General features: G+C 48.2%; 62 protein-coding genes and 4 pseudogenes (1 of these 66 running past the window's edge). 43 read left to right on the top strand and 23 right to left on the bottom strand.

Going from position 1 to position 56,242, the window contains the following annotated elements; translation table 11 throughout:
• The first annotated feature begins 444 nt into the window (after window positions 1–444).
• Window positions 445–654: a reverse transcriptase N-terminal domain-containing protein gene (locus JOY44_RS23365; RefSeq protein WP_197985709.1), complete on the top strand. Its 210-nt coding sequence runs from the start codon at window positions 445–447 to the stop codon at window positions 652–654.
• Here the strand turns inward: JOY44_RS23365 and JOY44_RS23360 are convergent.
• Window positions 651–1,217, bottom strand: a complete 567-nt coding sequence (locus JOY44_RS23360) for an IS630 family transposase (RefSeq protein WP_171572406.1) — start codon at window positions 1,215–1,217, stop codon at window positions 651–653. The two genes, JOY44_RS23365 and JOY44_RS23360, sit on opposite strands and share 4 nt — an antisense overlap.
• A complete protein-coding gene (locus JOY44_RS23355; RefSeq protein WP_171572405.1) occupies window positions 1,214–1,729 on the bottom strand; it encodes a helix-turn-helix domain-containing protein in 516 nt (171 codons plus the stop codon). The genes JOY44_RS23360 and JOY44_RS23355 overlap by 4 nt, the downstream gene beginning before the upstream one ends.
• 65 nt (window positions 1,730–1,794) lie before the next feature.
• Between JOY44_RS23355 and ltrA (JOY44_RS23350) the strand changes: the two genes are divergently transcribed.
• The 10 genes from ltrA (JOY44_RS23350) (at window position 1,795) to JOY44_RS23305 (ending at window position 12,114) form a co-directional block, all read left to right on the top strand.
• Window positions 1,795–3,294 (top strand): group II intron reverse transcriptase/maturase, encoded by a 1,500-nt coding sequence (gene ltrA, locus JOY44_RS23350; RefSeq protein ID WP_171575779.1) that lies wholly within the window; start codon window positions 1,795–1,797, stop codon window positions 3,292–3,294.
• Window positions 3,295–4,921: 1,627 nt separating this feature from the next.
• Window positions 4,922–5,206 carry a hypothetical protein gene (locus JOY44_RS23345; protein WP_171575777.1) on the top strand — a complete coding sequence of 95 codons (285 nt, stop codon included), beginning with the start codon at window positions 4,922–4,924 and terminating at the stop codon, window positions 5,204–5,206.
• Window positions 5,207–5,751: 545 nt separating this feature from the next.
• Entirely contained in the window at window positions 5,752–6,186 is a 435-nt protein-coding gene (locus JOY44_RS23340) for a DUF4265 domain-containing protein (RefSeq protein WP_171575776.1), read from the top strand.
• 550 nt (window positions 6,187–6,736) lie between these two features.
• Complete coding sequence (locus JOY44_RS23335) at window positions 6,737–7,750, top strand: phosphotransferase (RefSeq protein WP_171575775.1); 1,014 nt, start codon at window positions 6,737–6,739, stop codon at window positions 7,748–7,750.
• A gap of 210 nt (window positions 7,751–7,960) precedes the next feature.
• Window positions 7,961–8,899: a phosphotransferase enzyme family protein gene (locus tag JOY44_RS23330; protein ID WP_281063322.1), complete on the top strand. Its 939-nt coding sequence runs from the start codon at window positions 7,961–7,963 to the stop codon at window positions 8,897–8,899.
• A gap of 6 nt (window positions 8,900–8,905) precedes the next feature.
• Window positions 8,906–9,061, top strand: coding sequence for a hypothetical protein (locus JOY44_RS23325; RefSeq protein ID WP_203032099.1), 156 nt, complete (start codon window positions 8,906–8,908; stop codon window positions 9,059–9,061).
• Window positions 9,033–9,425, top strand: a complete 393-nt coding sequence (locus JOY44_RS23320; protein WP_197985708.1) for an ASCH domain-containing protein — start codon at window positions 9,033–9,035, stop codon at window positions 9,423–9,425. Before JOY44_RS23325 ends, JOY44_RS23320 begins: the two co-directional genes overlap by 29 nt.
• Before the next feature lie 207 nt (window positions 9,426–9,632).
• Window positions 9,633–10,304 carry an HAD family hydrolase gene (locus JOY44_RS23315; protein ID WP_171575772.1) on the top strand — a complete coding sequence of 224 codons (672 nt, stop codon included), beginning with the start codon at window positions 9,633–9,635 and terminating at the stop codon, window positions 10,302–10,304.
• An 822-nt stretch (window positions 10,305–11,126) separates the two neighbouring features.
• A complete protein-coding gene (locus JOY44_RS23310) occupies window positions 11,127–11,645 on the top strand; it encodes a DUF1993 domain-containing protein (RefSeq protein ID WP_171575771.1) in 519 nt (172 codons plus the stop codon).
• Window positions 11,635–12,114 carry a hypothetical protein gene (locus JOY44_RS23305; protein WP_197985707.1) on the top strand — a complete coding sequence of 160 codons (480 nt, stop codon included), beginning with the start codon at window positions 11,635–11,637 and terminating at the stop codon, window positions 12,112–12,114. Before JOY44_RS23310 ends, JOY44_RS23305 begins: the two co-directional genes overlap by 11 nt.
• A 449-nt stretch (window positions 12,115–12,563) precedes the next feature.
• On the opposite strand, the gene JOY44_RS23300 is transcribed toward JOY44_RS23305, so the two are convergent.
• A complete protein-coding gene (locus JOY44_RS23300) occupies window positions 12,564–13,127 on the bottom strand; it encodes an IS630 family transposase (protein ID WP_171575770.1) in 564 nt (187 codons plus the stop codon).
• A gap of 16 nt (window positions 13,128–13,143) precedes the next feature.
• Window positions 13,144–13,512 (bottom strand): helix-turn-helix domain-containing protein, encoded by a 369-nt coding sequence (locus tag JOY44_RS23295; protein WP_171575769.1) that lies wholly within the window; start codon window positions 13,510–13,512, stop codon window positions 13,144–13,146.
• Window positions 13,513–13,849: 337 nt separating this feature from the next.
• Between JOY44_RS23295 and JOY44_RS23290 the strand changes: the two genes are divergently transcribed.
• Window positions 13,850–14,431 (top strand): NADPH-dependent FMN reductase, encoded by a 582-nt coding sequence (locus JOY44_RS23290; RefSeq protein WP_171575768.1) that lies wholly within the window; start codon window positions 13,850–13,852, stop codon window positions 14,429–14,431.
• Between the two features lie 79 nt (window positions 14,432–14,510).
• Here the strand turns inward: JOY44_RS23290 and JOY44_RS23285 are convergent, their stop codons facing one another.
• Together JOY44_RS23285 and JOY44_RS23280 are read right to left on the bottom strand one after the other, a co-directional pair.
• Window positions 14,511–14,786, bottom strand: a complete 276-nt coding sequence (locus JOY44_RS23285) for a UBP-type zinc finger domain-containing protein (protein WP_171575767.1) — start codon at window positions 14,784–14,786, stop codon at window positions 14,511–14,513.
• 359 nt (window positions 14,787–15,145) lie between these two features.
• Entirely contained in the window at window positions 15,146–16,648 is a 1,503-nt protein-coding gene (locus JOY44_RS23280) for a mechanosensitive ion channel domain-containing protein (RefSeq protein WP_171575766.1), read from the bottom strand.
• A 253-nt stretch (window positions 16,649–16,901) separates the two neighbouring features.
• Between JOY44_RS23280 and JOY44_RS23275 the strand changes: the two genes are divergently transcribed.
• The 10 genes from JOY44_RS23275 to JOY44_RS23235 all read left to right on the top strand — a co-directional run bounded on the left by JOY44_RS23275 (window position 16,902) and on the right by JOY44_RS23235 (window position 24,157).
• Complete coding sequence (locus JOY44_RS23275) at window positions 16,902–17,651, top strand: SDR family oxidoreductase (protein WP_171575765.1); 750 nt, start codon at window positions 16,902–16,904, stop codon at window positions 17,649–17,651.
• Between the two features lie 296 nt (window positions 17,652–17,947).
• Entirely contained in the window at window positions 17,948–18,772 is an 825-nt protein-coding gene (locus JOY44_RS23270; protein ID WP_171575764.1) for an alpha/beta fold hydrolase, read from the top strand.
• 110 nt (window positions 18,773–18,882) lie between these two features.
• A complete protein-coding gene (locus JOY44_RS32225; RefSeq protein WP_245404942.1) occupies window positions 18,883–19,152 on the top strand; it encodes an SDR family NAD(P)-dependent oxidoreductase in 270 nt (89 codons plus the stop codon).
• Window positions 19,127–19,504, top strand: a complete 378-nt coding sequence (locus tag JOY44_RS32220; RefSeq protein WP_245404941.1) for an SDR family NAD(P)-dependent oxidoreductase — start codon at window positions 19,127–19,129, stop codon at window positions 19,502–19,504. The genes JOY44_RS32225 and JOY44_RS32220 overlap by 26 nt, the downstream gene beginning before the upstream one ends.
• A gap of 22 nt (window positions 19,505–19,526) precedes the next feature.
• On the top strand, window positions 19,527–19,631 hold the full coding sequence (locus JOY44_RS33005) for an SDR family oxidoreductase (protein ID WP_203032164.1): 105 nt from the start codon (window positions 19,527–19,529) through the stop codon (window positions 19,629–19,631).
• 237 nt (window positions 19,632–19,868) lie between these two features.
• Window positions 19,869–20,150 carry a hypothetical protein gene (locus JOY44_RS23255; RefSeq protein WP_203032098.1) on the top strand — a complete coding sequence of 94 codons (282 nt, stop codon included), beginning with the start codon at window positions 19,869–19,871 and terminating at the stop codon, window positions 20,148–20,150.
• Entirely contained in the window at window positions 20,147–21,538 is a 1,392-nt protein-coding gene (locus tag JOY44_RS23250; RefSeq protein ID WP_171575763.1) for an FAD-containing oxidoreductase, read from the top strand. The genes JOY44_RS23255 and JOY44_RS23250 overlap by 4 nt, the downstream gene beginning before the upstream one ends.
• A gap of 267 nt (window positions 21,539–21,805) precedes the next feature.
• Entirely contained in the window at window positions 21,806–22,879 is a 1,074-nt protein-coding gene (locus JOY44_RS23245) for an IS630 family transposase (protein ID WP_171571797.1), read from the top strand.
• A 61-nt stretch (window positions 22,880–22,940) separates the two neighbouring features.
• Window positions 22,941–23,354 carry a hypothetical protein gene (locus JOY44_RS23240; RefSeq protein WP_171575762.1) on the top strand — a complete coding sequence of 138 codons (414 nt, stop codon included), beginning with the start codon at window positions 22,941–22,943 and terminating at the stop codon, window positions 23,352–23,354.
• A 125-nt stretch (window positions 23,355–23,479) separates the two neighbouring features.
• Entirely contained in the window at window positions 23,480–24,157 is a 678-nt protein-coding gene (locus tag JOY44_RS23235) for a class I SAM-dependent methyltransferase (RefSeq protein WP_171575761.1), read from the top strand.
• 200 nt (window positions 24,158–24,357) lie between these two features.
• On the opposite strand, the gene JOY44_RS23230 is transcribed toward JOY44_RS23235, so the two are convergent.
• Both JOY44_RS23230 and JOY44_RS23225 read right to left on the bottom strand, forming a co-directional pair.
• A complete protein-coding gene (locus JOY44_RS23230; protein WP_197985705.1) occupies window positions 24,358–25,449 on the bottom strand; it encodes an NAD(P)-dependent alcohol dehydrogenase in 1,092 nt (363 codons plus the stop codon).
• A 47-nt stretch (window positions 25,450–25,496) separates the two neighbouring features.
• Window positions 25,497–26,231: an SDR family oxidoreductase gene (locus tag JOY44_RS23225; protein WP_171575760.1), complete on the bottom strand. Its 735-nt coding sequence runs from the start codon at window positions 26,229–26,231 to the stop codon at window positions 25,497–25,499.
• 166 nt (window positions 26,232–26,397) lie between these two features.
• Between JOY44_RS23225 and JOY44_RS23220 the strand changes: the two genes are divergently transcribed.
• Both JOY44_RS23220 and JOY44_RS23215 read left to right on the top strand, forming a co-directional pair.
• Window positions 26,398–27,348: an AraC family transcriptional regulator gene (locus JOY44_RS23220; RefSeq protein ID WP_171575759.1), complete on the top strand. Its 951-nt coding sequence runs from the start codon at window positions 26,398–26,400 to the stop codon at window positions 27,346–27,348.
• A 289-nt stretch (window positions 27,349–27,637) separates the two neighbouring features.
• Complete coding sequence (locus JOY44_RS23215) at window positions 27,638–27,808, top strand: hypothetical protein (protein WP_171575758.1); 171 nt, start codon at window positions 27,638–27,640, stop codon at window positions 27,806–27,808.
• On the opposite strand, the gene JOY44_RS23210 is transcribed toward JOY44_RS23215, so the two are convergent.
• Window positions 27,795–28,304 carry an Lrp/AsnC family transcriptional regulator gene (locus JOY44_RS23210; protein WP_171575757.1) on the bottom strand — a complete coding sequence of 170 codons (510 nt, stop codon included), beginning with the start codon at window positions 28,302–28,304 and terminating at the stop codon, window positions 27,795–27,797. The two genes, JOY44_RS23215 and JOY44_RS23210, sit on opposite strands and share 14 nt — an antisense overlap.
• Window positions 28,305–28,868: 564 nt before the next feature.
• On the opposite strand from JOY44_RS23210, the pseudogene JOY44_RS23200 reads away from it, so the two are divergent.
• From JOY44_RS23200 to JOY44_RS23180, 5 genes and pseudogenes are all read left to right on the top strand, one after another.
• Window positions 28,869–29,767, top strand: a pseudogene (locus tag JOY44_RS23200) (ABC transporter substrate-binding protein); the annotation flags it as partial.
• A gap of 199 nt (window positions 29,768–29,966) precedes the next feature.
• Window positions 29,967–30,383 carry a helix-turn-helix domain-containing protein gene (locus JOY44_RS23195; RefSeq protein WP_171571820.1) on the top strand — a complete coding sequence of 139 codons (417 nt, stop codon included), beginning with the start codon at window positions 29,967–29,969 and terminating at the stop codon, window positions 30,381–30,383.
• On the top strand, window positions 30,296–30,937 hold the full coding sequence (locus tag JOY44_RS23190; protein ID WP_171571819.1) for an IS630 family transposase: 642 nt from the start codon (window positions 30,296–30,298) through the stop codon (window positions 30,935–30,937). Before JOY44_RS23195 ends, JOY44_RS23190 begins: the two co-directional genes overlap by 88 nt.
• Window positions 30,938–31,330: 393 nt before the next feature.
• The gene (locus JOY44_RS23185; RefSeq protein ID WP_171575755.1) at window positions 31,331–32,539 is read left to right on the top strand and encodes an aromatic ring-hydroxylating oxygenase subunit alpha; all 1,209 of its coding nucleotides are present in this window, start codon (window positions 31,331–31,333) and stop codon (window positions 32,537–32,539) included.
• Entirely contained in the window at window positions 32,536–33,048 is a 513-nt protein-coding gene (locus JOY44_RS23180; protein ID WP_197985704.1) for a TIM barrel protein, read from the top strand. The genes JOY44_RS23185 and JOY44_RS23180 overlap by 4 nt, the downstream gene beginning before the upstream one ends.
• 14 nt (window positions 33,049–33,062) lie before the next feature.
• Here JOY44_RS23180 and JOY44_RS33000 read toward each other — a convergent pair.
• From JOY44_RS33000 to JOY44_RS23140, 7 genes are all read right to left on the bottom strand, one after another.
• A protein-coding gene (locus tag JOY44_RS33000) for an IS1 family transposase (protein WP_415881111.1) occupies window positions 33,063–33,813 on the bottom strand; the annotation gives its coding sequence in 2 pieces (ribosomal slippage) (window positions 33,063–33,554 and window positions 33,556–33,813; 750 coding nt in all).
• Between the two features lie 179 nt (window positions 33,814–33,992).
• Complete coding sequence (locus JOY44_RS23165) at window positions 33,993–34,532, bottom strand: fasciclin domain-containing protein (protein ID WP_171575754.1); 540 nt, start codon at window positions 34,530–34,532, stop codon at window positions 33,993–33,995.
• Window positions 34,533–34,575: 43 nt separating this feature from the next.
• Entirely contained in the window at window positions 34,576–34,974 is a 399-nt protein-coding gene (locus JOY44_RS23160) for a DUF2141 domain-containing protein (RefSeq protein ID WP_207211204.1), read from the bottom strand.
• Between the two features lie 106 nt (window positions 34,975–35,080).
• Window positions 35,081–35,806: a DevA family ABC transporter ATP-binding protein gene (locus JOY44_RS23155; protein ID WP_171575753.1), complete on the bottom strand. Its 726-nt coding sequence runs from the start codon at window positions 35,804–35,806 to the stop codon at window positions 35,081–35,083.
• A gap of 6 nt (window positions 35,807–35,812) precedes the next feature.
• Window positions 35,813–36,367 (bottom strand): hypothetical protein, encoded by a 555-nt coding sequence (locus tag JOY44_RS23150; RefSeq protein ID WP_171575752.1) that lies wholly within the window; start codon window positions 36,365–36,367, stop codon window positions 35,813–35,815.
• Window positions 36,368–36,378: 11 nt separating this feature from the next.
• Window positions 36,379–37,536: an ABC transporter permease DevC gene (gene devC / locus JOY44_RS23145; protein ID WP_171575751.1), complete on the bottom strand. Its 1,158-nt coding sequence runs from the start codon at window positions 37,534–37,536 to the stop codon at window positions 36,379–36,381.
• Window positions 37,533–38,840, bottom strand: a complete 1,308-nt coding sequence (locus JOY44_RS23140; RefSeq protein WP_242541815.1) for an ABC exporter membrane fusion protein — start codon at window positions 38,838–38,840, stop codon at window positions 37,533–37,535. Before JOY44_RS23140 ends, devC begins: the two co-directional genes overlap by 4 nt.
• A 154-nt stretch (window positions 38,841–38,994) precedes the next feature.
• Here JOY44_RS23140 and JOY44_RS23135 point away from each other — a divergent pair, with 154 nt between their 5' ends.
• From JOY44_RS23135 to JOY44_RS23115, 5 genes are all read left to right on the top strand, one after another.
• The gene (locus tag JOY44_RS23135) at window positions 38,995–40,065 is read left to right on the top strand and encodes a sensor histidine kinase (protein ID WP_197985701.1); all 1,071 of its coding nucleotides are present in this window, start codon (window positions 38,995–38,997) and stop codon (window positions 40,063–40,065) included.
• Window positions 40,062–40,688 (top strand): response regulator transcription factor, encoded by a 627-nt coding sequence (locus JOY44_RS23130; protein ID WP_171575750.1) that lies wholly within the window; start codon window positions 40,062–40,064, stop codon window positions 40,686–40,688. The genes JOY44_RS23135 and JOY44_RS23130 overlap by 4 nt, the downstream gene beginning before the upstream one ends.
• Before the next feature lie 1,253 nt (window positions 40,689–41,941).
• Entirely contained in the window at window positions 41,942–42,307 is a 366-nt protein-coding gene (locus JOY44_RS23125) for a helix-turn-helix domain-containing protein (RefSeq protein ID WP_203032097.1), read from the top strand.
• A gap of 16 nt (window positions 42,308–42,323) precedes the next feature.
• On the top strand, window positions 42,324–42,755 hold the full coding sequence (locus tag JOY44_RS23120) for a transposase (protein ID WP_203032096.1): 432 nt from the start codon (window positions 42,324–42,326) through the stop codon (window positions 42,753–42,755).
• A gap of 187 nt (window positions 42,756–42,942) precedes the next feature.
• Window positions 42,943–43,197: a transposase gene (locus tag JOY44_RS23115; RefSeq protein WP_171575747.1), complete on the top strand. Its 255-nt coding sequence runs from the start codon at window positions 42,943–42,945 to the stop codon at window positions 43,195–43,197.
• Window positions 43,198–43,311: 114 nt separating this feature from the next.
• Here the strand turns inward: JOY44_RS23115 and ltrA (JOY44_RS23110) are convergent, their stop codons facing one another.
• From ltrA (JOY44_RS23110) to JOY44_RS23085, 4 genes and pseudogenes are all read right to left on the bottom strand, one after another.
• Entirely contained in the window at window positions 43,312–44,595 is a 1,284-nt protein-coding gene (ltrA, locus tag JOY44_RS23110) for a group II intron reverse transcriptase/maturase (protein WP_171575746.1), read from the bottom strand.
• 393 nt (window positions 44,596–44,988) lie between these two features.
• A pseudogene (locus JOY44_RS23105) lies at window positions 44,989–46,049 on the bottom strand (IS630 family transposase).
• Window positions 46,050–46,255: 206 nt separating this feature from the next.
• A pseudogene (locus JOY44_RS32995) lies at window positions 46,256–47,107 on the bottom strand (IS1 family transposase).
• Between the two features lie 98 nt (window positions 47,108–47,205).
• Entirely contained in the window at window positions 47,206–47,457 is a 252-nt protein-coding gene (locus tag JOY44_RS23085; RefSeq protein WP_171575745.1) for a type II toxin-antitoxin system ParD family antitoxin, read from the bottom strand.
• A 329-nt stretch (window positions 47,458–47,786) separates the two neighbouring features.
• On the opposite strand from JOY44_RS23085, the gene JOY44_RS23080 reads away from it, so the two are divergent.
• From JOY44_RS23080 to brnA, 3 genes are read left to right on the top strand one after another with little or no spacing between them, the layout of a single operon-like run.
• Window positions 47,787–48,836, top strand: a complete 1,050-nt coding sequence (locus JOY44_RS23080; protein WP_171575743.1) for a PDDEXK nuclease domain-containing protein — start codon at window positions 47,787–47,789, stop codon at window positions 48,834–48,836.
• Entirely contained in the window at window positions 48,833–49,096 is a 264-nt protein-coding gene (locus JOY44_RS23075) for a BrnT family toxin (protein WP_171575742.1), read from the top strand. The genes JOY44_RS23080 and JOY44_RS23075 overlap by 4 nt, the downstream gene beginning before the upstream one ends.
• On the top strand, window positions 49,086–49,316 hold the full coding sequence (gene brnA / locus JOY44_RS23070) for a type II toxin-antitoxin system BrnA family antitoxin (RefSeq protein ID WP_171575741.1): 231 nt from the start codon (window positions 49,086–49,088) through the stop codon (window positions 49,314–49,316). The genes JOY44_RS23075 and brnA overlap by 11 nt, the downstream gene beginning before the upstream one ends.
• 815 nt (window positions 49,317–50,131) lie before the next feature.
• On the opposite strand, the gene JOY44_RS23065 is transcribed toward brnA, so the two are convergent.
• Window positions 50,132–51,086 (bottom strand): IS630 family transposase gene (locus JOY44_RS23065; protein ID WP_197985745.1). Its coding sequence is split into 2 segments (ribosomal slippage): window positions 50,132–50,753 and window positions 50,752–51,086, totalling 957 coding nucleotides; the frame shifts between segments, so codons are not numbered across the junction.
• A 260-nt stretch (window positions 51,087–51,346) separates the two neighbouring features.
• Here JOY44_RS23065 and JOY44_RS23060 point away from each other — a divergent pair.
• Window positions 51,347–51,856: a helix-turn-helix domain-containing protein gene (locus tag JOY44_RS23060; RefSeq protein WP_171573305.1), complete on the top strand. Its 510-nt coding sequence runs from the start codon at window positions 51,347–51,349 to the stop codon at window positions 51,854–51,856.
• Window positions 51,850–52,419, top strand: coding sequence for an IS630 family transposase (locus JOY44_RS23055; RefSeq protein WP_171572047.1), 570 nt, complete (start codon window positions 51,850–51,852; stop codon window positions 52,417–52,419). Before JOY44_RS23060 ends, JOY44_RS23055 begins: the two co-directional genes overlap by 7 nt.
• Here the strand turns inward: JOY44_RS23055 and JOY44_RS23050 are convergent.
• Window positions 52,396–53,043 (bottom strand): VanW family protein, encoded by a 648-nt coding sequence (locus JOY44_RS23050; protein ID WP_171575740.1) that lies wholly within the window; start codon window positions 53,041–53,043, stop codon window positions 52,396–52,398. The genes JOY44_RS23055 and JOY44_RS23050 overlap by 24 nt on opposite strands.
• Before the next feature lie 297 nt (window positions 53,044–53,340).
• On the bottom strand, window positions 53,341–54,150 hold the full coding sequence (locus JOY44_RS23045) for a hypothetical protein (RefSeq protein WP_207211203.1): 810 nt from the start codon (window positions 54,148–54,150) through the stop codon (window positions 53,341–53,343).
• 396 nt (window positions 54,151–54,546) lie between these two features.
• On the opposite strand from JOY44_RS23045, the gene JOY44_RS23040 reads away from it, so the two are divergent.
• The 4 genes and pseudogenes from JOY44_RS23040 to JOY44_RS23025 form a co-directional block, all read left to right on the top strand.
• Window positions 54,547–55,032 (top strand): helix-turn-helix domain-containing protein, encoded by a 486-nt coding sequence (locus JOY44_RS23040; RefSeq protein ID WP_171571905.1) that lies wholly within the window; start codon window positions 54,547–54,549, stop codon window positions 55,030–55,032.
• Between the two features lie 27 nt (window positions 55,033–55,059).
• The gene (locus JOY44_RS23035) at window positions 55,060–55,626 is read left to right on the top strand and encodes an IS630 family transposase (protein ID WP_171571904.1); all 567 of its coding nucleotides are present in this window, start codon (window positions 55,060–55,062) and stop codon (window positions 55,624–55,626) included.
• 9 nt (window positions 55,627–55,635) lie between these two features.
• A pseudogene (locus JOY44_RS23030) lies at window positions 55,636–55,869 on the top strand (IS630 family transposase); the annotation flags it as partial.
• A protein-coding gene (locus JOY44_RS23025) for a transposase (protein ID WP_197985699.1) crosses the window boundary here: on the top strand, window positions 55,847–56,242 show its 5' portion. It continues 144 nt past the right edge of the window; 396 of the gene's 540 nt are visible here — the first part of the coding sequence; it begins with the start codon at window positions 55,847–55,849; its stop codon lies beyond the right edge, outside the window. The pseudogene JOY44_RS23030 and the gene JOY44_RS23025, both read left to right, overlap by 23 nt.

Genomic DNA, 56,242 nt, shown 5'->3' with positions numbered 1-56,242 from the left:
CACCCCTACGGTAGCGACTAGCCATCAATCCGTAAAGCGGGGTGAAAAGGCGGTATCTGAGAGCCTTACTTGGAAACCCGTCGAGCAGAGAACCGATGAGTAACACCCGTGAAGATGCATTGAACCATCGTCACCGTTAACCAGCCAAATCAGGCTGATAGGCTGGAGCCAAAAGGCAAAGGATAAGGGGTTGGCGTGTGTATGAGCGACCAATTGCACTCCCAATAAACCCGGTGGAGAGCATCACTCTAAGGGTTCTAATCAATGGTTATTCGGAACGAAGTAACTCACCATTTGCTCTTGCCCCCTGGGTCAGGCGGGCGAGTAGGTGCTAACCGCAAGCAAATGGTGAGAGGGATTGCCTAAGAAGCTAATGCCAGCGGGAAAGCCGCAGGATATGCAGACGTAGGCACGGTGATTTGGAATGAAGGGGAGTGATTAGCAATGAAAATGTCTAAAGCACGGGTAAACCCGATGATGGAATGGAACACGATCCCCTGGTGTCAGCTAGAGCGGCGCGTGTTTAAGTTGCAAAAGCGCATCTTCAAAGCCTCGCAGCGTGGCGATGTCAAGGCAGTTCATCGACTTCAAAAGACTCTGATGAGATCCTGGTCTGCCAGGTGTCTCGCGGTACGTCAGGTGATACCAATTTAAATGGTGTCAATGACAGATAGTGCATTGAGGATAAAGGGGTAGCCTGTAAGGGAAGCAATCACTTGAGGGGTTAGCTGGGCTAAGAGTTGATCAACCCTGGATTGCAGTTGGTCAAGCGTTTTGAACGCAGCCCACTTGAGATCCGCCTTGAGATGTTCCCATAAACGCTCGATAGGATTTAACTCTGGGCAGTAAGGCGGTTGAAACACCAAGATAATGTTCTCTGGCACAATAAGGTCTTTGCCTTTGTGGAACCGTCCGTTATCCACTTGCAGGATGTTGAGACTATCGGGGTAAGCCTTGGAGAACTCATCTAAGAACCATTGGTAGCATGCGGTATCGACATGGGAGAATTGCAAGAAAAAGGACTCTCCTGTGGTAGGTTCCACAGCACCGTATAGCCAGAATGCTTTGAATATCCATTGCCACGCCCCGATGGGTTTAACCCCAACTGCCGTAATTAATCGTCCGATGAGCGTGTGAAGTCCAAAGCGACTCTCATCTTGTGCGAAGTAACGAATCGGTCGCTCATCCTGGCGCACCTGCCGATAGTACTGACTCAATAAGTCGAGGTCGTCTGCGAGGTTTGCTTAAATGCCTCTCGCTGGACTCGGTTCTGCTTGATGTTTTGAGGACGGGCGACCTTGAGTTTCGCTTTGAGTCGATAGCGCGTCATCTGGTAGACCGCATGATACTCGGCTTCTACCCCTAAACTCTCTAACAGCCACTGCTGCACCTTCCCATAGCTGCTAAACCCATTGCTCGGTTCCTGCAATCGCTTGGCTAAGGCAACCTCCGCCCACATTGGAATCACCCGGTTGCCTCCTCCTGGAGTGGGTTTAACCACCAGCAATGCTTCTAATCCTTGCGCTCGGTACAGGGCTAACCATTTTTGCACCGTGCCCCGATGCCTGCCAATTGCAATCGCAATCTGACTGACACTCGGTGCGTGCGCTTGTTTGAGCCAGTACAACACTTGCAATCGCTCTTTGAGTATCGGCTGTTCAACCGCTCGCAAACGGGTGCCTAGCTCCTCGAGACTTTCTTTAATTGCGATTGCGCTTACTCCAGCCATTGTTAGACTCTCACCTCTACATCGCTCAGTTTATCTGATCTGTAATGGCTCCAATTTAATTTGGTATGACTCAGGATAACACTGGCAAGAAAACAGCCGGAATTGATGGAATCAAGCAATTGGTTCCATCCCAGCGGTTGAAACTGGTCAGTATGTTACACCTAACCCATCGAGCACAACCCGTTCGCCGGGTCTTTATTCCGAAGCCTGGAAGTTCGGAAAAGCGTGGGTTAGGTATTCCGACAATCCATGACCGCTGTGTGCAGACATTGGTAAAGCTAGGACTAGAACCCGAATGGGAGGCAAAGTTTGAGCCCAACAGCTATGGGTTTCGACCAAGCCGCTCATGCCATGATGCGATTGAAGCGATTTTCAGTGCCATTCGGCAAAAGCCCAAATTCGTTTTGGATGCAGATCTCGAAAAATGCTTCGACCGGATCGACCAGTCCGCCTTGCTGGCAAAACTCAAGACCTTTCCAACGCTACGACGACAAGTTCAAGCTTGGCTAAGTGCTGGGGTGATGGAGAGAGGAGCACTGTTTCCGACCAAAGAAGGTGTGCCACAAGGGGGGTGTTGCTCTCCGTTGATGGCAAATATCGCCTTACACGGAATGGAGGCAGTGGTGAGCCAAGTCTCTAAGACGGCACGGCTCATTCGCTACTGTGATGATTTTGTGGTGTTACACGAAGATATTACAGTGGTACAAGCCTGCCAGCAGGCATTACAACAGTGGTTAGGTGGCATGGGCTTAACCTTGAAGCCAAGCAAAACCCACATCACGCATACCCTCAAACCATTTGAGGGACGAGTGGGATTTGATTTTTTGGGTATGCAGATTCGGCAATTCCACGTTGGCAAATATCAATGCGGTAAATCTGGAACCCGAGGCAAGCATCCCCAAGCACTTGGGTTTAAGACTCTCATCAAACCCAGTCCCGCTAAGCTGAAACAGCAACTTGAAGCAATCGGGTGCATTATCAAGACCCATCGAGCAGCCCCTCAAGCGGCATTGATTCGTCATCTGAATCCACGTATTCGAGGGTGGGCAAACTATTATGCATCCGTGGTCAGCAAAGCCTGTTTTGAGAAGCTTGACCATCTCATCTTTCAGCAACTGCGGGCTTGGGCACGTCGTCGTCATCCCAATAAGTCTCTTTACTGGATCATTCACCGTTACTGGAGAATGGAGAGTGGAGAGAATTGGCGCTTTAGCGTCACACTCAACGGACAACCGATGCACCTTCTCAAACATCGTGATACGCCCATTGTGCGGCATATCAAGGTGCAGGGAAATCGAAGTCCCTATGATGGCGATTGGCTTTATTGGAGTACAAGATTGGGCAGCAATCCAGAGGTGCCAACCCGAGTGGCAAGGCTACTCAAGCGCCAGAAAGGACAATGCCCAGCCTGTGAACTGTTTTTCAAAGATGGGGACCAGTTGGATATTGACCACATTCTTGCACTCTCACAAGGGGGTAAGGACGAATACAAAAACCTCCAACTGCTCCATCGACACTGCCATGTGGTTAAGACAAAACGGGAAAGAGCAACCGTTCAATCCTAGTTGGTTCAGTAGGTATGCATGACAAGCACCAAATTGCTGAGGAGCCGTGTGAGGTTACAAGCTTCAAGCACGGTTCTGAAGACCAGCGGGGTGGGCGACTGCTCCGCTGAGTTTAACCCCTAATTATCCGCTGATCTAACGCCAGCTAACAAGCCCACTCCACCGGAACGCCTCATGCTCTACGCTGTGATGCAAAGTTCTTATGCGTCCGGTGATTGGGAACGTTAGCCTGACAACACTTCTGCGTTGAAATACTGTACAAGAAATAACCCTTGAGGGTACCGTCAATGCTGTGTTGAGTTTCTCATAATTGAGCTACGTCAACTTCCTCAATAAAACATTTCACAATCAACATCATGAACACAGAGCTAATTTCCTCAATTGACATAAAGACTGCTGCTCGAGAGCACGCCTCTGATTTCTGCTTGCCTCTCGATCCAACTGCATAAAAGCTTCCGAGTACTCACTCAAATCAGGGAAATATACGGAAAGTTTCGGGGTATCTGCCTAAATTAGGAAGATATACGGAAAGTTTCCGCATAATCAATAGTTAGGCAGAATAGGTGTTCTGGAATAACCATGTTGTTTTATACCCGGAAAAATGATGAATACATTAATAAAGCTTTTTTTTAATACGATGATCGTTTCTGGCTTGGTCATAACCGGCTCTATCAAACCTGGACTGCCACAAGCTAAGTCCTGCGCACTTGGGACATTTGATGGATTCAACTGCTATGTTGGGCCAGTGCCGAAAACTGGGTTCGTATACCAACAAAAGTCCTTTTATATGAAGTACGACCAATGCTCATCTGGAAAGAACGATGGCGTTAACTGCTTTTTGAATGTGGCACCTGCGGGAACGAAAGCGTTCGTGTATAAGAACCAGTTCTACACAACACCATTACGCAACAATCAGTGCGCACTTGGGACATTTGATGGACTCAACTGCTATGTTGGGCCAGTGCCGAAAACTGGGTTCGTATACCAACGAAAGTCCTTTTATATGAAGTACGACCAATGCTCATCTGGAAAGAATGATGGCGTTAACTGCTTTTTGAATGTGGCACCTGCGGGAACGATAGCATACATAGACATGGGCGGGTTCTACACAACACCATCTGAAAGCGGAGCTCCAACACTAAGATCCATTACTGTTTCAAGTGAAGGATCTGGCTCGTCCACAATTTTCACTGTTAGGGGAAATAGATTCACTCCAAATAGGCGAGTTGTTGTTCGAATAACTGATGATCGACTCCGCCAGATACAAATTTCAGAAACTGTAGAGAGATCTGGTAGTTTTGTATCTAGACGTTCTGCTGCATGTAATTCTGGTGCTCGATTAACATTTACAGCATTTGAAGATGCTAATCCTAATGGTACATTTGCCAATGTTGTTGTTACAAACTGTCCTTAAGTTGTGATGTAAGAAACTCATAAGGCATTACCGATTTGGAGAAACGCCTAAATTGCATATTACTTTGCCCGGTAACAAAAGAGCATCAGGTATTCATGTTTTGAGCTAATGCTTGCTTCGTTAAGCGGAGCATTGATTGATTAGCACCACAGAGGAATTTGAATACCTACCAATGGAGTTTCAAGATGGATAAATACCGAAAGGAGATTATTTATGGCAGAGATTGCGCGGAATAAGTTTGTAAGAGCTGGAGACTGGCGAACGTTGGAATCTGGCTGGAATGCCACTTACAGTTGCAGGTTTCAAAACCCAACCGGAGCGCAGGTAAAGATTCGCTATGGAGTCGGCTGGTTAGGCTGGGATAGCCAAAAGAAGACTTTGGACGGAACAAACAAACTCGTTAATGTCACTCGTGCGAGCGTAGCCAACTCTCGTGTCCAAGTAAAGGTTCTGAGAGACACCGAAGTAAGCTACACGTACATTACGACGGGAGAGTGAAGTTGCCGTAGTTGCGTGAAGGGAAACGGCGTAGTGAAATCGGAAACGTATCTAACAATTCAATGGACGTGAGGGCGAAACAGAGACTTTGTTATCAACGGTTTCTTTTACCCTGAACTTGCGTGTATTCGGTTTCGCCCCACGTCATCTCAAGCGTTAGCTGTCTTCCTTGATTCGAGGTTGTTGTTACCGCGAGGTTATTTGTTGGTAGCAGCGGTTGAGTTGGCGGAGGTTGGGTCAGTGAGAGCGATCGCATGAGTGGCAAAAGTTCCAGCAGTTTTGGGGTGAGTGTCAGAGGGTGAGTTTTAAGGGAGATCGGTGGTGCGGTTCAAGGTTCAGAGCGGTTTGCTGTAGCGGGGGCGATCGGTGATGGTGCCGAGTTTGAGGTTGGTTAGGTTGTTGCGCGTCAGCCAGCTAACAACCGTATTGCAGCGGAACAACTAGTCTTCTTCGTTGAGTTGCAAAGGTGATTTATATCCGCTGAATACGAACGTTAGCTGGCTCTGCTCAAAGTCGTTGCACTTGTCCCCTCAATAGATCCCCACATGGATAACGAGAATCGATTAACCGAGTTATTCTGTAACGATGGCGAAGAAGACGCGCCCTATTTCGCCGGTGAATCAATCGGGCAAAATCGTTACATCATTAAAGATATCTATTGGGATTTGTTCTTCCATAGCAATCCTTTAGACCTCGGCTTAAACGACATCATTGAAGCTCAGCCCAATGAGTACGGACATCTCTCGGTCACACAAATCATTGAAAAATCTGGTTATACAACGCTACGTCTGATGGCAAGGGCAGGTTGTCGCGGCGAAGATGCAATTAAATTTAGTGATTATTTAGAAAAAAATGGCTGTGCTTCAGTGGTTTCAATGGCTTCTTTCTGGTTAGTACACATCCCGCCAAATTTTGATTCTCAGACGATATTGAATTATATTCAAACTGAAGCAATTCCACTCCAGCATTATCATATCTGACTACGTTGAGTGCATAACAACGCCCCTGCACGCCGACCGCAGAGAGGTTATCTGTGAGCGTTTGAGGTTATCTATGGTGGGTGAACGGGGACGGTAGCTGGCTCCGCTCAAAGTCCTTGCACTTGTCCCGCGCGGCAATTGACAAGTCCGAAAACGCCCAGGAGTCTGGGGTTGCGATCGTCACTCAAAATTTTCTCAGTATCCAAAAGCACTCAGGAGACTGGGGGCGGTAGCAAGGGGCGATCGGTGAGTCCGCAAACGCTCAGGAGGCGATCGGTGAGACGGTAGCAAAGAGCGATCGGTCATTCTGAAAGCATCCAGGAGATTGTGGGTGAGACGTAGTTGGGGGGCGATCGGTGCGTGCTCCAGCTAACACGGCAGTGCAGCGGATTGACGGGAGATCGTTGGGGCATTCGAGGTGATCGGCAACCGCTGACTTGTGCCGTTGGTCGGCTTCGCGTTACTGGTGAGACTGTACAGCAAGGTTACCTGTCAGTCTTCAAGGTAACGAAAAAGCATTTGTAATTGAAAAAAACCTTTTGGGATCTCTGTGGCTCATCTTGGTGGACTACTTTGGACACAACAAAGCTGGCTTGCTCAAGCCAGTAGTTGGATTGATCGTGAGTTACATCAACAAGGTATCAAACGCATTGGTTCAATTAAGCAGCTTCGCGTTCGTCATTGGTCAACAATACTTCAAGTTCCCACAAGCATAGGCAGTATCTACTTCAAAGCAGTTGTATCAGATCTTGCCTATGAAGCAGCACTCACCCAAGTTCTATCGCATCGGTATCCTCACTGTATGCCACAAGTTTTAGCCATCGCTAGGGAACAGGGTTGGCTGCTTATGCCTGATGGAGGGATGATGCTTCGGGAAACTCTGAAAATTGAGGATGATATTCAACACTGGGAGAATCTCTTGCCAATCTATGCAAAAGTGCAGCAGGATTCTGCCAACTATCTAAATGAATTTTTGGAACTGGGTGTCCCCGATCGCCGTTTAGTGGTTTTACCTGCTAGGCTTCAACAACTTCTGACGGATACCGAAACGCTAGGTCTTAATCATCCCGGTGGACTCAGTTTACTCGAATATCAGTGTTTGCAGAATAAGGCTGATTTATTGGTCAAGTTATGTGAACAACTAGCGACTTTTAGCATACCAGAAACACTTCATCATGGAGACTTACATGATGGAAACGTCTTTGTTGACGATGAACGATACATGTTCTTTGACTGGGGCGACAGTAGTATCGCTCATCCTTTCTTCAGCTTACACAGTACCTATGGCAGTTTAGAGAGGAGATTTGATTTGGGAAAAAATTCGCTCTGGTTCAAGCAACTCAGAAAGTGCTACTTAGAGGAGTGGACTGAATATGAGACAGAAGAAAGACTAGAAGAAGCGTTTGAGCTAGCCCAACAATTGTCACCTATTCTTGCAATTTTGAGGTGGCTGCCAGTTTTATCAAGTATGGATGCACCAAATCGAAACAGATATATTGAAGCAGTTCCAGATCTGCTGAGAGAGTTTCTAAGCATGATACAAACTGATGAGGATAAACTTTGATGATTTCAACAGCAGCCCAACACTTCGCTGCACCGGAACGTATCAAGGTTATTGGTGAGAGGCAAAGGTTGCCTGCGTCCGGTGAGCTTTGCCGTTATGTGGATTTCGGGTGTTGCAGATGGTCGTTATTACAGTACGGCACAGCTTTGACTGCTGGCAATTGATGTGCCACAATAGCGTTTTCTAAGGCTTATATCCAAAGCAGATAGCTTGGGCAGACTAGAACATCCCCAGCGATGGAGTAGCATCGTTCGCGATCTTGCCCCCGGCAAGTCGTCAAGAATCCTATCAGCCGATGCCTATTCGGCAACGTGCCTTTTGCTTACGCCGGACGGTGACAGAACCGTGTTGAAGCTCACGGTGGGCGACCAACGTCGGCTTGATGATCTTGCCGCTGCTTGGGACGCGCTGACTCTTCTTTCTGAGTCCAACGATTCACCAGCGCCTCAACCGCTCCGTCGGCACGTAATTGACGGTACAGGCCTCGCCATAGAATTGAGCTACGTCTGCGGCGACCATCCAGACTTCGAGAGTGAGGAAGACTTTTTCGCATTCGGAGCAACGATCGCACGGTTGCACAAGATTACGCGGGGTAAGATTCTCAAATCGGGTCGAGCGTGGGATGTGGAACGCATTTCCATTCACTACACAGATCCGGCTTTGCTCAGGCTCTTTTCCAAACGTGAGAAAGCAGTCGTGCTCCGTAGCCTTGAGTCAGTCGCGCCGGTCTATAACCGATACCTCGAAGATGGAGTCTGGACCGGCATCATTCATTCCGATGCACACCGCGACAATGTCCTCGTACACGAAGGTGTTGGGAGCCTCATCGATTTCGCCGAGTGCGGGCAAGGCGTGCTGTTCTGGGATCTCGGCGTAGCTGTGGCAGAGACCGCTCTGGATGAGCCTGATGTCGCGGAACGGCGTTGCGGAGATCTTATCCGTGGATACTTCTCTATCCTTCCAGAGACCGAGCCTATGATCTCTGCCAATCTCGATGTATTTACAGCAATGCGGTGCCTGGAAATCATGACGTGGCCGGTAAGCGACTGGACACCAGAGCGCGCGCAGGAGGATGAAGATGAAGCTCGTGAAAACATCTCTGTCTGCGTTGAATACTTGTCCAATCTGCCAAATCTGGGAACCACATAACACTGCGTGGCAGCGGACGGGCGAAAACAGTCGATGTGGATTTTGAAGTTGCATGCCGCCGCTGCACTTCACCGTTGTATTGTTGCGCCCCACCGGATAGAAGCGGTCGGACAAACTGGTTACAATGACATTTATGAGCGAGCAATGGTGGTCAACACTTAACAAATTTTCTTTTGGTGATACGCCGCAGTTGGCAGATAAATTGGCACAGCTGGTTGTCAGTGGGGTAAAAACGGGTTCAGCATGGCATCAAAACGAAGGCCAGCAAACACAGGTAGGGCAACAGCATGTAGTGTTGGATGGGAATGGCTCTCCTGTGGCGGTAATCGAGACGACAGAACTCCGGCTACTCCGCTACGATGAGGTCGACGAAGCGTTCGCTTATGATAGCGGCGAGGACGATAGAACGCTCGCATCGTGGAGAGCGGGTTACCGCAACTATTACGAGCGACAAGGCAACTTCGCGCCAAACATGCTGCTGTATTGCGAACGATTCAAGCTCATTGACATCATCAAATCTATCTAACGGAATTTTGGATTAGCAATTTCGGCTTATCAGGCTGGAGGTTTAGCCGGTAAAACGCTAATGACAACAACACAACAAGGCGCTGCACCCGACCGCTTCCGTTGCGCTCGTGCCTCGCTTCACTTCAGCGGCGGGTGAGCTTGGTCGTTAGCTGGCTTCGTTTTGTTGGGTGGGGCAGTTTCAAAATTATCAGTAGTCATTCAGGAAATGCTGAAGTCAGTTATCTTCGATTTAGATGGCACATTGCTCGATCGCGATGCTTCAATTGAGCAATTTGTTTCAGTGCAATACGATCGGCTGACTGAGCATTTAAGTCACATTTCTAAAATTGATTACATTACACGATTTATCGAGCTAGATTGTCACGGTCATGTTTGGAAAGACAAGGTTTATCAAGCTCTGGTGACAGAGTTTTCTATTGAGGCAATAAGTTGGCAGTTACTGCTTGAAGATTATGAAATGCGATTTCAGTTCCACTGTGTACCATTTCAGTTCCTCATCGAGATGCTGAATGAATTGAAACAGCAAGGCTATTTGCTCGGCATCATCACAAATGGTCGAGGGCAGTTTCAAGCTCGTGCAATTAATGGATTAGGGATTCGAGACTACTTTGATGCCATTCTCATTTCTGAAGTTGAACAAGTCAGGAAACCACAAGTGGAGATTTTTCAACGTGCGCTGGATCGATTGGGCGTAGCAGCCTTCGACAGTGTATTTGTTGGCGATCACCCTGAAGCTGATATCGCCGGAGCAAAAGGTGCAATGATGAAGACGATTTGGAAGCGTAATTCATCGTGGATCGAGGCGAAAGAAGCGGATGCGATCATCAATGAACTGAATGAGATTCCTTCAATCCTAAAACAGTTCAATAGCTGTTGACGGTCAGCTAACAATCCGCCTGCACCCGACAGTTTGGAGTCTTTTCGTTAAATTCGAGAGGGTACTAGCGGCGGGTGAGGCGGAACGTTAGCTGGCTTCTCACAAAGCTCTTGCACTTGTTCTTCGAGGTATTGGTGACCCCTGAAAACGCTTAGGAGGCGATCAACTGGTTAAGAGGTGAAGTAGTTAGAAGGATTGGCAGTGAGATGTAGCTAACCTAACGGTGCTGCACTGAATTGATGGACACCACTTGTGCTGAAAGTTGTCTGCAATCAGAGAACTATGCTGTTAAGCCCCCACGTTAAAGTGTAGATATCATGTTCACTAAAGAGTTAGAAAATCCTTATATGGCTTCTGAAGATACTGATCTTAAACAGCACTCTGCCGCTAACTTTGTCTACCGATTTCTTGGCGGATCTGCACTTGGTCTTTTCATGGTAATTATCCCTTTCTTGTTGTCGTCTGTAGAATTGAACTTGCTTACCATCGGGGCTGCATCATTGTTGGTTGTATCATGTGGGTTACTATCGAGCTTGTTGGGCACAAGATTCATCAACGCTCTAATCCGGTCGCTAGAGTCCTCTGGTCTTTATTAGGTTTAAGGATTAGGAGGAGCAAGAGGGGGAAAATATTGAGTTTGAGCTATTCCAAAGGAGTTGGGGCAATCAGTGGTGCTAGCCAGCTAACAAGTTGATGAAGCGGACTATTGGGCATCCTTGGTAGGGTGGCAAAGACTTTGACAGCCGCTTATCTTGCTCGTTAGGCTGAAATTCGTTCTAGATACAGCTAGGATTCATAGAGTAGGTCTTGAGGGATCGCAAAATGCAAAGTCAGGCTATAAATTTAATCCAAACCCTCTTCCAAAGCCGCTTAGCGACTCTTGAACATCTCTTGAAGTCAGCTCAATCTCATTTTTGTGATGATGAGTCGTTCCTTCAAAAGCGCATTGCGGCTGATATGCTTCCGTTCGGCACACAGATTGCTTTCACCTGCAATCAACCACGCAACTTTGCGCTCTGGTGTGATGGTAAACCTGCGAATAATCTAAATCCAGATGTCACATCTCTCGCACAGGCAAACGGGCACATAGCAAACACTAGGGATCTTCTTCGGGGTGTTAACGCTGAAGATGTAAAGCTAGCTGAGGTGACGCGCATTGAATTGGGGCAGGGCCTCTACCTCGAGTTGTCTGGTAATGCCTATTTAAATGAATTTCTAATTCCAAACTTCTACTTCCATATGGTCACGGCTTACGATATTCTTCGCATGGCTGGTGTACCAATTGGAAAACGAGATTACATGATGCACTTGGTGCCATCAATAAAAAGGAATGAAGCCTAACAACCCGACTGAGCGGCTGCAAGTAACCTTTGCAATGCACCAAGATCTCCCAGCAGTCCGCTTCAGTCGGAACGTTATGCCTCTGTTGAGTGATGCGATGATAACGAAAGAGCAAGTTATGCCCCTCTTCTTGGAAGCCTGCCCTTCCTTCAATGAAAAGCTGAAGGAGCAGCGTGCTTTCTATGAAGATGATGATTTGCTCTACCCCGAATTAGGAAAGTTCGCGCACCACCTTGTCGAGATGCATAAAGCCAAGCAGACGGAGGTTTTTCCGGCGGTGTTTGAGGTTATTGAGAGGCTTCATCTTGAGGGCGATGCTTATGTTAGAGAGGCAGCTACAATCGGGATGCTTGAAGGAATACAGAATGTCGCAGGAAATTCCGGCGTTAACCCTGAAGAGTTCTCTCTATACTTGAAGCCTGAATCGGCAAAATGGTGGCGGCAGTTGAATGATTTCTGGGAGGGTTAAAATAACCATTCGTTGGCAGTTCCCCGCACGAGGCATAACAACGGCATACACCCGATGCCCAATTAGCAGGTCTCTCATCCGGTACGGCAGCAGGGCGCGGGTGATGGACAACGTTAATTGTCAATCAAAGGACCCCAATTGAGACAAGCAAAAGGGCGATCGCAACTGGGCGTTTCAGCCCTCAAATCCTGTAAAACAACTTGTCAATCAATCTATGTATCAAAACCGAACCGATGAGTGCAAGTTTTCAGCAACTTCAATTTGGTCACGCGATGGAAGCGGGTGTACCATCAGGGTAAAGCGAATCAAGTCTGGTATCTGCTCACCGACCTCGATACTCTTGATGACGCTTTAGGGGGTTTACTCGAAGCGCTTTTCCATCGAACCCATGTTTCGAGATTTTAAGTCCGGGGGCTACAACTTGGAAGAGACCCAACTTATAGCGATTTTCAAGTGAATAGACCGCAGTGATTAAACCAACCGAGCGCGTCATTTTCGGTGACGTAGTGGACCGCCTCCGTCATAGCTTGGTCAAGGGCTTGGTCAGTACAAGCTGCTTTGGAACGTAGAAATTGCTTGAGTTTCGACCAACCCAGCTCAATGGGAGATAAGTCTGGTGAGTAAGGAGGTAAGAAGACCACCTGTGCTCCAACTGCTTCAATGGCAGTGCGGACCGAGTGGGCATGATGCACTTTCAGGTTATCCATGACCACAATTGCTCCTGTCCATAGTTGGGGAATTAACACATCGTGGATGTAACTCAAAAATGCTGGCGTATCCACACTCCCCTTCAATGTCATTGACGCAATCAACCCATCTATACTCAGTGCCCCAATCACAGAAACGTTCGTTCCCTGATTGCGAGGCACTGCATCGACTGCTCGTTGTCCTCGCAAAGCTCGTGCAAACAAGCGCACCATGCCCAGATGAATGCCGGCTTCGTCGATGAACACCAAGTTTCGCACATCCACCTGCTTTAGAGTGCGACGGTACTCATCTCGCTGCTCCCGCACTCTAGGAGAATCTTGCTCACTTGCGTACAGTGTTTTTTTTACGGGGCAGCTTCAAGCGTTGCAATGCTCGACACATCGTAGGCTGACTCACTTTAATTCCTTGATGCGCTTCTAATTGCTTACACAATTCGTCTAGATGGATGTCAGGTTTGCGCTCAACCCACCCTTGCACTAGCTTCAATAGTTCTCCATCTATCGTGGGAGCAAGGGTTGCTCCCCTCGGCTTGGCTTCTTTTTGTCCACTGCTGCGGTACCGACGCAGCACCCGTTTGACAAAACTTTCACTCACTTTGAATCGTTCGGCCAGTTGAGCTTGAGTTCCTTCTTTAGCCGTCCAAGCATCAATGACACGAGTCCGTAAGTCAGTAGAGTAAGCGACGGGCATTTTACAGACCGGGTAGTTTTTCAACTCACATTATACCAAAAAGGGCTGATTACCTGAAAATCGCTGTAAAATTGGATAGCGGTTTGCCGTTGCCAGCCCGAAGCCGTCCATACTTGAGATTAGTCTGATTTTTGACAGCCATGCTGGAGCCAAGAATCGTGGCGATCAGTACTCACACTCTGGCGTTTTGCCGACAGGGAGCAGCAGGGGATTTTGAACGAATCACTCCTTCATCACCAGGCGGTTTGATTAGATGTGCCATGCATAAACCTCCTGCTAGACGCTTAAGGTCATCTTAGAATGGCTCTACTGCTGATCGTAAATCGAGTTTCAACCCATGTTAAAAATCTTGGCGATCTCCGGCAGCTTACGTGAGCGTTCTTCAAACACAGCCATTTTGCGGGCAGCAGCTACTTTAGCACCGCCTGATATTAGCATCTCAGTTTATGAAACACTAGGTGAACTGCCCCACTTTAATCCCGACCTTGACAACGAGACTGTGCCTGCATCGGTCAAAGAGTGGCGCTCTCTCCTCAAAGAATCCGATGGTGTCATCGTTTGCACACCCGAATATGCGTACGGCATACCCGGAGTTTTGAAAAATGCGCTCGATTGGATTGTGTCTTCGGGAGAATTCATCAATAAACCCACGGCTATTATTAGTGCTTCCCCATCGCCTGATGGTGGCGCTCATGCTCATGCCGCACTCATTCAGACGCTTGCGGTCATGATGGCGACGATTGTGGAGGGGGCAACCCTGCTGATCCCCGCTGTTTCTGCCAAGCTGAATGATCAGGGCGAATTTACAGACCGCGCGACGGCACAAGCACTTGGGGCACTACTCAATAGGCTGATTAAAGCAAGCAATGGAGTAGGCGCTTTGATTGCCTTAGATACAGCTTCACCATCACATGGTTAGCCATGCTCCAACAGAAAAATTTACGCATCAACTCGCGATCGCTTATTGATGAAGCAAAGTGATTAGGTTAAGTGCCACTTCAATAGTTCTTCAATTGCTCATCCACAAAACACCACAGCCATTGCTCTCTTAACTCTGCTGAACTGATCACTGCATGTCCGCTTTCTTCATGGTGACGGCGAGAATGCTGATGTTCAGACGAGTCGCAGCACAACATCTTACCGCAGGTCTGGCAAATGCGAAGATGCACCCAACGAGCATTGATTCGCATACATTCCTCACACTGAAATACGGGGTAGTTGGCTTTTGGAATTAGATTTTCTAGTGTCAGTTCATTGAGATGTTGACAGGACATAAATTTTGGGGCGTTGCATAATAGGGCTATGAATTGAGGCTAAGTCTGATGCAATGTCATGAATGCGGCTCTAATCTTATCTGTAAGAACGGCATGATGCGAGCATATAAAATTATATCTGTGTTGCTTGTCAGTGCTACTCAAAATCCGTGAGAATGCTGGGACACTCGATTCGGCTATTACTTCGCCATTGCAACTTTCAGGATGTTTCAATGCCCTAATGATTCATTGCGTTATTCAGCAACGTCCGAAAAGGGACAACCTGAAGGAGTTTTACGGTCTCTTTGCGGCAGGCAGCGGTTGCCCTTGAACACATCCGCGATGGGGTGTTTTATGAGCAGGCTTAGACGATCGCGCTGTTATGCAATCGGCGCTCCAGCGGCAAAAATACCTTTTAGCCTTTCTTGCACCCAATCCGTAAAGCGATGCTTGTGCTCAGTCATGCCCAACAAACCGAGGTCTTGCAACTGTTGTCGAATGCCTTGATAGAGTTCTTTTTCTTTCGTCATTTCTTGAGTGAATGTTTCTGCTAAGGCGGGGTGCAGGCGCAGCAAGCGTTCAAAGCTATGCTTGTGAATCACAAACAAGCTAGTGTCTTCCAAGACATGAGCAGTGGCGGTGTAAGGCAGATTCAGCATGATCGCCACCTCGCCAAAGACATCTCCAGGGTGATAAACCTTGACCGATTGATTGAGTCGAGTCACTACGGTCTCTACAGAACCGGACAGCACCAAATAAAAGTGGCTGCCCAAGTCGTTCTCGGTAAACACCACGTCTGATGCGGCAAAAAACTTGCGATAGCCCGTTTCAATTAGCTCCCGCAGATGAAGGTCAGAGCAAAGGTTGAAGTGAGGAAATTGTCGCAAAGCATCTCGAATGGAAATGGACTGCCGCGATCGCCTGGGGAGATCTGAGTGAGGCGGCAAACTGGGCTGGCTGGTTGCATTGGGAGCAGCGGTTGACGCTTCAGGCTCTTGAGGTTGAGGGGGATTCAGTTTAAGGATGTCGGCGTTCCGTAGCCATAAATCTCGTTGAGGGAACGGCATTTTGAGTCCCACCTGGCGCAGGTTATGTTCAAGAATGAAATTGAGGGAACTTCGCACCGAAATACCCTCGTCAATTTGAGCCACCCATACCCACAGTTCAAACTCCAGAGCACTGTCGCCAAAGCCTTTGAAAATAACCTTTGGCGGTGGGTCGTGCAGCACAGCCGCTTCCATATAAGCCGAATCCAACAAGGTTTCGGTGACTAAGATGGGGTCACTGTCGTAAGCCACGTTAATGGATAAGTGCAGTTTACCTGTGAGACTTTTGTAGCTCCAATTCAACACGCGATTACTCGTCAAGTTGCTATTGGGAACCACTACATCGCCGCCATCAAAGGTGCGGATGACGGTGGAGCGCAGCGAAATTTCTTTGATGTAGCCAGATAAGCTGTCGAACTCAACATAGTCGCCGACCTGGAGTTTGCCTTCGATTAGCAAGGTCAACCCGCTGATCAGGTTTTTGGTGATTTCTTGCAGCCCAAATCCAACGCCAATGCCCAAACCACCCAAGGTCACCACTAAGGGTGCGAGATTGAGTCCATTCACTTGCAGAACTAGGATGAAGCCCAGCGTACCAGCACCGTAGCTTAGAAGCGTGGCGATCGCTTCTCGGTGTCCCTGGCTCATACCCAGTCGCAGCAGCAAGCGGTCGTTGAGCAGTCGCTTGAAAAGCATTGAAAATCCCACCACCGTCAGGAATGCTAATGTCAGCTTGAGAAGCCAAAGCAATGAGATGGCTTCATCTCCAACTTTAAAGAGGGTTGTTTGAAGGAATTGACTACTACGGGCAAAAAACTGGGGGAGTGAGGAATTCATTGCGCTTACATGACTAAGTTGAATGCATCGGCTGAGACGCAGTATAACCATTCTGATGCAGCGGACTGACGGAGTTGCTTTGGGGATTGCAAAGTCTTTTGCAGCCGCTGACCAGAACCGGTTATGCGGCTCGTGTTGTTGTTTGTGAGGGCGATTGCCAATCTTGTCGATGTAAAGTAAGCGACTATTGAACCCAAAAGCCTCGTGCTATTGTGAGCGAGAGCCTTGAAAGCCTTAGATTAGGAGAGTTTTCATGAATCGTTTGCAAGGAAAACGTACCCTCATCACGGGTGGCACGACAGGTATAGGACTTGAGACAGCCAAGCAATTTCTGGCAGAGGGTGCGCGTGTAGTCATCACTGGACGTAGCCCAGATACATTAGCTCAGGCACAGCAAGAACTGGGCAAAGAGGTAATCGTCATCAAGAGCGAGGCGGGTGAAGTCAGCGAACAAAAGCGCTTGGCGGAGCAAATCGCTGAAGTTTTTGATCAGGTTGATGCCGTATTTCTTAACGCTGGAATTGGTGTTTTTCAACCACTTGCCGCTTGGGATGAAGCATCGTTCGACAATCAAATTGCAGTCAATCTCAAAGGACCCTATTTTCTGATACAAAGTCTGTTGCCCATTTTGGCGAATCCCGCTTCGGTCATCCTGAATACTTCAATTAATGCTCATATTGGGATGCCAAACTCTAGCGTTTATGGTGCAAGTAAGGCTGCGATGATCTCGCTAGCAAGAACTCTGTCAGGTGAACTGGTTGAGCGAGGTATTCGAGTCAATGCCATTAGTCCAGGTCCTGTATCTACCCCCATCTATGGAAAGATGGGGGTTCCAGCCGAGAATGTCGAGCAGATGGCAGAAGCAATTCGTAATCAGATTCCGTTAAAACGATTTGGTGAGCCGATTGAAATAGCCAAAGCAGCAGTGTTCCTTGCCTCAGATGAATCATCTTTCATGCTGGGTAGCGAGATGATCATTGATGGTGGCATGAGCACTCTATAGTTACAAGGTTAGTAATTGAGATAAACAAAGGTTACTGGAAGAGCAATTTGTGTTGCCGTAGCATAACACCGCCCATGCACACCGACCGTCGAGAGTTGATCGTTTATTGCAGAGGTTATTTGCGGCGGGTGATGGGCAACGTTTGGGGGGTGGGGAGTGTACCTTCAAAGATTACTTGTTAGTGTTTTGTATCAAGTCAGCCTATTTATGTCAGCCAAGAGAGATGGGTGGGGCGATCGCACTAAGCAGCATTTAGTCTACGAACGCATCAAAATCACCAAATAAACAAGGAAAATATGAGCACCATCACGACCAAAGACGGCACGGAAATTTACTACAAGGATTGGGGTACAGGACAACCCATCGTCTTTAGCCACGGTTGGCCCCTGAGCGCAGATGCTTGGGAATCACAAATGTTTTTTCTTGCCTCGCACGGCTACCGCTGCATCGCACACGATCGTCGCGGTCATGGTCGATCGAGTCAACCGTGGAACGGCAATGAGATGGACACCTACGCCGACGATCTGGCGGAGCTTTTCGAGGCGCTGGATATTAAGGATGCAGTGATGATCGGGCACTCTACTGGCGGCGGCGAAGTGGCACGCTTCATCGGACGTCATGGGACATCGCGTGTCGCCAAAGCAGTGCTGATGGGCGCAGTGCCACCCATTATGCTCAAGACAGAAGCGAATCCGGGTGGGCTGCCCATTGAAGTCTTTGATGGCTTTCGCGCAGCGTTTTTGGCTGACCGCTCGCAGTTCTTCCTAGATGTAGCCAGCGGACCGTTCTTTGGTTTCAATCGACCCGGTGCCAAAGTCTCCCAAGGGCTGATCTATTCGTGGTGGATGCAGGGCATGATGGCTGGACATAAGAACGCGTATGACTGCATCAAGGCGTTTTCGGAAACAGATTTCACCGAGGATTTGAAGAAGTTTGACGTACCAACACTGATTATCCATGGCGATGACGATCAGATCGTGCCGATTGGTGCTTCTGCTCTCCTGTCTGCCAAGCTTGTCAAGGATGCGACTTTGAAAATCTATCCCGGCGGGTCGCATAGCCTCGGCGACACGAGTAAGGATCAACTTAACGCGGATCTGCTGGAATTCGTCAAGTCCTGACGCGGATACGCGGATGGGAGACATCACTGTTAACGATCCGAACGGGTGCACTCTTGTAGATTCGCATCTGTTTCAGACAAATAAGCTTACCAACTATAGGAATCACAGACATGGCAAAACTGGATGGAAAGATCGCAGTCGTCACAGGCGCGTCCAAAGGGATTGGTGCTTCGATCTCCAAACATCTGGCCGCCGAAGGTGCAGCCGTGGTTGTCAACTACGCATCTAGCAAAGCAGGTGCTGATCGCGTGGTTGACGAGATTGTTAGTACAGGTGGAAAGGCGATCGCAGTGCAGGCAAATGTTGCTAAAGAGGCAGAGATTCAACAGCTTTTTGCTGAAACGAAACAAGCCTTTGGCAAGCTCGATATCCTGCGTTAATAATGCAGGCATCTACGAATTTTCTCCGCTTGAAAGCATCACTGAAGAACATTTCCATAAGCAATTTGATCTGAATGTGCTAGGCTTGCTTCTAACTTCACAGCAGGCCGTAAAGCACTTTGGCGAAGAGGGCGGTAGCATTGTCAACGTTAGTTCCATTGTTAGCACGCTGACACCCGCGAACGCCTCGGTCGATAGCGCGACCAAAGCAGCGGTTGATGCCATCACAAAGTCGCTTGCCAAAGAGTTGGGTTCTCGCCACATCCGCGTCAATGCCATCAATCCTGGCATGGTGGAAACGGAGGGTACACACACCGCAGGGATTCTCGAGCGAAGGTCGCAAATAGACTGAAGCGCTAATCCCACTGGGTTGAATCGGACAGCCGCAGGACATTGCCCCTGCCGTTGTCTTCTTCGCGTCTTCTGATTCAGCCTGGATCACGGGTGAAACGCTGTACATCACGGGTGGTCTTCGTTAGCTTGAACGGCATTGGTTGTTTATCGATAGTGGCATAGCACAAATCTAAATGGATGCGATGGTTTATCTCCTTGCTTTGGTTATAGGCATTATTGCGGGTCTGCGCGCCATGACTGCGCCCGCTGCAATGAGTTGGGCAGCCTATCTGGGTTACCTCAATCTCGGCGGGAGCTGGCTCGCTTTTATGGGCTACCGCTTCACGCCATGGATTCTCTCCGTACTGGCTTTGGGCGAATTTGTGACAGATCAACTGCCTTCCACGCCAAGCCGCAAAGTACCTGTTCAGTTTGGGGCTCGCCTTGTCAGCGGTGCACTCTCGGGAGCCATGGTAGGGGTCAATGGTGGCACGCTCTTAGGCGGGTTAGTGGCAGGCATTATCGGTGCGGTGATTGGCACGTTAGGTGGTGCAGCGATGCGTTCTCGGCTCGCCACTGCCTTTGGTCGTGACCTACCGGCGGCGCTGATCGAAGATGTCATCGCCATCATCGGCGCAATATCAGTGGTGGGAATGTTGCGATGAGTCAGTCCTTTGATGCCCTGATTATTGGTGCCGGTCAGGCAGGCCCACCGCTAGCTGGGCGGCTGACTGCGGCGGGAATGAGGGTAGCGCTAATTGAGAGACATCTGTTTGGCGGCACCTGTGTCAACACGGGCTGCACACCCACTAAAACGCTGGTCGCTAGTGCCTATGCCGCTCATCTTGCTCGCCGCGCTGCCGACTATGGTGTGATCATCGCGGGGGAGATCGATGTTGATATGAAGCAAGTGAAGGCGCGTGCTGACGCCGTTGCGGCAAACTCTCGGAATGGTCTCGAGGCTTGGCTTCGCAGTATGGAACGTTTGGCGGTGTTCCAGGGGCAGGCTTGCTTCGAGGACGCGAACACGCTGCGGGTTGGCGACGAACTCCTCACCGCGCCGCAAATTTTCATCAATGTTGGGGGACGGGCACGAGTGCCTGAGATGACCGGTCTGCAAGAGGTTGATTATTTGACCAATACCTCTATGCTGGCGCTGGACAGTCTCCCACGCCATTTAGTGGTGGTGGGAGGTAGCTACATCGGGCTGGAGTTTGCCCAGATTTACCGCCGCTTTGGGTCAGCAGTCACAGTAGTTGAAAAAGGTCCGCGCCTCGTTGCTCACGAAGACGAGGATGTGTCTACCGCAATCCGAGATATTCTCGAAGCTGAAGGTGTGCAGATTCACACGCGGTCTGAGTGCATTGCCTTTGCGCCCCATCCTGAGGGAGTGGCTGTGCGTGTTGACTGTGCCGAGGGGGAACCCGAACTGATTGGCAGCCATGTTTTGCTTGCAGTTGGACGCCAGCCTAACACCGACGATCTGGGTCTCGATCTCGCTGGGGTCACAACTGATACCTATGGCTATATCACGGTCGATGATCAGCTCCGCACAAATGTACCTGGTATTTGGGCCTTGGGCGACTGCAATGGTCGGGGTGCATTCACTCATACGGCTTACAACGATTTTGAGATCGTCGCTGCTAATCTACTTGACGGTGCTGCAAAACGGGTGAGCGATCTCATCCTCGGTTATGCCCTCTATATCGATCCGCCACTGGGACGCGTTGGCATGACAGAGGGGCAGGCGCGAGCTTCCGGTCGCCCGCTGCTCATGGGCACAAGACCGATGACGCGAGTTGGTCGCGCGATTGAGAAGGGTGAGACCCAGGGCTTTATAAAAATTGTGGTCGATGCCGAGACCCAGCGCATTCTCGGTGCGGCAATCCTGGGTACAGGTGGCGATGAGGCAATTCACGGACTGCTTGATATGATGAATGCTGACCAGCCCTACATCACCCTGCAAGGGGCTGTACCCATTCATCCAACGGTATCTGAGCTTATTCCCACAGTTTTGGGCGAAATGCAGCCACTTCCATTGCTTGTAACGTAACTACATCTGCAATGCTAGTGTCAAAAACCTTGGTTTAGCGCTTGCCACCACAAAAGAGTGGTTTAATCGGGATGTTATTGCATCGCTCATAGTTTAGACGAGCGCTAAAGTATGTCTAAGTCTAAAACAGACTGACAAACCAAGTGCAGCGGCCTCTTGAACGCTGCTGGTACTAAGGTTCAGGTTACTAGCCACCGCTGGCTGGGGTCGTTATACGGAATTGAGTAGGGGAGTATCATTTAGCAAGATGAAAAAGGTACTCTGTCCATGCCTCGACCCCGCACTCAAATTAGCCCTCATCTAGACTACGCAGATCTAACTCAGCGGTATGTTCAGTGCCAAGATGCTGGCGAGAAAAACCGTTGGTTGGTGATTCGATTGCTCAGTCATCCAAAGACTCCGATGAGCATCGAACAAACCGCTGAGATTTGTGGACTCAGTTGTAGTGGAGTGCGGAAAATTGCCCGTCGCTACAACGCCGAGGGTGCGGTCGGACTAGTCAATCGGCAACGCTTGAACCCTGGGGGCAATCGGTTGGCTTTAAGTGATGAACAGCAACGGCTATTGCGGCAACGCTTACAGAGTGCCCCGGATGATGGCGGACTCTGGAGTGGACCGAAAGTTGGGGAGTATATCGAAACCTACTTTGGCATTTGCTTACACCCCTCAACAGCCTGGAAGTATCTACGACGTTTGGGGTTGAGCTTGCAGGTGCCGCGTCCGGTGCATCATCAAAGCGCAACCCTTGAGCAGCAAGCAGAGTTCAAAGCAGGATTAGCAGGTCATGTGGCGTGGTTGCGCTCGTTGTTTCCCAATCGGGAGATTGTAATTTGGGCGGAAGACGAAGCTCGATTAGGCTTGCAACCCATTGTCAGGCGGGTTTGGGCACCCATAGGAGAACGCCCATCAGCGCATCATTCTCGCCGCTATCAATGGGTCTACACCTATGGTTTTGTCCATCCTGCCACTGGAGCGAGCTACTTCCTTTTATTGCCCCGTGCCAATGTCTCCATGATGCAGATGGCGTTAGAGCTATTTGCGGCTCAGGTCAATCCCCATCGTCAGCAGTTGATCATTCTATTGGTTGATCAGGCCGCGTGGCATATGAGCCAAAAACTTCAGGTGCCCCCCGGCATTTTCTTCTACCCGCTATTGCCCTATACCCTCCAACTGCAACCCACTGAATGTGTCTGGTCTTTGCTGCGCGAAGCAATCGCTAATCAAGTGTTTGACAATCTTGATGCTTTAGAGGATGTCTTAGTCAAGCGGTGCCAATGGTTGATGCAGCATCCTGTGATAGTTCAAGGCAAAGTGGGCTTTGATTGGATTCAAGCAATTTAATCTGGTCAAAAAGTACTGCCTTCCGCAATTCCGTATTAGGTGGCATTTACACATATCGCCCATGAAGAAGCACTGGATTGAATATCGGGAGTCATGGGCGCGACATGAGCCGATGACCTTCTGGGTTCACGTTGAGGCAGACGGTAAGGCGTGGTACAACGCTGAGGAGTTTGACCCGCCTGCACCGAAACCCTTGCCTGGTCGGGGATGGCCGGTGTATTGCGTGGAGTTTGATGGCTTTACGTTCCGCTTTGCCTCTTTGGCCGAGTTGGATGTCTGCGTCGCAACCCTATCGCGCAAGATTTTGCCGACAACCCGGCGGCTATCGACGGAGCGCGGGATGAGCGCGGGACCTAACAGCCACTGGCTTAGTCGAATGCCTAAAGGTACGAAGTCATGGCGATATCGTGAGAAGGCGGTTCGCTACCTGACCGAAGCCCGTGAGGATTTTGTTCGCGAGACACATGCCGCCTAACAACGGGATGCACCTGACCCGCGACACGAAGGCTGTCATATACAATCAAGGGCATCAGCGGGCGGGTCCATGCCTGGCGTTATCTCGCTGCGCGCAACTCTACCGGGAATGGCAACATTGCAATCGTGAATATCAAAGCTCTTTTCGATACTGCCGCACAAGACTACGATCGTACTCGGTCTCAATACATTCCGTGTTTTGATGAGTTTTATAGCACCGCTCTCGGCCTCATTCCTCACGAGAGCCAAGCCCACATCAAAGTACTTGACATCGGCGCTGGCACAGGTCTGTTGTCCGGCTTGGTTGCGGCGGCTTTTCCAAAGGCTGCTATCACTTTGGCCGACATTTCAGATGAAATGTTGAGCAAGGCGCGAGAGCGTTTCAACTCAAATCCAAACATCGAGTACTCGACTTTGGACTTTATCAATGCGCCAATCATTGGGAAATACGATGTTGTGGTGTCGGCTTTGGCGTTGCATCACACACCGCAGGAGAAGCTAAAGGGCGTGTTCCAAAAGATTTATGATGCTCTTGAAAATGGCGGCTACTTCATCAATGCAGACCAAACTCTAGGCAGCACACTGGAGAACGAAGAAAAATATGCTCAGGCTTGGCTCAACGGTACTAAAGCCAAAGGTTGCACTGACCGCGATATAGAAATTGCTATCGAGCGCATGAAGGCCGATAAAACAGCTACGTTGCAAAACCAACTCAACTGGCTGTCCGAAGTGGGTTTTGTTCATGTGGACTGTTGGTATAAAAATTATCGCTTTGCCGTCTACTCCGGCCAAAAACCGGACTGATAATCGTTAACAGCGAGATAAAACCGCTCTGCACCGGAACGTTTTACTATAGTCGGTTGAGTTGCAAAGGTTATCTACGTCCGGTGACCAAGAACGTTAGGCTGCTCTGTCTTTTGGTGGAGACATCTCACCTACTTAGGTGCAATTCTGCTGCCCGTTGCAAGCAAGGTAGCGAACCACTTGCTTTAATCTCGTGACAATCAAGATAGGGCGATAGTCCCGACTGGCACATCAAGCGTAGACATGTCGATTACTAGCCGATAGCGTACCTCTCCTTGATCGAGTCGTTCAAACCCATCCTCAATAGCCGCAGCAGAGATAATTTCGACATCAGCAGAGATGTCGTGCTTACTACAGAAGTCCAGCATCTCCTGCGATTCAAGCGTACCTGCCACCCCTGAGCTTACCAGCCGTCGCCGTCCCAGTGTCAGGAAAATGGGACTGAAATCCAGATTTGCGGGAATGCCCAAGCAGCAGAGCGTACCGTCAAGTTTGAGCGATCGCAGATAGGGGTTGAGGGGATGACGAGATGAAACGGTATCGAGAATGAAATCGAAGCGAGAGGCTTGATTTGCCATTTGCGTCTCGTCGGTTGATAGGATCGCCTCATCTGCTCCCAGCACCTTGGCATCGGCAAGCTTATCTGGAGAGGTACTAAACAGCACAACATAAGCTCCCAGCGCGCGTGCGAATTTCACCGCTATATGACCCAAACCGCCCAATCCAACAATCCCAACTGTCTTGCCGATCCCTACATTCCAATGCTGTAGGGGTGACCAAGTGGTTACCCCCGCGCAGAGTAGCGGAGCGACACTTGCCGGGTCGAGACCGGCGGGGAGGTGGTAGGCAAACTTGGCATCGACGACATAGTCACTGGAGTACCCGCCGCGCGTGATGCTGCCATCATGCCTGTCGATGCCATCATAGGTAGTAGTCACCCCTTCCAGGCAATATTGTTCTAGCTGGCGTTGGCACGATGAGCAATGACCGCAAGAATCGACTATCGTGCCGATAACCACTGCATCACCGACTCGGAATTTCGTGACATCCGTGCCGATCGCCGTCACCTCGCCCACGATCTCGTGACCTGGCACGAGTGGAAAGCGGCTCGACCCTCGAATAGCGTGCAGATCACTGTGGCAAATGCCGCAGAACTGGATTTTCACAGTGATGTCAGTCGGTCGCAATTGCCGACGCTCAAATGTCCAGGGAACGAGGCGCTCGCCTTGGCTGAGAGCCGCAAGTCCGTAAGAGAGATTGATCGCAGTGTTCTGCTTAGTCGTTTCTGACATTTGCTGGTTTCCTGAATGTGATCTGAAGAAAATGGATAGGCAATGCTTCAGAGGGCGCTTGCGGTCGGGCGAACAATGATTTCATTGACATCCACATCTTCAGGTTGAGCGATCGCATATAAAACGGCTCTGGCGATCGCCTCTGGCATGAGTGCAGTCTTGCGAAGTTCTTGTAAAAACCCTTTGCTGGCATCATCCGTGATATCAGAGCCAAGTTCAGTTTCGACGACGCCAGGAGAGATGAGAGTGACACGGATATTTTTTGACTCTTGACGCAGCCCATCGGAGATTGCCCACACCGCATATTTTGTGGCGGAATAGACAGCGCTGGTTGGCCCGACCATATGTGCGGCGATTGACGCAGTATTGATAAATTGTCCACCGCCTTGTGCTTCCATGATCGGCAGTCCCGCCGCAATGCCATTCAAGACGCCGTGGATGTTGACATTAATCATGCTGTCCCACTCCTCGACTTTCAAGGCATTCAGCCGCGATAGAGGCATTACGCCTGCATTGTTAAAAATCACATCCACGCGACCAAATTTAGCTTTGGCAAAGTGAATGAATGCTTTCATATCCTCACGATTCGTGACATCTACCGCTTTAAATTCTGCTGTGTTTCCTTGAGCACGAATTTCATCGACAATCTTGCCGAGCTTCTCCGTCCGTCGCGCCCCTAAAACAACTTTTGCACCATTTTGAGCCAGCAATCGAGCGGTTGCTTCGCCAATGCCGCTACTGGCTCCAGTCACGACGACCACTTTGTTGTCAACGCTTAACATATAGTCATTTTTCCTGATTGATTGGTCTGCATGTGTTCACAGTAGAAGTAAAAGCAAGAATGCTAAATACACAAACCTCGGAGGTTATTGCCTAATCCTCCAAACTGAGCTTTTATCGGTGCTCTATAATGCTGATTGGAGCATGATTCAATGAGTCGGTAAAAACATGACAACTGAAATCAGCTCAGTCATCAATCGAGATGCGCCGGTACACATCTCGGAGAGAATTGCAAATCAGTGCCAAGAATTGGCGACCCTCATCACTCGTCACACGGATGGCAAAGGGGATGGGTTTCATCAAACCGCGATCGCTCAATTGGAATTGCAGCGAGAATCTTCAGTTGCCACGGTACTCCGCGGTGTCTGTGATCCGACCTTTGCGATTCTCGTTCAAGGTAAAAAAGAACTGTTGCTTAATGAGGAAATCTATCGGTATGGTGCCGCTCAATACCTGCTTGTTTCAGTTGATTTGCCGTTAAGCGCATTTATTACAGAGGCGACCCCCGACAAGCCCTATCTGGGATTTAAGCTCACGTTAGACCCCGGTCAACTGTGTGACCTGGTTACCCAAACCAGCGCGATTCAGCGTCAGCAAGAGAACGCGGTGAGAGGCTTGTTTGTGAGTACGATTGACATGCCGTTGCTCGATTGCGTTCTCAGACTGACAACGCTTTTGGATACACCACAAGACATTCCAATCCTGGCACCGCTAATCATTCGTGAAATCTACTATCGCCTTTTAATGAGTGAACAAGGCAAAGCGGTGCGCCAAATTGCCACATCGGGTAGTAATATGCAGCGGATTGCAGCAGTAATAAAACGGCTCAAAGCTGATTTCGCACAACCGTTGCGAGTTGAGGATCTGGCTGGACAAGCTCAAATGTCTGCCTCCTCGTTTCATCACCACTTCAAAGCCGTGACATCCATGAGTCCGCTGCAATATCAAAAGCAATTAAAACTTTTAGAAGCGCGTCGCCTGATGCTTGCTGAAAACTCCGATGCGTCTAATGCTGCCTATCAGGTGGGGTATGAGAGCGCCTCACAGTTCAGCCGCGAGTATGCTCGGATGTTTGGTGCTCCGCCGATCCGGGACATTGAGCATTTACGGATAGCCTGAACATAGTCTGTAGGTTGAAGCTACACCAAACGCGATCGCCACCTAACAAGTCAGTGCACCGGAACGCTGAGATTTGGCTGTTTGAGTTTAACGGTTATTTGCGCCCGCTTATCTTGGTCGTTAGCCTGAAAACTCATAAAATAAGAGCATTTGCTAGTAAGGCATCGGAAGCACAATCAAAAAAAGATTGAGAAAAACCTGCGGTACTGTCGAAATGGATAAACCTCACTCGTTATAGATACAGAAGGCAACCAAATGCTTTTCTACAAAGCCGATACTGGAGTCAACCATGCAATACGCGATTTTGATTTACGAGACCGAACCAGCATTCACCAACCGTACTGATGAAGCCAATCAAGCTACCTATTGGGGAGCCTATCAGGGTTTAAACTCAGCGGAGCAGTCGCCCACCCCGCTGACTTTACTCCTAAATCGTCGCGCTATACCTAAGTTTTGGTAGACCTAATTTGGAATGAATATTGAGTTTTGAGTAGTTTAAGGACAATTGCCGTTTCGCAATTGCTGACTCCAGTTTTTGCTCTTAAAGCAGCTAGAAAATTAAGTAGTCCCTCGTTTGTGTCATAGGTGACTTCTACAAATAAGTCGTAGCTGCCTGCTACAAAAGCAACGTAGCTTACAGAGTCTTGATCAACTAACTCAGATGCGATCGTCTGTGCTCGATCCAGATCCGCCATCTTCAACTCAATCAACGCAATGTTGCGAAAGCCTAACTTGTTTGGATTTAAGTATGCCTGAATAGTAATTGCGCCAGAGCTGGTTAATCGTTGAACGCGATTACGAATCGTTGCTTCTGATACACCAACTTTCTTGGCAATTTCTGTAAATGCCGTCCGCCCATCCTTGTGCAGCAATTGAACAATTTCAACATCAAGTTCGTCTAGGTCTAACTGAGTATCTTCATCCCCTTGAAATTTATTCTCACCTTCATCAGACATAGTACGAATTTCGCAACATAAACTTTGTTCAGCATAATATCTGGCTGCGTAACAGTGGTGGAATTAAGTCTTTTAGCCAACACTCTGAAGTAGAGGATCGAAATCATCAGCTTATTAACTCTTTCTATTAACTCTGTGCAAGTCAACACATTTTATTTCGATATTCGTATTTCTTCTGTCAAAAATCTTAAATAAACAAATTTTCTTCATAAAATTTAGAGTTTTTCGTATCAAATTGGCTATTAAAATGCGATTTTGATATTTTGAGTACATTTTTAAGTCAGGAATACTCTTAATCTGATAAGCAGTTTCTACGAAGCAATTTTCCGCTCTCTGACTAGTACTTAGGCTTGTAGAAATTCAGGACATGAGTCATTGAGATTTGAACTGTCTTTGAATTACTACATGATTGCTCCGAATTATTAGAGGGATTCTAAAGTGATGCAACGTCGTCAATTTCTTAAGTATGGTGCGATCTCTGGAACTACAAGTGCGATCGCAGCTTGTACAAATATATCTGGGACTGCACCGTCAGTACAATCCAACGCCCTAAAACCCATTAAAATCGCTATTTTGACCTGGGTGGGTTACGGACCTTTTTTCGTAGCGAAAGAGCAGAAATTTTTTGAGAAATACGGGCTAAATGCAGAGATTCTCAAAATTGAGGATGCTGCTCCCCGTCGGACTGCATTGGCAAAACAAGAAGTGCAGTTTTCTATCACGACGCTTGACTGGTTCGTATCGAATCAGCTCACGGACTACCCGCTACCTGTATCCTCAAGCTAGATGATTCTTACGGGGCAGACGGCATTGTTTCCAGCAAAGATATTACCGAGGTTGCAGGCTTACGGAGTCAATCGATCGCTGTGGAAAAAGGATCGCCTTCACATTTCTTTTTGCTTTCCATGTTGAAGGAAGAGAATTTGACTGCTAAGGATGTACAGATGCTGTTTATGCCAACGGCTGGTGATGCCGCAGCGGTGTTTACTGCAGGACGGGCAAAAGCTGCCGTGACGTGGGAACCTTATCTATCCTCATCGACAAAGCAGTCGCCCAATGCCCATGTCTTGGTGACAACTCGTGAAAAGCCAGGGCTATTGCTGGATTTATTGCTCGCTAACAGTGATTATGCAAAAGCAAATCCAGATGCCGTCAATGGAGTGATTAAAGCCTGGTTTGATGCCGTTAAATTTTGGAAAACCAACCCGGCTCAAGCTAACTCTACAATTGCGAAGGGATTAGGAGTCTCTGACCAAGAACTGAGTGAGATGCTGAAAGGATGCAAGTATGCTGACTACCCGGAAAACGCTACCTATTTTGGGTTACAAGGAAATAGTTCAGCTCCATTTTTTGAAGGTTTTGCTCAAGCGCAAAAGGTTTGGCTAGAAGCAGGCTTGATGACAAAGACAGTTAATGCTGATTCTGTGATAGATGTTTCTTTCCTTAAAGGGATTACAGTGTGAGTGCATCTTTGTCACTGACGCTATTTAAAGCCTTCTTTTTTTTTGGATTCGACAGAAGCTTCCAAAATGGCTTGAATTGGTGCTGACTGCCATTGCTCTTGCCTTGCCGTTATTGCTGTGGACGATCCTAGCTATGGGGATTGGGTAGCGCCGATGTTTTTGCCAACTCTTACAGCGGATTGCAGTCAGATAGAGGACAATGAAGGATTACAACGTTGGGTCAAAAATGAAGCCGTATTCCATAGACTTTCGAGAGAAGATTGTAAGTGCTATGGAGAAGGGTGATAGCTCGATCCGAAAAGTTGCTGCCCGCTTTGCTGTCAGCAAGAGTTGCGTCGAGAGATGGATGATTCAGAAGCGCACAGAAGGTCACGTCGTTCCCCATAAGCAGGGTGGTTCGGTGAGTCCTGTGATGGAGCACAAAGACCAGTTAGTGGCGATCTTCGAGAACCAGCGCGATGCGACCTTAGCGGAATATTGTGAGCTACTCTTTGATGAGACTGGGCTATGGGTTAGCCAAAGTACTATGTGCCGAACCTTTCAGAGACTCAATTTACCGCGCAAAAAAAAACGCTCCGCTCCAGCCAAGCCACCAGCGAACGAGTCCAACTCCTGAGACAGGAGTACTGGGCACAGGTGACGAGTATAGAACTCAAAGATTTAGTGTTTCTCGATGAGATGGGTGTTCTACTGGGACTCATGCGAACCCATGCCCGTGCTGCACCTGGGGAACGAGCGTATGACTTCAAACCTTTTTATCGGGGCAAGAAGGTGAGTGTCATGGGCGCGATTACCGTCTCAAAGGTGCTGGCTGTGATGACGATAGATCAGTCGATGGACGCGGTTGTCTTTGAGGTGTACGTCTCAAAGTGTCTTGTGCCTCAACTGTGGAAAGGGGCTGTCGTGGTCATGGATAACCTGCCTGCTCACAAGGTAAAAGCCATTGCACCTTTAATTGAGGCGGTTGGAGCGAAGGTTCTGTATCTGTCTCCTTACTCTCCCGAATTTAATCCGATTGAGCATTGGTGGTCACAGTTAAAGGCTTTCCTAAGACAGTTCTCGCCGACAACCTCGAAAAGGGTAGATACCCTCATTGCCACAGCGATGGATTTGATAGATCCTCAACATTTGCACAACTGGTTTGCACACTGCTGTTACTGTCCCTCTTAACACTGCAATCCGCCGTATATCGGTATTCATCCATCAACACCCTGCAAGCTAATGGGTGAAAGTCTTCTACTCGCGCAGCGTTCTCGCAGAGTAGAAGACTGGACAAGGATTTGAGTGTATTTTAATGCACTTGCCTAACCATCTCGGTATTCATTCGCGGATGCTTGTTACGACTAGTGCAAGAGGAGATCACTCTAAGAAATTCCAGTATAGTCCTCTTTTTATATTGCGTTTTTCAAACAAAAGTCGTTGATTATAAAGGTTTTCGTTTTAAACCTGTGCTAAAAATGAGAATATTACTGTTTATTGTCGATTAAAGTTCGATAAACGCAATGTAAGTGTGATTGATTTGTAATTTGGTTTTGATTCCAATCAGTAAGGGGATGAATTCTAATGCTGGTACCAACTACGAAGCTTGCAGATAGAGTGCGATTGACCGAACTTCAGGAAAAGATTCAGTACATTGCCGCTAGACCTCTAGAATGTGCGACTGCTCTTCCAGCTCAAGCCTATACTGCTCCAGATTTCTATCAGTGGGAAGTCGAGCATATTTTCAAGAAGCAATGGCTTTGTGTAGGGCACATTTCCCAGGTTCCTAAGCCAGGAGATTACATTAATCTTGATTTACTAGATGAGCCAATTTCAATTGTCCATGGCAAAGACGATCAAATTCGAGTGCTATCGCGAGTGTGCGCCCATCGTGGCATGGACATTATGCCAGAGGGTTTCGGGCATCCAGCACAAGGTAATCGCCGCAGTTTTCTGTGCCCATATCATCACTGGAGTTACGGTTTAGATGGTCATCTATTCGGTGCACCAGAAATGCATCAGAGCCAGCAATTTGAGCGAGATAAGATTTGTTTACCCACGTTTCGCTCTGAAATTTGGCAGGGATTTGTTTTTGTCACATTTGATGCCACTCTTGAATCTGTCAGCACTCACTACGCGCAACTACTTCCCTATGTAGAACGGTGGAACATGGGAAGTATGGAAATGGTTGCAAATTTGCAGTGGGATTGCCGATTTAACTGGAAAGTGTTGGTGGAAAACTTTATGGAACCCTACCACCATTTGGGTACTCACTGCAAAACCTTTGAACCCATGATGCCTGCTGCTGGCACCTGGACAGAACCAGCATTAGTAAATACTATTGTCTGCCATTTACCTTTAGCGAAATCGATCGTAGACCAGGTGAAAGCAGGGAATTCTCCATCTGTTTTTCAATCTCCAAGCAACCTGCTGCCTGACGATCACTATGAATATTCTGTGTGTCTTGGCACTCCTAATTTCTTGCTGTTTATCGGTCCTGATCGGGTTTATTGGTATTTACTACTGCCCACTAGTGCCGGTGAAATGACTCTCCATACCACATTGTTGGTTACGCCCGAAAGTAAGGAGATGCCTGGGTTTGAGCAAGTATTGGAACAAGAGATTGCTGCACTCAGAAAATTTCACCTGGAAGATGTAGAGGTCTGTACCGCTGTGCAACGAGGACTACGTTCTTCACTCTATTCACCTGGTCCTTTAGGACACTTGGAAATGCCAATTTGGCTATTTCAACAGTATCTAGCGCAGCAAATTCAAGCGGATAGCAACCAATGAAACTCCTGATCCTGCGATCTGTTTGGACGGGTTCATCTGATTTAGATGAATTGATAGAACAAACTATCAAAGATGGATTTGATGGGTTAGAGGGACCAATTCCCAAAGAAACTGAACAACGGCGCGAATATCGTAAAAAGCTGGATGAACACAATCTAGTCTACATTGCCGAAGCCACGACAGGGATTGATTTTTCATCCGATAAAGATTGGTGGATTCCCCAACGCGATCGCACCATTCAGGATCATCTTGATGACTTACGCTGGACTGTTGAACATGCCACAGAAATGGGGGCAATGTTTGTTTCAACAATGTGTGGTTGTGATGCCTGGTCTTGGCAGCAAAATGTTGATTTCTTTGGCAAGGCTTTAGAGATTGAACAAGAGGCTAACATTGCGATTGGCTTTGAAACACACCGTGCGCGATCGCTGTTCAATCCCTGGATTACCAGAGATTTACTGCTTGAGTTTCCCCTTATGAAACTCACCTGTGATTTGGTTATGTTCTAGACCTGTGGATAGCTCTAAACCAGCAAGCCAAATTCATAGCGATTGATGAACAGTCCAATGACCACATCGTGCAACCAGATGGACTTAGAAAAGCAAATAGTTTTGCGAGCTAATCGCTTGATCCGAGTCCGTAAAGTCAAATGCTTACGCTCAATCGTCTGAGTATTGTGTTTACCAACGGTATGAAACGCTGGCTCCAGATGTCGCTCATAAGCACCCCAGCCATCCGTATAGAACTGCATAATTCCAAATGGCTCCAACAATGACTTGAGTTCGAGAAAAGCCGTGTCTTGATGGTTCGACAAGACATACGCCAATACTTCGCCTGTTGCATGATCAATGGCGTGCCACAACCAACGTTGCTGTTGCTTGGAGTGGACAAAACGACCCATCTCATCCACTTCTGCCTCTACATCCTCCCATTGGCACAGCTTGACGATGGTTTGAGTCGGTTCAAGCTGGGCTAGACGAGCTTCATTGACTGCTTTGAGATGTCGATCTTTTTTTTAACTCTTCAATCACCGTAGTCGGACTAATCTTCAACACTCGTGCAGTATCTCGGATGCCACTCCCGTTGACTGCCATATCAACAATCTGCTGTTTGACTTCGGGCAAGTAGCCTCGGTAAGCATAGTCTCGAATGAAGGTGCTGCGAGCGCATTCCGAATTACGACATTTATAACGTTGCTTGCTCTCCTCAGAGCGACCGTGCTTGACCACGTTATTGCTTCCACAATCAGGACAAAGAACAGGTTCTAAAACCATGCTGTAAGTTCACGGATAAACGTCTGTCTGTATTCTCGCATTTCCACAGGTCTAGAACATTACCAACTCACGCTGGGTAAGCTGTCCTCAAACTTTTCAAACAGCTTCTAATTAAGAAAAGGAGCCTACCACTTTGATGAATCTGAAGTAGGCTCCTCAGTCTCTTAGAGAGCAATCATCTACAGGTTTGGAGGCAAGATGACGCGATCGATGACGTGAATCACGCCGTTACTCGCTTTCACATCCGCAGAAATTACGTTGGCATCGTTCACCCTGACTTGATTGTTCATCACCCGAACATTGACTGGACTACCTTCAACCGATTTCACCTGACCAGAGCGAAGCGCGGTTGACTCTAATGCACCTGCAACAACATGATAGGTCAGCACTTTTCTCAATGCTTCACGATTTTCGGGCTTCAGCAACTGCTTTAACGTTCCCTTGGGTAATGCAGCAAAAGCTTCGTTCGTCGGGGCAAAAACGGTTAGTTGCGTTTGACCAGACAACGTTTCAACCAGCCCTGCGGCTTTCACCGCTGCAACTAACGTACTGAAGTTAGGATTTGATGCGGCAATATCGACGATCGTGTTTGTCTGTTTGGCGGAAGCTTGAACTGATGTAGATTTTGAGGCAGAGGGGTAAGCTTGAACAGGTAGGTTGATAGAAAAGCTGGTCAGTGCGATCGCGAAACTCGTAAGACCTAATTTTGAAAATTTCATTGTTAGAGACTCCTTGGGAATGACAGGGTTAGCTGAAAGATGCTTACAGTAAATACTTCAAACTGATCTGGATCTTGGTGCTTTCTCTTGAAACGAGAAAGGCAGTATCTCTGAAGTTTGGTGCACGAGTTGCAATTCTAGGATTACGCGAAAAGCCAAAGCCTTCTTTGGGAATGCCGAGAAAGCCAGTATTGAGCTTTCCATCATTGTTGGCATCGTGAATGACTGCAACCGCGTAACGACCAAGAGCTAATTGATCAAAGGTAGCTGAGGTTTCTCCAGCTTGGATACAGCGAAAAGCAAGGGCGCGATCGCTCTGATTCGGAAAACCTTGTTCGCTCGAAAACAAACTGAGACACAATGTTCCGTCTTGGTTTCTCAATCCACCAATCTCAACGGTCAAGCGGCTATTGGGAGCCGCATTCGCAGTTGATGTCACCATCCATCCTGCCAACGTTGATACTAACAGTAACCCAATCGATGAACTTCTCATTCTTGTCCCCATGCTAATATTTCTGGAAAGTTTCTTCAGATATGTTTCGGCAGACTCAATTGTTTTGAATCAAGCGCCCATCTTCCATCTCGATAATGCGATCGGCAATATCGAGAATGCGGTTATCATGGGTAACGAGCAAAATGGTGCAAGCTTGCTCTTTAGCCAGTCGTTGCATCAGTTCTACAACATCACGCCCTGATTTTTTATCGAGTGCCGCTGTCGGTTCATCGGCAAGCACGATTTTGGGATTCGTGACCAATGCACGAGCAATCGCAACTCGTTGTTTTTGACCACCCGAAAGATTGTTTGGATAGTAAGCAATGCGATTGCCTAAACCGACTGTCTCTAGCATTTGTCTTGCTTTTTGCTTGCGATCTCGCCAAGGAATCTTCGGGTGTAATTCTAAAGACATCTCCACATTTTCCTGGGCTGTTAAACTAGCGAGCAGATTGTGTGCTTGGAAAATATAGCCAATCTGTTGTCTGACTTGAACTAACGGCGATCGCGTTGCTCCACAAAGTTGTTGATTAATCACTCTCAAGCTGCCAGTTTGACAAGCTCGCAGTCCGCCAATCAGAGAAAGCAGTGTGGTTTTTCCTGATCCAGAAGGACCTGTCATAATCACAATCTCACCTGCTTGAATATCAAGATTGATGTCGAATAACACAGGTTTCTGAAGTCGTCCTTGACCGAAAAAATGATTTAAGTCGCGAATTGCAATGAGTGGGCTTACTTCCAAAGCTTTAGAAAATGACCGTGAAGAAGAGAGTTGGATCATAAGAAATTAAAAACGGTAGCCAATCCCTAACAGAACACCGACATCGGTCTTACTTTCACCAAAACCAACATTGAGTCGGGTAGTTGCCATAATGCGATCGGCAAGTGGAACATCAACCCCTGCAACAAGAAGCGGGTCAACCTCAAAATCCTGTGAGGTATTGATATTAATGCCACCACCAATAAAGGGATAAGCAACCACCTCGGTAGTATTCGTATTCCGAATCGGGATACCAATCGTCAATGCAGGCATTACAGCAGTCTGATCTCCAAAAACGGTAGAGTTATGAATGGAGATATTATCGGTAATGCCAATCCGAGATAGTATCGAAAAGCCGCCATCTGCTAATCCGGTTTCACCTCCACGTATCCCCAAACCTCCACCAAGTCCGATATAGCTCCGTCGCTCTTTTGGGGCTGGCTGTCCTGTCTCAGAGGCTTGAGAGAGCTTCATCGCTTCTGATGCAGATTGGTTCTGAAGCTTGACATTCTGAGCAGAACTATTGCCGCTTGTAATGGCGATCATTGCAATGATTGTTGAAGCACATTGAACTAATTTCATACACTTGATTCCTAAAAAATATCAGCAGGATCAGCCGATCGCAGTTTTCGTGTTGCGATCGCGCCTGATAGGGTACACATTCCAAGGGTCATCACAAAAACTTCAAGCAACCGTGTCGCTGTCATTACCAGCAGTAAGCCCGTTGCATTGCTAATGACGCTATAGAGACCGATTGAAATCAAACCACCAGGGATAAAGCCAACGACTGCAAGAATAATAGCTTCTTGAAATACCACGCTCAGCAAATAACGATCGCCATATCCAACTGCTTTAAGCGTGGCGTATTCTGAAAGGTGATCGGAGACATCACTAAACAGAATTTGATACACAATAATCACACCCACAAAAATCCCAACAATTGCTCCAAAAGAAAAAATAAACCCGATTGCGGTACTCGTTTCCCAATACGTCCTTTCACTTTGAACATACGCTTGCTGCGTGAACACTTTCACATCATCAGGTAGTTCGTTTCGCAATTTTTCTGCAACTAAATCTGGATCACTCCCAGGTTTCAGAGTAATCAGTCCTAAGCTGACTTCCCCTGCGGTTCGACCATTAAAGATGCGCATAAAGTTCTGGTCACTGGTCATTACACCACCCTCTGCAATAAATGAAGCTCCAACTTGGTAGAGTCCGCTGATCGTAATTTTTCGCCCTTGAATTTCTGTGTTGACTCGCTTGCCTTGTTCAATTTGAGCGATCGCGGTTTCATACTGTCCATCCGAGGCACGATCAAACAAAACAGCATCGGGATACTGAATCAATTTTGAATTCTGTGTCAATTCTGGAAGACGAAAAGCAGGTCTCGCTGGATTAAATCCAAACACTAAGATTGAAGACTCTGAGTTTGTTTGAGGATTCTTCCAATTCGCCAAACTCAAGTACAGCGGTTCAGCCGTTGCGACTTCCGGTAAATTCTTGGCTTGAAATAATCGACGGCGCGAAAATTCTTTGAGTAAACCAAAGTTCTGAGCTTGAGAACTCACGAGAATCAAATCAGCATTCAAGAGTCCAGGAAGGCGAGTATTACTATCTAACAGCGCACTCTTAAATCCTAACTGCGTCATAATCAGAATATCTGCAAAGCCAATTCCAGCTAATGCAACTAGAAATCGCCCTTTTCGGTTCATTAGCTGCCGCCAAGCCAGTGGGATTCTACGTCTGATCATGGTTGAAGCTCCACATTGACTTGCAGATTGATCAAATTCGCCACTTGCTTACTTGCCGCTGGATCTAACTGAATCTTGACCTCGATTACTCTGGCATCCGTTGCAGCCGTTGGATCAGTGTTCAAAATATCTTTTTTAGCAATCTGCGATCCAAGTTGCTGAACTGTTCCGCGTAATTGATTTGGAAAAACATTGCTAGGGCTAGTAATGATTGCCGTTTGACCTTGCTGAACCCTGCTAATATCGCTTTCATAGATTTCTGCAATCGCAATCATCTGATCGGTAGCTGCGAGTTCAACAATGCCATTACTACTAATAATTTCTCCTACCTGTGTATTGATTTTCAAGACTCTACCTGCTTTCGGAGCGCGGACACAAGATTGATTCAATTCAACTTGAATTAGATTCGCAGCCGCGATCGCGCGATCGATTTCTGCCTGTGCTGTCCTGATATCCGTTGGTCGAACTTCTGCGGTCTGGGAGAGTGTTGCCCTTGCTTTTTGAATCTGTGCCGTTAAAGTGCGCTGAGTGCGATCAGAAGCCGCGATCGCTTCATTGAGACGTTCTTGAGCCGTTTTGACTGCAAGCTTGCGACTATCGAGCGTAGATGTGGCGATCGCACCTTCCTGAGAGAGTAGTTGATTGCGCTGCAACTCTATTTCAGCATTCTGTAACTCGGCTTTCAACCGATCAATTGTGGCTTGCTGGGTTTTCAGTTCTCCCGCAAGTTGCGCCTCCAAGTTCTGGATCTCAGCTTGTGCAGCAGTAATTTCGCCACGTTTTGCACCTGCTCTAATATCCTCAAGGCGCGATCGCGCCACTTGAACTTGCTGTTGTGCTTCTAGTAAACTGGCTTGCAAGCGATCGCGCGAATCTAACGCTGCAAGAATTTGACCCGCTTGTACTCGATCTCCCTCTTTAACTCGCAGTTCGATCACTTGGCTCCCACCCATTGATTGGCTTGGAGCAGAAACATTGATCACTTTGCCTTGCGGTTCTAATCGCCCTAGTGCATTCACAGTAGGGAGAAAAGGAGATGAGGGCGTAGCAGTTGGTCCAGAACTGGTTGGACGAGATGAATTCAACCGCAAAGCGATCAGTCCAGTTCCAATCATTAGAGCAATACCTAGCCCAACAACCCATTTGAGATTTGGGCGTTTGAGTTTGAGTTTGCTAAGTTCAAATTGATTGAGCATTGCGTCGTTCAAGGGTTTGATGAGCAGCAAGCCGATTAGTAACCGCTTGAGCAACAATTTAACGGAAAATACAGAATGACAATAGTCCTCCGCAGCATGAAAAACCATGACCCAGGTCACGGTTTCTGACTTGAGCTAACGCAGTATAGTCATAGGGATCAAAAGAAGATGTTGACATTCCCTTTTCAAAATGTTTTTTCTACGATCGCTGCGTCAAAATTTTCGCTCACTGGAATGGATTTTTCTGAGCGCATATCTGGGAATGTCGTTAAGCGCGTCTAGCTACAATTTGCCTTTGGTATTGGGCTTATGTGGCGTACTGTTTCTGATGAGTTGGGTATTCCCCATCAATCGCCCTCGCTGGCAGCGTTTGAGTTACATCGTGCTTGGATTGCTCATCATTGTGTGGGCAAGAAGTCTCGATGTTGATTTAGGTATCCTTCAACTTATCTATTTTGGTAAAAGCTATTTTCTACTAGGGCATCGCAGTGCGATCGTACTGGTCATCATCACTGCGATTCCTACTGTCTTCAGTGAGTATCTTGGAAACATGAGCCTAGTACAACAGTCTACAGGAGTTGACCCGCTAGGACTTAATCCAAATAATCCTGTTCGTTTCGTCTTCTTTGCGCTGGCAATTTACACGGCTGTAAGTTTTTTTACGATTATGCTCAGTGAGATGATTGTAACGCAGCAGAAAAACTACCAGAAGATTGAAGAACTTTCAGGACAAGTCGAATCGCTAGCTGCTACATTAGAACGAACGCGAATTGCACGAGAAATTCATGATTCGTTAGGGCATACATTGACAGATTTAGATACTCAACTCGCTGTCGCGCAGACTTTGCGATCGCACAATCCAGATCAAGCGTTTCAAGCTGTTGACACTGCCAAATTCCTAGCTAAACAATGCATTGAAGATGTCAGCCAAGCCCTCGATCGAATGCGTCAATCTGACTTCGACCTAAACCAGGCACTGATTGCGCTACTCGAACAACTACTGCAGACCTCAACGCTGCAAGTTCAGTGGAAAGTTAAGTTACCGGAGATGCCGATCTATCAAAGCTACCAGATTTACTGCATTGTTAAAGAAGGTTTGATGAATGTTCAAAAACACGCACAAGCTTCTCAAGTAAACTTCTTCGCATATCAGACAACCACAGGAATCATTCTGGAGCTAAAAGATAACGGAATCGGCTTCGATCGCACCGCATTTCATCCGAGCTTTGGGCTTCAGGGTATGATTGAACGAGTTCAATTATTAGGCGGACAACTCGACATCGAAACGGCTCACACCCAAGGCACTCAAATCTACATCACGCTCCCGTTGTGATCCGCCTGTTACTGGTCGATGACCAAGACTTATTCCGGCAAGGACTCGCCACGATGCTCTCGATTGAGGCGGACTTAGACATCGTGGGACAAGCAACCAATGGGCAAGAAGCAATCCAAGCGGCGAAGCTATGGCAACCTCAAGTGATTCTGATGGATGTGCGAATGCCTGTGTGTGATGGAGTACAAGCCACCCAAGAAATTCATCAATACTATCCGTGGATTCGGGTTTTGGTACTAACGACGTTTGATGATGATGAATATATCTTGCGATCATTACAAGCAGGTGCATTGGGGTATCTCCTCAAGCGCACCCCGGCTCCAGAAATTGCAGCCGCGATCCGCTCCGTCGCGCAAGGCTATAGCCAATTGGGACCCACGATCGCCCCGAAAGCCTTCTCCCAATTCAAACCATTACCTTCAAACTCCTATCCTGACCTACTCAGTAAGCGCGAAGTTGATGTGTTGAAGCTTGTGGGTGAGGGCAAAAATAATCAAGAAATTGCACAGACATTGTTCCTGAGCGAAGGAACCGTAAAAAATCATGTGACTCAGATTTTAAGTAAGCTAGAGATGCGCGATCGGGTTCAGGCTGCATTGTGGGCACAGCGTCATTTGCTTTAGAACCTGTTTGAAAAGGTAGTCAGGTAGAGTAAAGGGGTCGCTCGGAGACCCCTAATGGGATTGAGCCGAGATACGTCTGATTTTATGCCACAGAACGCTGGAATTACTGTACAGATTGGATTGTAGACAACGGTTGCATAAGAGAACTTGAGGTTGACCTACTGCTGTTTTAGCAACTAACCAGACGTTCTCAGGGCGTTTCAGTGACTGACTCTGACGACGGAATCAGGGTTTCAGACCATAATTTTTGATTTATCTATGCCAAATTTAGTCCACTCAAAATTGGTGGCACTGTTTTACACGTATCTCGGCGTGCGATTCGTTTCTGCCCAAGTCAAGCCCCTCCACCAGGCTTGAAATAAAGCAGAGTCAGGGCCTCGAACCCTGATAACTCAACTTCTGTGTGGTGCGTCCAACTTGGACCATTCCATCTCCCCTAGTGTTGGGGTAACAGCTTAGCCCTCAGGTGTGCGACTGACTCTCAAGCGTCTGAAGCAGGGCTAAAAGGCAGTCACTCAGAACCCGACTGAGAATCCTGTCAAGCAGAGCTGCATACGGCTAACGTCAGTGAATCCATGTCTGAACCATCGTCAACGTGAACAAGCCCACGCGGGTTCAAGGGCTTGCCCAAAAGGGAACGGATTCGAGGCAGGCAGTTGCCGAGCTGACCTGTTAACACTCTCACATAGTCCCGGTGGAAAGTGGGAGCCTACGTGCAGCGCAAAACGGAAGTTGGGAACGAAGTAACCTCTTCAACTGCTCTCTGGGTCGGTCGATATCAGAGTAGGTCGTCAGCCGCATGGGTTGAGGAGGAGGGATTGTCTCAGAAGCCAACGCCTTTGGGAAAGCCAGAGGATATGCAGACGGAGACACAGCAATTGGGAAGGTAGAGTTGTCAGTCGCAATGCACACGTCATGAGCGAGTTAACGACTACAAATAGACTTTCAGCCGCACGGTGTAGCCCAGTTGGATTTTAGGAGCAAGCTGCTGTCGAATTTTGCTGCGGGTCGAGTAGAGAGGGTTCCTCCAATGTTTAGGCTTGCTTTGTATTCCCCGTTGCTCTCCCCTTTCGGAATACGAGAGTGTCACACGATTTAGCCTTGCATCGTTGGAAACCTCCCCCTCACAGAAGCCTGCCTGCGGTTTTCCCGCACAAGCCTCTTCATTGAGCCATTCACCTGCTCTATAGCCTTTTCCTATTGAATGAGGTACGATTCTAGTAATGTTTAGTAGCCTAAATGAATCGGTAGTGATGAAAGCGTATTCTACAGACTTGCGCCAAAAAATCATTGACGTTTACAAAGACGAACCCATCTCTCAACGCCAACTAGCCAAGCGATTTAGCGTGGCAACCAGTTTCATTATCAAACTGCTTAAACAATACCGAGAAACGGGCAGCATTGAGCCAAAACCTCATGGAGGAGGTAAGCCCGCTCAACTGACGCTTGAGCATCATCAAGTGCTTGCCGAATTAGTCGAGGCTACCAATGATGCCACGCTTGCCCAGTTATCTGAGCAATTCGAGGCGAAAGTAGGAATGCGAGTAAGTCGTTCAACGATGGGACGAGCGGTGCAACGCTTAAAGCTCACCGTCAAAAAAAACCTTTCGAGCAACTGAACGAGACCAGGAGCAGGTGCAGCAGGCACGGGTTGAGTTTTGGCAAATGATTACTCAAGTCGAAGCCAAAGACCTAGTATTCATCGACGAAGCCGGAGTAAATCTAGCAATGGCAAGGCTCTATGCCAGAGCCCTTCAAGGACACCGCGCTTACAGTCATCGTCCACAGAACCGAGGAAAAAACCAAACCATCATTGGAGCGCTCACCCTTGATGGCATCATTGCGGCACTGACCTTTGAAGGGGGAACGGACGGACGGGCGTTTCAAACTTTTGTCCAACAGGTGTTAGTGCCAAACTTGTGGAAGGGAGCCTGTGTCGTTATGGATAACTTTAGTTCTCACAAAGTCGATGGCATTGCCCAAGCGATTGAAGCAGTGGGTGCAAAATTAGTCTATTTATCCCTCTTGAATCACTTTCGGAAAAGCAAATTTAGTCAAAAATGCTGAAGCTTCTATACGGCTTGAGTCTTAGCATATGTAGCTTATTTCCGATATTTCAAAACATTTGACAATGAAGCGTATATACCAGACAGCAGTCGGTGAAAGACGTTCAGCGTTTTGCCTGGATTTTACTTTAATTAGAGTGACATATGAGGGTTATAGCTGTCGCCGGGTGTGTTAGGACAGATTGGTGATGAACATCAACACCCGTGAGCTTTGTGAATTGACCCTTGTCCTAAGTCTTCCGTCCGTTGCTATACCCTCCTACTCACCCGACTTTAATCCCATTGAGCAGTTTTGGTCAAAAGTCAAAGCAATCCTCCGCGCGATTGCTCCACGAACCAAACAAGCGTTAGACGAGGCGATGACTCAAGCGTTTGCTCAAGTGTCGCTTAAAGATATTCGTCATTGGTTTACTCATTGTTGCTACTGTACCTCACTCGACTGAGAACCGCTATAATAAAGCGACACTATAGCGGTTTTCTGTCGGATGAGGTACGGGCAGAATAATAGAGAGCAAGGGTTTGAGCCTTTAGTTTGTACCTCACAGGAGCCGGAAACGCTATAAGCGACCAGGTCTGGGGAGAGGATGCCACGCCAGATAGCGTAGAAAGCTCTCCCAGCGAAAGCTACGTCGTTGACTCCGTCGATTCAGCCATTTGAAGACCAGCTTGTGAGCTGCGTCTTCAAAGTGGTAGAGCGCATGACCGTTGTCGGTGACCCCAAAGTAGTTGAAGTGTCCGCGCAGCTTTTGCCCGATTGCTTGCCATAGCTGAGGCAGCTTATGAGCATTGCGTTTTTGCTGCAACCATTGATTGAGGGTGACTAACGCACGGCGAAATCGTTTCTTTGAAGTCTTGCGCTTTAATCGGGCTTTTCCGTTGCGACTCTTGCCCCAGTAATGGGTGAACCCCAGAAAATCAAAGCTGGGGAATTTTCTCCCGTACTTGAGGGCTAGACCCGCTTGCCGCTTGCCGCAGGGAAGAAGTTGGGTTTTCTCCTCATTGAGGCGCAAGCCGAACTTCTCCAATCGCTTGGGCAGAACCCGCATGAATCGTCGAGCATCGTCCTCGAACTCAAACAAGGCAATGCTATCGTCCGCATACCGGATCAGAGCGCAGTAGCCTCGGCAGTGCTGGCGCACAATGGTGGTAAACCACTGATCTAGCACAAAATCCAAGAACACATTTGCAATGACGGGGGAGACTATCGAGCCTTGCGGGCTACCCAATTCATCCTGTACTACGCCGCCTAGGGTTTGGACTCCGGCTTTGAGCATTCGCGCAATCACCTGTAGGAATCTTCTATCCCGAATCCGCAGGGCTAATACCTTGAGGATTTCCTGGTGCGGCATGGTGTCGAAGAATTGAGCCAGGTCTAGGTCTGCAATCCACCCAACGGGTTGCCCCATGACCTCCTGATGCAGTTGCCGCAGGGCATCATGACATCCTTTATGGGGTCGAAACCCATAGGAGTTACTGAGGAATACCGGTTCGTAAATTGATTCTAAGACCCGACGAGTCATCTCCTGAACGATTTTGTCTTCAACGCAACTAATTCCCAGAGGGCGCAAGCTGCCATCTTCTTTGGGAATCTCGACTCGTCGTACCGCTTGGGGTCGATACGACATCTGGTTCAGTTTCCGGTGCAACCCCTGTAGATTTTCCTCCAGGTTCTGTCCGTACTCCGTTTTCGTCACTCCATCGATTCCAGGCGCTTTGTTGTCTAGCGACTGAAAGCAGGCTCGCAGATTCTCCACACTATAGTGGTGCATCAGGGCACTGAAGACAGTCCCTGGTTCTCTGTGAGCCCGTTCGGCTATCCGCTCGATTCCTGTTGTCACCATACTTCCACCTCTGAGTGTGGTTGATGTTGCCTTCGAGTGTTCGACCCAATGTGTCCCCCTTCGCTCCGTGGGCGTTACCCCACTTCTTCACTACTATGGGGACATCCGACTTCCCATGAATCGTTGAGCGTTCTTCCGGTTTGCCGGTTGTGCGGCTCTACCCCCCGATGGAGGAGTTCATGGGACCTCCCGAGTTCCCGACTCTACCTTGATGACGTGCTACGGTCTCCGACCCCGGTGGACCCTCCAGAACCCTGGCAGTTGGCTCTGTTGGTTTTGCCTTCCACAACACGAACTGTGTCGGCATCCACGTGTATGTCTAATTTCGGGGCTCAATCCCTTCACGCTTTCGCATTGCAGCCCATCATATGAAATCCGGCTAAGTAGTTATCGTTAAGCATTAGCTTCCTGCCACCAGTGAAAATGAGTCAGACCTCGAATAAATTCGTGCTGTTTAAGCAGTGCACAGCAGCGGTCACAGAGTACTTGTTCAAGGTCTTCAATCTTCTCAAAGATACGATTTACAATCGGTTCATCCAAAATTGACCACAGGCGTTCTGCGGGCTGTAACTCAGGTGAATAGGGGGGGAGAAATTCCAGGTGCAAACCTTCGGGTAATACTACCTTGTCACTCGTGTGCCAACCCGCTTGGTCAACGCTCAATAAAACATGTTTGTGCTGACCCAATCCAAAATGCTGAGCAAAATCTGCTAAGACTCGATTGAACAAGTCGATGTTGACTTTGGGCATGATCCACCAGTACGTCTCGCCGGAGGCAGGATGAACAAAACCGTAGACCCAGACCCACTCATAACGCCACTGCACTTTAGCAATTGGGTTTTCCCACCAAGGCACCCAGATGCGCCGCAGCACGGGCTTGAGACCGATTCGATGTTCATCCATTGCCCAGAGTTGAATCTCTGCCTGAGGATACTGCTGACGCAACTGCTCTACTCGCACGGGCAGTTTTTTTTCCAGGCTTCCTGTTCTTGCGGGTCTTGCTGCTGATGCTCAGGGCGCGGCACTCGCAGGCGAAACTCCATCTGCTTGAGGTATTCCCACCCTCGCTGAGGCGACACTGGACGCTCGAGCACTCGACTCATCCAATCGGCAACCTTGCGTCCATTCCACAAGCCGTTTTCAGTCGTAGGCGTTGCAATCGCTTGCAGGAGTTGGGCTTGTTGAACTTCATCGAGTAAAGGTTCGGCTCCACAATTGTGCTGCCGACCATCCCCCACACTTGCTTCTCCCTTTCGATTGTAGCGATTGGCTATCACCCGTATCCAGCGCAACGAATACCCTGTCACCTCGCGCACCTCTGCCGTCCGCTTGTCCTTCGCCAGTAGCCACAGAATTTGGTACTGACTACGTTCGATCCCCTCTTTCGCTTGACGATACCGCTCCTCCAATTCTTCACAACTGAGATGAGGCTCAAGGGTTAGGCGTTTGGGCATAGGACTTTCTAGGCTAACTTTATGCAGTAAGTTTACACCCGGATTTCATATCATCTCCCTGTGTACGCTTCACTGTCCTCGTTGCCGATGACAGCGCAACACTCGGTACTTGGTGCCTTGCCAAGGCTTCCCTGACCAGGTTCTTCCCCTGGTTGGCAGAGCCGAGCTTCGCTCGGCGCACTCGTCTTCTAGACCTGTGGATAGCTCTAAACCAGCAAGCCAAATTCATAGCGATTGATGAACAGTCCAATGACTACATCGTGCAACCAGATGGACTTAGAAAAGCAAATAGTTTTGCGAGCTATAGCAATACCAAAGCGCGTCAGGACATTTTCTCCATTTCGAGCCTGAAATAAAACAAACCTAGCTTAAGAATGTGTCCTAAGACAACAGCGTACTGCTATAATCGCTTGATCCGAGTCCGTAAAGTCAAATGCTTACGCTCAATCGTCTGAGTATTGTGTTTACCAACGGTATGAAACGCTGGCTCCAGATGTCGCTCATAAGCACCCCAGCCGTCCGTATAGAACTGCATAATCCCAAATGGCTCCAACAATGACTTGAGTTCGAGAAAAGCCGTGTCTTGATGGTTCGACAAGACATATGCCAATACTTCGCCTGTTGCATGATCAATGGCGTGCCACAACCAACGTTGCTGTTGCTTGGAGTGGACAAAACGACCCATCTCATCCACTTCTGCCTCTACATCCTCCCATTGGCACAGCTTGACGATGGTTTGAGTCGGTTCAAGCTGGGCTAGACGAGCTTCATTGACTGCTTTGAGATGTCGATCTTTTTTTTAACTCTTCAATCACCGTAGTCGGACTAATCTTCAACACTCGTGCAGTATCTCGGATGCCACTCCCGTTGACTGCCATATCAACAATCTGCTGTTTGACTTCGGGCAAGTAGCCTCGGTAAGCATAGTCTCGAATGAAGGTGCTGCGAGCGCATTCCGAATTACGACATTTATAACGTTGCTTGCTCTCCTCAGAGCGACCGTGCTTGACCACGTTATTGCTTCCACAATCAGGACAAAGAACAGGTTCTAAAACCATGCTGTAAGTTCACGGGTAAACGCCTGTCTGTATTCTCGCATTTCCACAGGTCTAGAACATTACCGGTGCTGAGCGTATAGCGTTTTGCGTCAGTGAGTCTAATGAGGCTGCTCAAGTCCCAATAGGTCTTGAATCACTGCTTCACCGTCGAAGACTTCTCCCTGATCGCCCTTCTCAACGCCGATCGCAATTTCCTTTTGAAGCTTTGCCAGCTGTATCTCCCGCAAGCGATCGCGATCTTCTAATAAGCGCAAAGCTTCTCGTACTACTTCACTGGCAGAGAGATAGCGCCCGCTTTTGACTTTTCCGTGGACGTATTGCTCAAGCTCTGGGGTAAGGGAGACGTTCATGAGCGAAGCCTTCAAAAAAGCTACCGAAAGGAACGCTCTTAATGATGCTGTGAATGGCAAGGAATGTCAAAGTTTGTTATTCACGCTTCTCAATTATGCCCCCTTGATGCCAAGATGGGGTGGTCTTGCAGTCAATGCAACAGCGTTATAGTGCGGCTCAATTGTTCACTCCCCTTTCTGAACCCTCTGTAGAAAAGTTAGATGTTCGAGCAAACGTTTAGAAATATTGATGACGTTCTCTGGAAGGAGGCGGGCTGCACGACAGAATTGGACTATACAGAGCAAACGTCCTGGCTGCTATTTCTGAAGTATCTGGATGTTCTAGAGTAATGAGCAATGACCTGTCTCAATTGAGCGATCTTCTGTTTCAAGAAATCAGGCAACTGATTGATGCCGCCAAACAACGTGCTGCTGTTGCCATTAATGCCGAGATCACCCTGCTCTATTGGCAAGTTGGCAAACGCATTCAGACCGAAATATTGCAAGGTCAGCGCGCCGAATACGGCAAACAGGTACTCCTGAACCTCTCTCAAGCCCTTACCCAGGCTTACGGTAAAGGTTGGGGTGAACGGCAATTGCACTACTGCGTTGTGCTTTCAGATGCGTTTCCAGATCGGGAGATTTTGCAGACAGTGTGTGCAAAATTGAGCTGGTCGCATCTCAAGCTGCTGATTGGCATCGAAGATCACCTCAAACGTGATTTCTACATCGAGATTACTCAACTCGAACAATGGAGCGTTCGCCAACTACAAGAACGGCTCAACTCCATGCTGTTTGAGCGCACTGCCCTCTCCCGCAAACCCGAAGACACCATTCGCCACGACCTCGACCAACTGCGCCACGACCAGCAACTCTCCCCAACGTTACTCCTCAAAGACCCCTACATCCTGGACTTCTTGGATTTAAGCGATCGCTATCTCGAAACCGACCTCGAAGATGCCATCCTGCGAGAAATCGAGCAATTCTTGCTAGAACTGGGTGCAGGCTTTACCTTTGTTGCCCGCCAAAAACGACTGCAAATCGACAACGACGATTTTTACATTGACTTGCTGTTCTATAATCGCAAACTCAAACGCCTCGTCGCGATCGAGCTAAAGCTAGGCAACTTCCGTCCCGAATATAAAAGCCAGATGGAGCTTTACCTGCGCTGGCTTGCCAAATACGACCAGGAGAGTGATGAACAGCCGCCACTGGGCATCATCCTATGTGCAGGAAAAAAGCAAGAGCAGATTGAGCTACTAGAACTTGATAAAAGCGGCATCCATGTTGCCGAATACCTGACCGTCCTGCCTCCTAAAGAGGTCCTGCAAAACAAGCTGCACGACGCGATCGTCTCCGCCCGCCAACGTTTGCAGGCCTCAAAAGATGAGCCATCATGACCATCTTCGAATATGACGAAAACAAAAGTCAGTCCAACCTCGCCAAACATGGCATTGGCTTTGTGGAAGCACAAACGCTATGGAACGACTCCAACCTGCTAGAAATTCCTGCCAAAACCCACGACGAGCCAAGGTTTTTGATCGTGGGTAAGATAGAGGACAAACATTGGTCAGCGGTCATCACCTATCGAGGGCAAAACATTCGGCTCATCTCCGTTCGTCGATCGCGCATAGAAGAGGTTGCACTGTATGAAAGCTGAAGAATTTGACCGAAAATTTGATGCGGGTGAAGACATCACTCAAATGCTTGACCTATCCAACGCTAATCGCCATCAGTCTGAGCAAAAGACCATCAGCATCGATCTGCCCGTCTGGATGCTGGAGTTGATCGATCAAGAAGCCAGCCGTTTAGGGGTGTCGCCCCAGTCCATTATCCAAACCTCTCTGGCTGAGCATTTAGCCGTCAATGAATCCACATGAACGAAGTCAAAACCCGTGCTGAACGGATTGATCACTAACCAGACCCCTAATAAGGGCAGATACCGGCACAAGTTGCCACGACGGGTATTCTTCGCAGATCAAGCGGAGTTCACGACGGGGGATTACGAGGAGATGATGAACAAGGCTAGTTGCCTGAGCTGAGTCTCCAATGCGATCCTTTACTGGAACACTATCCAGATCAATGATATTGTCGAAAGCCTTAGGGCACAAGGGGGAGTGAATGACGAACGAAGCCCTCTCTCACATCTCTCTGCTTCCATTCAGGCATGTATTGCCCAATGGGACATACTTTATTGACGACCTATAACTGAAAACTATGTAGAGAAAGCCTTTCAGCCGAAACCGTAACTTTCTTTTCTAATGCGCTCGCTGGTCCAACTGGGGAGAATTATGCTAATCCTCTAACACTCCACCTCTACATCGTGCTGCTATTTAACCCAGTGTATCAAAACTCGCTGCACTTACTCCGTTTTGATGCATAGATTGATTGGCGACTTGTTTTACAAAGTTTAGAGGGTGAGACGCCAGATCGCCGTTGCACTTTGCAACTGTCTCTTTTGAGGTCCTTTGATTGACAGAAAATGACCAAGATAAGCGGCAGCTGACAACTTTCGCACCGTCACTATAGATCTCTCAACGGTCCGTTTCATTGACTTGTTAGCTGGTTTTTGCCACCAACAGCTTCCATAAACGATGGCCTCGCTTTCACAAGCACTGCTCATACAATCTTATCGATCTTACTAGTAGTCTCCAAACTGCTGTCAGTACAGGGTTTATAAACACTATAGCGGTTCTCAGTCGAGTGAGGTACAGTAGCAACAATGAGTAAACCAATGACGAATATCTTTAAGCGACACTTGAGCAAACGCTTGAGTCATCGCCTCGTCTAACGCTTGTTTGGTTCGTGGAGCAATCGCGCGGAGGATTGCTTTGACTTTTGACCAAAACTGCTCAATGGGATTAAAGTCGGGTGAGTAGGAGGGTAAATAGACTAATTTTGCACCCACTGCTTCAATCGCTTGGGCAATGCCATCGACTTTGTGAGAACTAAAGTTATCCATAACGACACAGGCTCCCTTCCACAAGTTTGGCACTAACACCTGTTGGACAAAAGTTTGAAACGCCCGTCCGTCCGTTCCCCCTTCAAAGGTCAGTGCCGCAATGATGCCATCAAGGGTGAGCGCTCCAATGATGGTTTGGTTTTTTCCTCGGTTCTGTGGACGATGACTGTAAGCGCGGTGTCCTTGAAGGGCTCTGGCATAGAGCCTTGCCATTGCTAGATTTACTCCGGCTTCGTCGATGAATACTAGGTCTTTGGCTTCGACTTGAGTAATCATTTGCCAAAACTCAACCCGTGCCTGCTGCACCTGCTCCTGGTCTCGTTCAGTTGCTCGAAAGGTTTTTTTTGACGGTGAGCTTTAAGCGTTGCACCGCTCGTCCCATCGTTGAACGACTTACTCGCATTCCTACTTTCGCCTCGAATTGCTCAGATAACTGGGCAAGCGTGGCATCATTGGTAGCCTCGACTAATTCGGCAAGCACTTGATGATGCTCAAGCGTCAGTTGAGCGGGCTTACCTCCTCCATGAGGTTTTGGCTCAATGCTGCCCGTTTCTCGGTATTGTTTAAGCAGTTTGATAATGAAACTGGTTGCCACGCTAAATCGCTTGGCTAGTTGGCGTTGAGAGATGGGTTCGTCTTTGTAAACGTCAATGATTTTTTGGCGCAAGTCTGTAGAATACGCTTTCATCACTACCGATTCATTTAGGCTACTAAACATTACTAGAATCGTACCTCATTCAATAGGAAAAGGCTATAATGGCGCGGTAATCAAGTTGCCATGACAGTTCTTCAGTCATGAGTTTCGCTCCAGTCTTTGCTCTTGAATTGTCCGCCCGATCACACACAGATCGTCGAGTTTCAACGATCCAACCAGAAATGTTATACCAATTTAAATTGAGTAAGCGGCAAATGGACTAGACTGAGCGGAGTTGTTTGGAGAGTCTAGTCATGGCAGGTGTAACGTCAATAGACGTGAAAGAAAGTTTGGATGACTTAGCTCAACAGTTGCGGCAAGCCGAAACGCCAAGCGCTAAAGAACGATTGCAAGTGCTCTACTGGTTGAAACAAGAGAATGCGCCGAGCATTAGTGCGATTGCCAAAGCGGTCGGGAAACATCGAAACACGGTGCAAAGCTGGCTATTGATGTATCGCACTGGAGGAGTGGGGGCGATGCTAGAAATCAAGAAATCGCCGGGGGGAGTGCGAGTGATACCCCAATGGGCAGAGGATGCTTTGGCAAAGCGGTTACGACAGAGACACGGCTTTCAAAGTTATGGAGCAGTACAACAGTGGTTGGCAGAAACCTTGGGAGTAGAAGCGGAGTATCACGCGGTCTACCAAATGACCCGCTATCGGCTCAAAGCCAAGCTAAAGGTTGCTCGTCCTCAAAATTGCCAGCAGGATAGTGAACAGCGATCTGCTTTTAAGCAAACCTCAAGGGCGACCTCAGCTTGCTGAGTCAGTATGCTCGCCACCGGGGGCAGGATGAACGTCCCATTCGCTATTTTGCTCAGGATGAGAGTCGTTTTGGACTGCATACTCTGATGGGACGATTGATCACGGCGTGTGGCATCAAACCGATTGGGCAGTGGCAGTGGTTGTTCAAAGCGTTCTGGCTCTACGGGGCGGTTGAACCTGCCACGGGAGAGTCCTTTTTTCTGCAATTTTCTCATGTTGATACCGAGTGTTATCAACGATTCTTGAATGAATTTTCCAACGCTTATCCGGATAGTCTGAACGTCTTGCAAGTGGATAACGGGCGGTTTCACAAGGGTAAAGCGTTGGTGGTGCCAGAGAACATCATCTTGTTATTCCAACCGCCTTACTGCCCTGAGCTAAATCCTATTGAGAGGTTGTGGGAACATCTCAAGGCAAGTTTGAAGTGGGCTGCGTTCAAAACGCTCGACCAACTACAAGTCAAAATCGATCAACTCCTGGCTGAGTTAACACCACAAGTAATTGCTTCTCTCACAGGTTATTCCTTTATCCTGGATGCCCTATCTGCCTTGAATACTGTTTAAATTGGTATTAGTTGTTGAGTTAGTTGTTGAAGGAGATAACAACTCTTGCAAAACCACAGAGTCAACTTTAACCTTCCAGGGGCAAGGAGACTGCCCCCATAAGCTAGAGACCACTTGACCTGTCTCCGGCAGTACTTGTAAGCGCAACTGTAGTGCCACAGCACTGTGATTCCGGACGATCAAATCTTTATAGCCATAGGAGATCGAAGCATCTTGACCAAGCTGGTAAAAGCGATCGCCCCCGTAAGCATCGATGCTATGGCAATGTCGCTCCAGAATCTGGCAGCCTGAAACCAAAAACATATGAAACAGGTTGGTAGCAATTAAGCATAGTCCGCCACCCACTCCCGTCTGTACTTGACCGCGCACAAACACGGGTCCTGCCTTAAACCCATTACTTAAGGTTGGGTCGCCTACGCAATTACAGAAGCTGAAGATTTGCCCAGGGTTAAGTTGAAGTTGGTGAATTTTGCTCGCAGCCAGTTGCAAGTTTAAGACACGATTTTCTCGAATTTCTGGACTGCCACGATTTGGAATGGCTGTGACGGAATCACACCATAAATGAGAGTAAAGATATGACCGATGGGGAGTTTGTTGACGAGCATAAAAAAAGGGTAGCCACAAAGCAAGCTCCTAGCGTACTTGAGGCTAATACGCAGAGATCGTTTCCATTCTTTCAAAACGGCGACTCCTTTATTGATGTACCCGACAGATTTGACGGAGATCAAGCAATTCCGCTTCTATAATAAAAGCTAACGCCCTGGTTCACCCGTGGAAGATTATCTCACCATACTCGCTGAGCCACTACGTTCCATCGGGTGCAACAGGATAGTTTAGACAGCAATTGCAAAATGTAAAAAAGGGTGCTTTTAAGTGCCCCGAAACACATCCATATGAAAAACCAACAGCACTCGTTGTTACTCACCCTGTTTGAAAATTACGGGGGGGTAGTTGTAGAAAAGTGCGAATGACTTCAGCAGCTTCACGTTTACTGCTTAGGTTAGCACTGTAGGTTTTAGCTAGAGGTTCTATCTGGCCGGAGTCTAAAACCAGGCTAACTCGATATCCCAGGCGACTCCGTTGATGCTCACCGACTTCTTTAATCGATGTAAATCGCTCTTCTTCAATTGCAATTGCTTGAATAGCTTGAATAGGATACCTGAGGGTGGGGGATAGGCTATGCCGTTTGAGGGTAAGCATTCCATTTGCTTTGTCAAATTCAAACCACGACCCTGGTTTACGGGCATACAACAAGCTTGCTACCACCACTAGCAACCCAGGCAGATAAGGTTGCCAGGGGATTGGATAACTGATAATGATGGGGGTAAGTTTCGTCTTCTTGATAATGTGGGTCAGTTGTATGGCAATGGCTCCTAGCGGCGACGCGACGAGAACGGCAGGTGATTCAGGATTAGCGATCGCGGTTCGTAAATGAGCGGCTAACGTATCTGCATCATGCCAGGTCGCTGTGAGTGGAATATCAATGGTTGCAAGCTGATTTGAACCGCTAATACGCAGATGGTTGATTGAGTCAGCATGGAACTGGCCAAAAGGTGAGGGGCTAGCTGGAGTTGCAGGTACAAGGGCCACGCTTTCGACAGGATTGACTTCTACTTCCGTATCACTCGGTTCAGTCCCAAAAAACATGACTGTTTTAGCGCGACAGCGTAAACCCCGGGGTGGATATTGCCACCAAGTGTGATCGCATTCTAAAACTGGCGTTTTGGTCAAAGACCAAAGATAAAGGCCTGTCACAAGGAGTAAAACGCTGATAATACTAAGTTCGTTCCGCGTATACAGACGTAGCTTATTGGTAACATTAGTCGTAACGCGCAACTTTAGATTCGTGCTGGTATAGCTTGCCATGTTAATTCATCACAGATCTGCTGGTTCGCTTCCCTATGTATTCCCTCCAGAATAGCTCTTCAGAAATTGAGGATGTTACGGAGGTAACTGTCTTTCCTGCCTTCCCAACTTCAGTAATCAGTCTCTTAACAGCAGCAGGAGTCAAGTACGGGTCAATCTAGTCCTCCAGCACCGCTTCGTCTAGCCGGCTTGTTATACCAAATTAAATTGGAGTAGTTACAGATCAGATAAACTGAGGAATGTAGAGGTGAGAGTCTAATCATGGCTGGTGTCAGCGCAATCGTAATTAAAGAAAGTCTCGAGGAGTTAGGCACCCGCTTGCGAACGGTTGAACAGCCGATAGTTAAAGAACGATTGCAAGTGTTGTACTGGCTCAAACGAGCGCAAGCACCGAGCATCAGCCAGATCGCGGTTGCAATTGGCAGGCATCGAGGCACGGTGCAAAAGTGGTTAGCGCTGTATCGAGCACAAGGATTAGAGGCATTGCTGGTGGTCAAGCCAACGCCAGGAGGAGGCAACCGGATGATTCCAATGTGGGCAGAAGTTGCCTTAGCAAAGCGATTGCAGGAACCGGACAATGGGTTTGACAGCTATGGGGAGGTGCAGCAGTGGCTCTTGGAGAGTTTAGGAATAGAAGCCCAGTATCATGCGGTCTACCAGATGACCCGTTATCGGCTCAAAGCCAAGCTAAAAGTGGCTCGTCCCCAACAACCTCAAGCAGAACCGAGCACAACGAGAGGCATTTAAGCAAACCTTGCAGACGACCTCGATTTGTTGAGCCAATACGCTCGGCAAGTGCGCCAGGATAAACGACCTATTCGCTATTTTGCTGGGGATGAGAGCCGCTTTGGGCTGCATACCATTATCGGGCGTTTGATTACAGCCTTTGGAGTGAAACCCATTGGCTCATGGCAACGGGTGTTCAAAGCATTCTGGCTCTATGGCGCTGTGGAACCTGCCACCGGAGAATCCTTTTTCTGGCAGTTCTCCCATGTCGATACCGAGTGCTACCAATGCTTCTTGGATGAGTTCTCCAAGGCTTACCCCGATAGTCTCAATATCCTGCAAGTGGATAACGGACGGTTCCACAAAGGCAAAGCGTTGATTGTGCCACAGAACATTATCCTGGTGTTCCAACCGCCTTACTGTCCGGAGTTAAATCCAATTGAGAGGCTATGGGAATATCTCAAGGCGGATCTCAAGTGGGTTTCGTTCAAAACGCTTGACCAACTGCAATCCAGAGTAGATCAACTCTTATCCCAGTTAACCCCTCAAGTGATTGCTTCTCTCACGGGCTACCCCTTTATCCTCAATGCACTATCTGTCATTGAAACCATTTAAATTGGTATGAGCCAAAAACTTCAGGTGCCCCCCGGCATTTTCTTCTACCCGCTATTGCCCTATACCCCCCAACTGCAACCCACTGAATGTGTCTGGTCTTTGCTGCGCGAAGCAATCGCTAATCAAGTGTTTGACAATCTTGATGCTTTAGAGGATGTCTTAGTCAAGCGGTGCCAATGGTTGATGCAGCATCCTGTGATAGTTCAAGGCAAAGTGGGCTTTGATTGGATTCAAGCAATTTAATCTGGTCAAAAAGTACTGCCTTCCGCAATTCCGTATAACCCGCTTTAATGACACCATTGCCCACTTGTTTGAGGCACTCCCGGATGCGCCCTTATTTGCCGAGTTGCCAGGAGCAGGTCCCCATTTAGCACCCCGATTACTCGTGGCGTTTGGAGAAGATCGTTCCCGTTTCACTTCTGCACAAGCCTTCATGAGTTATGTGGGGATTGCTCCGGTTAAGGAGGAAAGTGGGAAGAAAAGATGGGTTCACTGGCGCTGGTCTTGTCCGATTTTCTTGAGGCAGACGTTTGTGGAATGGGTCAACCAGGCAAGACGGTTTTCGGCTTGGTCACAGGCGTTCTATGAACAGCAAAAACAAGCGGGCAAAAGTCAT

It is taken from the genome of Leptolyngbya sp. Cla-17, assembly GCF_016807185.1.
GTDB lineage: Bacteria > Cyanobacteriota > Cyanobacteriia > Leptolyngbyales > Leptolyngbyaceae > ULC077BIN1.
This window is presented reverse-complemented; position numbering and strand designations above follow the sequence as displayed.

Excerpts from the sequence above, each read along its gene's own strand:
- JOY44_RS23365 (WP_197985709.1), top strand. The coding sequence starts at position 445 with ATGAAAATGTCTAAAGCACGGGTAAACCCGATGATGGAATGGAACACG.
- JOY44_RS23355 (WP_171572405.1), bottom strand. The coding sequence starts at position 1,729 with ATGGCTGGAGTAAGCGCAATCGCAATTAAAGAAAGTCTCGAGGAGCTA.
- ltrA (WP_171575779.1), top strand. The coding sequence starts at position 1,795 with ATGACTCAGGATAACACTGGCAAGAAAACAGCCGGAATTGATGGAATC.
- JOY44_RS23345 (WP_171575777.1), top strand. The coding sequence starts at position 4,922 with ATGGCAGAGATTGCGCGGAATAAGTTTGTAAGAGCTGGAGACTGGCGA.
- JOY44_RS23340 (WP_171575776.1), top strand. The coding sequence starts at position 5,752 with ATGGATAACGAGAATCGATTAACCGAGTTATTCTGTAACGATGGCGAA.
- JOY44_RS23320 (WP_197985708.1), top strand. The coding sequence starts at position 9,033 with ATGAGCGAGCAATGGTGGTCAACACTTAACAAATTTTCTTTTGGTGAT.
- JOY44_RS23315 (WP_171575772.1), top strand. The coding sequence starts at position 9,633 with ATGCTGAAGTCAGTTATCTTCGATTTAGATGGCACATTGCTCGATCGC.
- JOY44_RS23310 (WP_171575771.1), top strand. The coding sequence starts at position 11,127 with ATGCAAAGTCAGGCTATAAATTTAATCCAAACCCTCTTCCAAAGCCGC.
- JOY44_RS23305 (WP_197985707.1), top strand. The coding sequence starts at position 11,635 with ATGAAGCCTAACAACCCGACTGAGCGGCTGCAAGTAACCTTTGCAATG.
- JOY44_RS23295 (WP_171575769.1), bottom strand. The coding sequence starts at position 13,512 with ATGCCCGTCGCTTACTCTACTGACTTACGGACTCGTGTCATTGATGCT.
- JOY44_RS23290 (WP_171575768.1), top strand. The coding sequence starts at position 13,850 with ATGTTAAAAATCTTGGCGATCTCCGGCAGCTTACGTGAGCGTTCTTCA.
- JOY44_RS23285 (WP_171575767.1), bottom strand. The coding sequence starts at position 14,786 with ATGTCCTGTCAACATCTCAATGAACTGACACTAGAAAATCTAATTCCA.
- JOY44_RS23280 (WP_171575766.1), bottom strand. The coding sequence starts at position 16,648 with ATGAATTCCTCACTCCCCCAGTTTTTTGCCCGTAGTAGTCAATTCCTT.
- JOY44_RS23275 (WP_171575765.1), top strand. The coding sequence starts at position 16,902 with ATGAATCGTTTGCAAGGAAAACGTACCCTCATCACGGGTGGCACGACA.
- JOY44_RS23270 (WP_171575764.1), top strand. The coding sequence starts at position 17,948 with ATGAGCACCATCACGACCAAAGACGGCACGGAAATTTACTACAAGGAT.
- JOY44_RS32225 (WP_245404942.1), top strand. The coding sequence starts at position 18,883 with ATGGCAAAACTGGATGGAAAGATCGCAGTCGTCACAGGCGCGTCCAAA.
- JOY44_RS23250 (WP_171575763.1), top strand. The coding sequence starts at position 20,147 with ATGAGTCAGTCCTTTGATGCCCTGATTATTGGTGCCGGTCAGGCAGGC.
- JOY44_RS23245 (WP_171571797.1), top strand. The coding sequence starts at position 21,806 with ATGCCTCGACCCCGCACTCAAATTAGCCCTCATCTAGACTACGCAGAT.
- JOY44_RS23240 (WP_171575762.1), top strand. The coding sequence starts at position 22,941 with ATGAAGAAGCACTGGATTGAATATCGGGAGTCATGGGCGCGACATGAG.
- JOY44_RS23230 (WP_197985705.1), bottom strand. The coding sequence starts at position 25,449 with ATGTCAGAAACGACTAAGCAGAACACTGCGATCAATCTCTCTTACGGA.
- JOY44_RS23225 (WP_171575760.1), bottom strand. The coding sequence starts at position 26,231 with ATGTTAAGCGTTGACAACAAAGTGGTCGTCGTGACTGGAGCCAGTAGC.
- JOY44_RS23220 (WP_171575759.1), top strand. The coding sequence starts at position 26,398 with ATGACAACTGAAATCAGCTCAGTCATCAATCGAGATGCGCCGGTACAC.
- JOY44_RS23215 (WP_171575758.1), top strand. The coding sequence starts at position 27,638 with ATGCAATACGCGATTTTGATTTACGAGACCGAACCAGCATTCACCAAC.
- JOY44_RS23210 (WP_171575757.1), bottom strand. The coding sequence starts at position 28,304 with ATGTCTGATGAAGGTGAGAATAAATTTCAAGGGGATGAAGATACTCAG.
- JOY44_RS23195 (WP_171571820.1), top strand. The coding sequence starts at position 29,967 with ATGAAGGATTACAACGTTGGGTCAAAAATGAAGCCGTATTCCATAGAC.
- JOY44_RS23185 (WP_171575755.1), top strand. The coding sequence starts at position 31,331 with ATGCTGGTACCAACTACGAAGCTTGCAGATAGAGTGCGATTGACCGAA.
- JOY44_RS23180 (WP_197985704.1), top strand. The coding sequence starts at position 32,536 with ATGAAACTCCTGATCCTGCGATCTGTTTGGACGGGTTCATCTGATTTA.
- JOY44_RS23165 (WP_171575754.1), bottom strand. The coding sequence starts at position 34,532 with ATGAAATTTTCAAAATTAGGTCTTACGAGTTTCGCGATCGCACTGACC.
- JOY44_RS23160 (WP_207211204.1), bottom strand. The coding sequence starts at position 34,974 with ATGGTGACATCAACTGCGAATGCGGCTCCCAATAGCCGCTTGACCGTT.
- JOY44_RS23155 (WP_171575753.1), bottom strand. The coding sequence starts at position 35,806 with ATGATCCAACTCTCTTCTTCACGGTCATTTTCTAAAGCTTTGGAAGTA.
- JOY44_RS23150 (WP_171575752.1), bottom strand. The coding sequence starts at position 36,367 with ATGAAATTAGTTCAATGTGCTTCAACAATCATTGCAATGATCGCCATT.
- devC (WP_171575751.1), bottom strand. The coding sequence starts at position 37,536 with ATGATCAGACGTAGAATCCCACTGGCTTGGCGGCAGCTAATGAACCGA.
- JOY44_RS23140 (WP_242541815.1), bottom strand. The coding sequence starts at position 38,840 with ATGGTTTTTCATGCTGCGGAGGACTATTGTCATTCTGTATTTTCCGTT.
- JOY44_RS23135 (WP_197985701.1), top strand. The coding sequence starts at position 38,995 with ATGTCGTTAAGCGCGTCTAGCTACAATTTGCCTTTGGTATTGGGCTTA.
- JOY44_RS23125 (WP_203032097.1), top strand. The coding sequence starts at position 41,942 with ATGAAAGCGTATTCTACAGACTTGCGCCAAAAAATCATTGACGTTTAC.
- JOY44_RS23115 (WP_171575747.1), top strand. The coding sequence starts at position 42,943 with ATGAACATCAACACCCGTGAGCTTTGTGAATTGACCCTTGTCCTAAGT.
- ltrA (WP_171575746.1), bottom strand. The coding sequence starts at position 44,595 with ATGGTGACAACAGGAATCGAGCGGATAGCCGAACGGGCTCACAGAGAA.
- JOY44_RS23085 (WP_171575745.1), bottom strand. The coding sequence starts at position 47,457 with ATGAACGTCTCCCTTACCCCAGAGCTTGAGCAATACGTCCACGGAAAA.
- JOY44_RS23080 (WP_171575743.1), top strand. The coding sequence starts at position 47,787 with ATGAGCAATGACCTGTCTCAATTGAGCGATCTTCTGTTTCAAGAAATC.
- JOY44_RS23075 (WP_171575742.1), top strand. The coding sequence starts at position 48,833 with ATGACCATCTTCGAATATGACGAAAACAAAAGTCAGTCCAACCTCGCC.
- brnA (WP_171575741.1), top strand. The coding sequence starts at position 49,086 with ATGAAAGCTGAAGAATTTGACCGAAAATTTGATGCGGGTGAAGACATC.
- JOY44_RS23060 (WP_171573305.1), top strand. The coding sequence starts at position 51,347 with ATGGCAGGTGTAACGTCAATAGACGTGAAAGAAAGTTTGGATGACTTA.
- JOY44_RS23040 (WP_171571905.1), top strand. The coding sequence starts at position 54,547 with ATGGCTGGTGTCAGCGCAATCGTAATTAAAGAAAGTCTCGAGGAGTTA.